The sequence below is a fragment of the Micromonospora sp. HK10 genome (genome assembly GCF_000982955.1).
Classification (GTDB): domain Bacteria; phylum Actinomycetota; class Actinomycetes; order Mycobacteriales; family Micromonosporaceae; genus Micromonospora.
Genome location: NZ_KQ058810.1, coordinates 1 through 57,671, shown reverse-complemented (window position 1 = coordinate 57,671; position 57,671 = coordinate 1). Strand labels below are relative to the sequence as shown.

Genomic DNA, 57,671 nt, shown 5'->3' with positions numbered 1-57,671 from the left:
GCACGTGCCCGGGCAGCTTCCCGCTGGCCATCTCGGCCAGGCTCACCTCGTCGACCACCTGCCGCACCGCCGCCCGGACAGCGACCCAGAGCCGGGGCAGGTTCTCCGCGGCGCCCTCGTAGCGGGTCTCCTCGGGGCGCAGCCCGCGTACCCCGGCGAGGGGGCCGTCGACGGCGCGCAGGATCTGCCCGATGGTGATCTCGCGCGGCGGCCGGGCCAGGGTGTAGCCGCCCTCCGCGCCGCGCTGCGCCCGCACCAGGCCGGCCCGGCGCAGGTCCGCCAGGACCGCCTCGAGGAACTTGCGCGGCATGTCCTGCTCGGTCGCGATGGCCTGGGTGGAGAGCAGAGCGGGGTACGCGGTGGCCAGGCTCAGGGCCGCCCGGACCGCGTAGTCACCGCGCGCGGAGATCTGCACCCTGCCATCATGCCCGCCCCGGCGCGGCGGGCGGCTCGGCGGGCGGCCGCGGCCGCACCACCCGGACCGGGATCGGCCGCTCCCGGCCCGCCCGGAACGCGCCCGGGCTCACCCCGACCTCGCGGGTGAAGAAGCGCCCGAAGTTGGTCGGCTCGGGAAAACCGAGCCGGCGGCCGATCCCGGCGATCGGCTCGTCGGTGGCGGCCAGCAGCCGGCAGGCCTGCAACGCCACCCGCTCGTCGATGACCTGCTTGGCGCTGCGCCCGGTCACCGCCAGGCAGGCCCGGGTGAGGGTACGCACCGAGCAGCCCAGCTGCGCCGCGTAGTCCTCCACCCGGCGGGTGTGCCGGTAGCCGCGCTCCACCTCCCGGCACAGCCGCTCGAAGGTCTCCCGCTCGGGACGCGGGGCCGGGCGGTCCGCCGCGCCGGGCAGCAGGGTCAGCCGCAGCAGCAGCACCGCGAGCTGGTGCCGCAGCAGCGCCGCGGCGGCCGGCACCCCGGCGTGCCGCTCGGCGTCGACCGCGAGCTGGGTCACCTCGCTGATCACCGCGTCCTCGTCCTCGCCGGCGAGCTGCCGGTACGCGGGCACCGCGTCCGGGTCGACGTCCAGCCCGCGCAGCGTGTCGGCGCCCCAGCGCACCACGGTCGCGTCGAGCTGCCCGCCGACGCAGCGCAGCGCCTGGCCGGGGTGCGCGCGCAGCAGCGTGCCGGGCCGGCAGGGCAGCGCGCGGAAATCCAGCTCGGCGGTGCCGTGACCGCCGGTGACCAGGATCAGCAGCTCCGCACCGAGCAGCACCGGCCGGGACCAGCCGGGCACGGGGGCGAGGTCACGCAGCGCCACGATGTCGAGGTGGTCGTCGCGCCCGAACGGAGGCAGGTCGGTGCGGCTGGCCGAGGAGAGATGTCCGGTAGTGACCATCGACTCGACGGTAACCGCCCCCGGTGCATCCTGCACCCCGACGGTTTTCGCCGGTCAGGGGCGGCTTGTCGGGCCGGACGCGGGACGGTTAGGTTACCGAGCGGTAGCGCCTGGGTCGCCGGAGACGCCCGCGGCCCCCGCCGACTCGCGATGGGATGGGCATGACGGATCTGTTCTCGGTCGAAGGCAAGACGGTCCTGGTCACCGGCGGCTCACGGGGGATCGGGCTGATGATCGCCCGCGGCTTCGTCGAGGCCGGCGCGAAGGTCATCATCTCCTCGCGGAAGGCCGAGGTCTGCGAGACGGTGGCCAGGGAGCTGTCGGCGGTTGGCTCCTGCGCGGCGCTGCCGGCCGACCTGAGCCACGACGAGGGCGCGTTGGGGCTGGCCGCCGCCGTGCGCGAGCGCACCGGCGACCGGCTCGACGTGCTGGTCAACAACGCCGGCGCCACCTGGGGCGCCCCGCTGGAGTCGTACCCGGAGAGCGCCTTCGACAAGCTCTGGGCGGTCAACGTCAAGGCCGTTTTCCGGCTCACCCAGGCGCTGCTGCCGGCGCTGCGCGGCGCGGCCGGCCCCGACGACCCGGCCCGCGTGATTAACATCGGCTCGATCGACGGCATCCGCGTGCCGTGGATGGAGGTGTACGCATACTCGGCGACCAAGGCGGCCGTGCACATGCTCACCCGCAGCCTCGCCCACCAGCTCGCCGGTGAGCGGATCACGGTCAACGCGATCGCGCCGGGGCCGTTCGAGAGCAAGATGATGGCGTTCGCGCTGGACGACCCCGCGTCCCGGGCCGCGATCGAGCAGCAGGTGCCGCTGGGCCGGATCGGCCGGCCGGAGGACATGGCGGGCACCGCGATCTACCTGGCCTCGCGCGCCGGGGCGTACCTGACCGGGGCGGTCATCCCGGTCGACGGCGGGATCACCACGCACGGCTGACCGACGTGGTCACCCCGGTCGACGGGGGGATCACCGCGCACGGCTGACCGGCGTGCGGCGACGGTCCGGGGCCGCGCGGACTCGGCAGATCCGCGCGGCCCCGGAAGGTTGCCGTGTCAGCGACCGGCGAGCAGCCGGTTCACCGCCGTGTCGACGTCCAGGTGCTCGGCCTCGCGGCCGCGCGGGACGACGACGTAGGTCCGGCGCAGGAAGCGCACCAGCACGCTGCGCGGGACCTCGAAGAGGGCGTTGCCGTCCGGGGACGACAGCGCGAGCGCGACGAAGTCGCCGCGCGGGGTGGCCCACGGCCAGACCCGGACATCGCCGATGCCGGCCGGTTCGTCGAGCCCGGTGACCAGCAGTTCGCGGGCGAACGACCAGCTCACCGCCTCACCGCCGGCGGATTCGGCGTGGAACAGGACATGGACCGCATACGGGTCAGCAGGGTCGTAACGCAGACTGGCACGCACCGGCAATGCGGTGGCGTCAGGCGCGACGAGCCTTAGCGACGTCTCGACCTCTACGGTCGTCGGTCGGATGACACTCATTGACGTTCTCCCCCCGGCACCGCTGCGGAACGCGCGTGTCCCGCTTTTCCCATACTCAGGTGCTACTCCTGGCTACGCTCCGCCATACGCTGACTTCACCCAGTGGTGGGAAGGGTGTCGGAACGCCGCCGAGAACATGAAAATTCTTGTAGGATTTCCGCTTCGCCCAGTCCATGATCCCGCCCGGCAACGGGTGGTTCAGTCGTCGACTTACTCCGGTAACGTCCAGTCCTCAGCAGGGGTGACGGTCCCGCGCGACACTGGGGGTGGAAATGATCCTCGGCTCCACTGAGGAACCCATCGCGACCATGGCCGACCCGCCGAAAGGAACGGCCCGAACAGTCGAAAGGCGGGGTTACGAAGTGCCTGTCAAACCCGGTCCACGCGGCCTCGTCGTGGAACGGCGCCGCAGCGGCTGGCGGGCCCGCGCGCACCTGACCCTCGACCTCATCCGGGCCAACCCCACCGGCCGGATCGCCCTCAAGATATTCATCGCCGTCCTCGGCGCGATCATCGTGACCATCGGCATCGCCCTCATCCCGCTGCCCGGGCCCGGCTGGCTGCTGGTCATCGCCGGCCTCGGCGTCTGGGCCGTCGAGTTCCACTGGGCCCGCCGGCTGCTCGCCTTCACCCGTCGAAACGTCCAGGCCTGGACCCGATGGGTGACCGGTCAATCACTATCCGTACGCTTCCTGCTCGGCGCCGTCGGGCTGGTGTTCGTCTCCGCGGTGGTCTGGGCATCCCTCAAGTACAGCCTCGGCATCGACCTGATCGCCCGCGCCATGCACTACCTCGCGACGCACTGAGGCCCGGTTTTTGGTCCGCGTCGACGATCAGGTAGAGTGATCGGCGCTGAGGGCGATTAGCTCAGCGGGAGAGCGCTTCGTTCACACCGAAGAGGTCACTGGTTCGATCCCAGTATCGCCCACCGTAGATGTACGCAGGTCAGAAGCCCGTAGCCGGAATTGCCGGTAACGGGCTTCTCTGCTGTTGCCCCTTAAATTGGGAGCAGATTGGGAGCAGCGCCAACAGGCTCGCGCTCCTGACCTCGAGAAACGCGGCGCTGCTCCGTGACCCAGCAAGAGATTCGTCGATGCCGTGAATGACGTCACGGCGGTGCATCGGCCAACCGTGGGGTCTGCCAACCGGCGGTCCACCGTGCCCCCACGGCCGGCGGCTTTCACTTATCCCGCTCCGACTTACTCCACGGCGCTGCACCCGTCCTCCATGGGGCCCTCCCGTAGCCGCTGCTGAGACAGCAGCGGCTGCGGTGCCCCAACGGCGGGGGCAGAGGAGCGCAGCCGGGCATAAGCAGTCGGGCCCAGCGGCAGATGTCCGCAGTTGTGGACCTCCCTCATCCCGGGAGGCCCACAACCCCTACTCGTCCCCCGGAATCTCTCGCGAATCGAGGTCAGCGATCTTGGTTGGCAGGAGGTATTCCTCGATCTGCTCCGCGAGGTGAAGCGGCCACGGCAGGACGGTGGTGCCCCGTACGTACGGTGCTGCATCTCGCAGCTCGTGCGCCAGCGCCGCCCAGTGCTCGGGCTGGTCGCCGTCCTGGATTCCCGCCACGAGCAGCTCGATGAATTGCGGGTTCCATACCTGGGCCTTCGGCTTTGGGGCAGTGAGCTTGCCGTTGTGCTCGCCGGGGATCAGCTTCGACACGCCCTTCAGCGCTCCGGAGTGCGTGCTGGGCTTGCCCGTGGTGCTGCCGTATACCCGATGGACCAGGAAGCGCCACAGACCCTTGGGCTGGCCTGTGCCGTCGTCGGTTACGCCGTAGCACTCCGGCGTCTCGCCGCCTTCAGCGGTGCGAACGCGTACATGGCGCAGGCCGGGCAGTTTGCTGATCGGCTGAGGTTCACCGGCGCCGAAGCCGAGGCTGTCGAGCTGAATGCGGCCGTTGGTGAGGGTGTTCCAGACGCTGCGCAGGTTCTGTGCATGGGTGAGTAGCAGGGTGTCGGGGAAAGCGGTGGTGGCTTCATCGATGACGTCCTTGGCGAACCGGACTACGTCGTCGGGGCCGCACTTGAGGTCCACGTTGACGTACTGCTTACCGATTTCCACGAGCCCGGTGTGCAGCGGCTGCCAGGGCACCTTGGGCGCACGGACTTCCACATGCTGACCGGTGGGGTCGACGAGCACGGCGACCGGGACCTGTCGCGCGAGCCCCCAGACGCGTCCCTTGTTCTGGCGGATTATCCAGATGGCCAGGAGGGCCGGCCGCCGGATGAGGGTATTTTGCGCCGGCTCAGGCAGTGGTTCGGGGCGTACGCCGAGCTGCCGGAACAGGTCATCGACGGCTGCGGCGAACCGCTCTCGGTTCGTGTCAGAGGCCTCCCTGCCCTCACGGGCACGCGGGGGACGCTTCGGCTCGGCAACCGGGGTGACGAACTGGCTGAGCCGCCCCGTCCGCAGCAGGCCGTGCCGGATGGCGAACTTGGGATCGTCGCCGCGTCTCCGGCCTTGATAGGCGTCGGGGTGGGCGATCTCGACCAAGGCGATTGTCGGGTTAGCCGCGTCGCCAAGTGCGTCGGCGATGTGCTCGATGCGAGCCTCCACCGCGGCCTGGGGCCGGCGTCCGGCCCGGTCAAGGTCGGCGCGAATCGTCGGTGTCGCCAGCCGCCGAATCCCAACGGTCACCGCGCCCAGGTCGATGTCAACCCCGGTTCCGTCAAGCTGCTCGGCGCGGGGCATCGGGACACCGAGACGGGTGGCGAGCCGGTCGAGGGCGTATTGCGTGGCGCGGTCGGTATCGGTGAGTAGCTCCACGGCCAGACGCGGCCCGACGATCTCACGGAGGTAGGTGGCCGAAACCTGACTCTCGCTGATGCCGCCAAGCCCCTTGTACACAGTGCGCTTCTCGCGCGGGAGCGCCGCTGCTGGACGGAGGTGTGGGGTGAGCTCGTTGGTGACCCAGTCCATCAGTGGCTGGCGGTCGGCAACCGCCAACCCGGCGCTGACCTTCTCAGCCGAGAGCATGCCGGTGCTGTATACCAGCGCAGCTGCGTCGCCGTGGCGCTGCAGGTAGTCCAGTGGCTTGTCGACCAGCTGCTGCGGGTCGGGCAGGCGGCCGAGACAACCGGCTTCCTTGAGTACCCTCGCGCAGGCGTCGTCCCAGCGTGGGCCGTAGCTGTTCGAGCCATCCCTCTCCGTCACCCTGACCTGCTTGATCCGCGCCGTGCCGAAATGACGAGAGTTCTCCACGCCGGCCAGGTACGGCACGGTCGGCGCCAGGTAAACCGAGTGGCCATGGTCGAAGGCGAGCTTGCCTCGCGCGGGCATCCAGCGCCGCACGCCGTACGACAGATATACCAGCAGCTCATCACTGGTGGGTAGGGTCTGCGCGCTGATTCCGATCTTGACCGAGAACGGGGTCTGATCCTCGATCCGCTCCGGCGGCCAGGACATGATCTCCGCGCCGTGGGCGCTCGGGCAGCGCAGGAACCGCATCTCGTTGTGCGGGCACGTAGCGTCCGGGCGGGCCAATGTCGCCGCAATCTCCATCGGGAGCAGACGCATGGCGCGCTGTCGTTCTTCCGGCGCGGTCAGGTCCAGGTGAACCGGCGACCAGGTGAGGTGGCTGGCGTGCAGCTGGGACAGGGTCAGGGAGATCTGCTCCGGCGTGCCCTTCTGCGCGCGTACCCACGCCGCGACCAGGTTGAAGATGGCTGCCGGGTTTACCGCGCGGTATGCGAGCAGCCAATCCTGGTCGTCGTCGCCACGTCCGGCGTACGGAAGCGTGACGACGCAGTCGGGAACGAGGGCGGTGATCGCGTCGTTGAGCGAGGCGATTGGGATGCTGGCGACGTCGCCACCGCGCTGCGCCTGGGCGAGCCGGCGCAGCGGCTCCTTCCAGCGGCCAGGGAACCGCATGAGGTAATAGGCGCGCTCGATCGGGGCTGCGGGATCGAGACGCATGACAGTGACAGCGAGGTCGTCGTAGCGGCGTGCCATTCAGCGGTCTCCCATGTTGGTGAGGGCGCGGTACAGGGGCTGGTAGAGCGCTTGGACCAGGTGCCGATCGGTGTTGACGCCGTTAGGCTCGAAGTACGGGGTGAGCACTTCGCGCATGCCGTGCAGAAGGCTGGTGCTGGCATCGTCGAGGTCGGTGTCGGTGTCGCTCCGGCGCGCAGTGACCGGTGCGAAGGCGGCGTCGCAGAAGTAGACCTTCGCGGCTTGGCCGCCGCGTAGGAGCCGGCCCACGACCTGCCAGATGGTTACGAGTTGGGTCCAGGCCACGCGTTGGCGTTCGTCCGTGCCGAGCTGGCTGTATGCGACCAGAGCGTGCAGCAACCGCCGCCACTGGCGCTGCGCGGCTCGGCGTCGCTGGCTGCCGGCACCTACGAGGCGTTCGTGTGCCGGGCAGTCGTCGTCGAGCGAGTGCGGGCGTAGTTGTTCGAGGGCGTATTGATTGATCCGCTGGGTGACGTAGCTGAGATCCTTCGGCCGCGGGTGGGGACGTACCAGGAAGAACGCGGCGCCGATGGCGGCCACGCCGTCGTTGTTGAGGATGTTGTGCCCTCGCTCGACGGCCAGGATGGGGGCGACCAGCAGCCACGCGTCATCGATGCCGAAGTCCGCGACATCTCCGCGGCGCAGCAAGTGGCCGTCATCCCAGCCGGTTTCCAACTCGTCGTCGCCGATGAGGCAGCGCACCTGCCCCTCCCAGGAGGACTTACGCCGAAGCAGCTCGTTGGTGACGGTGCGGGCCTCGGCGTAGCTGCCGACCAGCAGCATGATCTTCTGCCGGCCGGGCGGCAGGGCGGCTCGTTCCCGCTCCAGCCGGTTTCGTCGACCGGGACCCGCGCCCGGCTGAGTCAGAGCCGCGACCATCTGCCGCAGGGCGCTGGCACGCTCCTCCCCGTAGCGGCCGGACACCCAGATCGGGATACTCCGTTCGCCCTGGTGCTGGATGTCCAGGGCGAACGTGGTCTCGGAGATGACGGCGAGTTTCTGCGGTGACGGGCGCAGGATCGCCTCGACCGGCACGTTGATGTGGTATCGAGGCGAGGTGCCGGCCCAACTGGTCCCGGACAACAGCAGTACGTTCGGGCCTGGCCCGTCGGCGGGAAGCAGGTCTGGTAGGCCGACCAGCAGGGCACGCCCTACGCCGGTATAGCGGAAGAACCTGAACTCGCCCAGCTGGCCGTCGCGGCGGTCGGTCTCGTCTTCGACGTACTGGAACCCCAGCACGTTGCCCATCGGGGACTCGGGCACCGCGACGGCGAGGTCACTGGGCGGGCGGCGTACCTCCGCCGGAAGCGTGTCGAACATGTCCAGCTCGGCCGCGACTTCCGGCCAGATTGCGAGCATCAGGTTGAGCCGGTGTGCCATCACCGCTACGGCGATGGCCAGCTCCAGCCGCCACACGTTGCGATCGAGCTCCGCCGGTGCGATCTTCCTACCTTCGACCAACTCCCGATCGCTCAGCTCGGTCAGCCACTGCCGAACGGCGTCCTCCCGCGTCTCCTCTTCCGTGTCGGATAGTTGCGCCTCGGCCAAGGTGGCCAGACCCCCGGCTACCTCGCCGGATGCTCCCGTCGGGTCGTCGATGAACGCGTTGAACTGCTCGCGCAGCAACTTGTAGAGCTCATCGTTGTCCCAGCCGGGGTCCGGTTTGCGGCCCTTCGCAAAGGTGTAGCCGGCCCAGTTCTGAGCAAGGCTGTTGAAAAGGGTCCAAGCGGTGAAGTAGTCGGGGTCGAGCCAGTTCAACACCGGCCGGCCGGCCCGGACCCGGTCTCGCTGCAGCAACTGGTAGATGATGTCAGCTGCGGAACGGGCCTGGTTCAGTGCCGTGATGAACCGGCGGATCTGCCGCGAACTGACCGGCGCGCGGCCCGTTGCGCGAAGCTTCTCCGCCACCCGCGCCCCGATCTCGTCGATCCACGCTTCCTGGCTCGGCCCAAGCAGCACCTGGGCACTGGCGAACATCTCATCGAGGTTTGCTTGCACCTGGTCGGCCTCGTCGACCACGATCAGGTCACTGCGCCGCCACGCCGCCTCCAGGTACCGCATCTGCTCGTGGCTCAACGGTCCAGGTACGGAGGTGTGCACAAGACTCCACGGCGTCGCGATCCACACGTTCGCCGTGACCAGTCGACGTGCGGCCTCATGCCGCTGGCAGCGATACCACAGGGGACAGGTGCGCCGGGCTCCGTCCCGCCAGCGATCCACCGGGGCGTCCGGATCGGTCTCGATCAGGTGCTGGCAGGGCGCCTCGCGTACCTCTAGGGGGATGGGGGCACCCCGGACGGCATCGAGTGGGCAGGCCGTGCTGACCAGGTCGAACCCGTACGGATCGGAGGGCAGGAGCCGGCCAGGCGCCGGCGGTTGGAGCCGATGGAGCCGCTCCGTATGCCGGGTGCGGTTCTGCCCCATGACCGGTGCCGCCACCACGCCGCCGTACCAGGACAGCTCGTGCGCCATGCGTAGTGCTGCCGAGTTGTCGCCGACCACGATCGTCACCCGGAGGCCATGTTGCGCTGCCCAAGTCGCCAAAATCGTCACGAGGGTGCTCTTGCCGACGCTGACCATGCCGACCATGTGCAGGATCCGGTCGATGCGAAGGGTTGTGGCGTCGCCGAAGGTATCGTCGGCCAGCCGGACCTGCAGCGTGACGTCCAGCAGGCGCTCCGCCCATCGATGAGGGGAACGCCCGGCCTGCAGATCGGTGGCATCCATACCGCAGGCGGTCGCCACCAACTCCTGCCACGTGACCTCGATCGGTGCCCGCATCCGGACCGCCAGGTCATGCAGAGCCGGAGCCGGCGTGGGCGGAAGGTTGTCCGGTACCGTCACGCCCTGACCACGCGCCGTGGAGCTCATGCGGTACCGGCCGGGTGCGGCGAACCGCACGCCGGTGGTAGCGAAGGGCAGCGGCTCGGTGAGCATCTGCTCGTACCAGGCCCACCTTTCGGCCGCCACCCTGCACTGCCGGCGTACCGGTCGGCCGAGCGGGTCCAATTGGTAACCTCGCACTGCCTCAGGAACGGACAGGTAAGCCCGCAGCAACTCGTCCCACCCGTAGGGGCGCTGGCTGCGCCACAGCAGGGCTCGCGCGTTGGCGAGTCGGACCGCCGCGTCGGCCGGCGGATGCGGCACCGCGTCCCACAGCGCCCGGTAGCCATCGAGCAACGCGGGCACTCCGCTGGCGGCCTGGTCGACGGCGACTGTTTCCAGCAGATACAGGCACAGTTCGGTGTCCATCAGGCGGGACGGCGAAGGCTGCTCCGCGGTCGGGGTGTAGTGGCCGCGGAGGGCCCGGGTGAAGCGGTTGCGGATGGTGTTGATCTGCCTCATGCCCCCGCCTCCACCCGCCGCTTCACGGCACCGATGAACTCCGCCTCAGAGACCGCCACGATCCGCTGTCCCGGCCGCACCTGGGGGCACGCCTTCCGCAGCCGTGCCACGTACCGCGGATGTGCCTTGACCTGCTCCTGGCCAATGACGACGTAGGCCCTCTCCGCCTCGGGCGACACGGTGAACAGCCGCTCCCGCAGCCGCCGGGCGAGCCGTAACGGGTTGCGCCAGGCCTTGATGTCGGCGATCCAAGGCCGATCCTCGAAGACCGCGATGTCGCATGCGTCGAAGTCCGGCCACAACGTGACCGGCACGCCGAGCTTTCCAATCGCGTCGGCAATGCGCAGCTCTGCACGACCCGGTGCGGTGATGAAGGTGCGTAGCTCACGCCGCAACCACCACACGCCCTCGCTTACTGGGTGGTCCGTCCCGGCCGTTCCGGGTGCCGGGCAGGTTTCGTCCTCGCAGACCCAGGTCCGGTCGTCATCCAGTGGCAACCGAAGACCGCTGCACCCGCCGCAGGTCCGGATCACGCCATCCGCCATCGCCTCCGGTGGTGCCTCCACATACGCCTGCCGCACCTCATCCGCCAGCAGCGCCAAGTCAGGATCGGCCAGCCCTGCGTCGAGCTCCATCGCCGCGATCGCCGGCTGTCGGATCAGGAGCTCGCGGAACGCGACGTAGGACTGCGGTGCGTTGTGGGCCCGGGACTTGTCCATCACCGCCCGCAACAGCGCGTTCTCGCGGATCTCGCCTTCCACATCCCCACGGAGGCTGCCGAGTTCCTCGCAGGCTGCCGTCGGGCGGCCATAGACGAGCAGGGCCTCATCAGGGTCGACGTCGGTGCCGGTGAGGTCGATCTTCCAGTCGCCGAACGGCTGCTGCGCAAGCTGAAGCAGCTCCACCACGCTGGCAGGCGCGGGCGCGCTCTGATGCCAGGCGAGCAGGGTCAGCCGGTCCAGCGCGAGCTGCAGGTTCGCCGGGTACGGCAGCCGAAACGCGTCACCCGATGCGGTCTGCTGGGCGTACTCGAGGATCCCGCTGGCGAGCTGCGCAACAGCAACCTGCGGGCTGGGCAGCCATGACGGGTCTGAAGGTGCATCGATCATATGTGCACTCCGCGTGAGAGAGACGTAGGCAAGGCGGGGTGAGTTCCATTGGACCTCATCGGTATGACAACCGGGCAACCCGATTCAATACGCGAAGCGCCCTCGTATTCGGCGGCCGATGTGGCCCGGCGTGTTCGCGTGCGATTGGAGTCCTTGCCCCATCCGAAAGGTCAACTCCGTCTTGAGCTTCAAACTGGCATTTGTGCTGCCTGCCCAGAGGGAGCTTGAACGGCGATCGGAGTACTGACGTGAGAGGGCCGACTGCGTCTCAACGCAATGAAAATTCCTGTCGGTAACCAGACCGAATTCCCCGATTGGTCATCCGTGGCTGTCGGGATGGCCGATTTGACGAGCGGTCACGTCCGCGCTGGTGGTGTAAGAAACGGCCATCGCGTGATCCGGTCTGATGCTATGCGGCGATCGGGGCCCCCGGAATAGCCCCGGCAGGCTTCCTCGGGGGGCCACGACGTGCTGGTTGGGGCCCTGGAAGCCGCCGTGGTCGCCGGAGATGAAGCGCGGGCCGACGTAGACGGCGCCGGACGGGCCATTGATGGGCAGTCTGTCAGGCCAGGGCTGGACACCGTGTGCCCAAGTGTGGTCAAGGGCGAGGAGTTGCAGGACTGCGTGCAACTTCCTCGAAGTGCGAGTGCAAACGAAGCAGCACCTCGGCGTCGAGGGCGGCGTAGGTCACCTGGCTCTCGGTGAGAGGTCGCCGGGTCCAATCCCCGGCCTGTTCCCTCTTATCGAGCTCTATGCCGAGTTCACGCGCGCAGACTTCGCGAAGGCTGTGGCCCCTAGCGGCGGGGCGGAGCCGGCGCGACACGTCGCGTGTATCCAGCACGGCGTCTAGGGCGAAACCGTGCCGGCCGAGGACCTCGCGTTCGAATGAGGCGTAGTGGATCAGCTTCGTCGTCTCGGCGCTCGCGAGCAGCCGGCCGAGAGGCTCCAGATCGGGAAGCTCGAGCGCGTCGATGAGGTAGGTCGCCTCCCGGCCCGCCACCTGAATCAGGCAGAGCGTGCGCTTCGCGAGTGTGGTTTCGACGTCGAGGCCGACGACGGGTTCGGACACCAGCGCGGCGACGGCTGCCTCGAGTTGCGGCAGCGTGCGTACCCAGATCAGCGGTCGGTCATTCTCTCGACGCAGGAGGGGCAGCTCCGCTAGGGCCCCCTCGAGCTGGGCGACGCGCTCTGCGTCGCCATGTGTAAGAGTCCGAACGCCATCAGGCAAGCGAGGTAGACCGGTGTCCGTCCCCGAAAGCCATCGCCAAGCACCGCCGACGTCGAGCAGGTAGCTGGCGACCACCTCGCGCTCGACCCACGGCGGCATCAGCGGTTGGAACTTGCTGAGGCGATAGCTCGGGAGCGATTCGGCGACCTCTGACCAGAGGCGGTCGTTCTCCCAGAACTCGGGCTCGGCAAGACTGGTGAGCACATCGCGGAACCGGTGCCTATCAAGATCCTCACCCCGCACCTTGATCGAGAAGTTGTCAGGGATGACCTTCCAATCTCCCCCGACCGCTTCAAGCGCGTACCGAAGCGTCGCGTTGATGCGTCCTCCCGCGAAGGTCCACCAGCGAATCTCCCCATCGTCGAACTCCATGCCTCCACGTGGGGAGTCGATGACCTCGCGCACGGAATCGCGATGCTCGGCGAGCACCGCCCATGCCGCGTCGTCGAGGTAGGGAAAGCGCTCATCGCTCAGGAGCGCCGACAGAATGCGCTGGCAGACGTCGAAGCTGAGAAACTGCGGGAGGAAGCCGCCCCAGGTGGGCTGGCGTCCACGGGGAGCCGATTCGACGACCACGCGGCGATCCTCGTGCCGTACCTGAAGGACGGCCCATGCGCGTCCCCCGAGCAGGAAGCTGCTGACGCCATCGACGAGTCGGTCGACGAAGGCCTGGTTCAACGAGCCGAGTGGCTGGCCGCCGGCGGTTTGTACCGTGTAGGTTTGCGGGCTTGAGAAGACCGCGAAAAGCTCCATGAAGTTCTTGCGCCCGAAACGGCGTTCCGCTTTTGGCCCGAGGACCAGCCGGCCCCCTACGAGCCGCAATGCGCCGTCTCGTACCATCCATTTCAGTAGACGGTCGTATTCGGCCCGGTGAATTCCTTGGAAGTCCGGTACGTGCGCCAGGTGCTCCCAGGCGTCGTCGGCGGCGATCCCGTCAGTCGCCAGCGCCATAGCAAGCAGCTGGTGTATAAGCACCGGCCAGCAGCGGCGCTCTACCTCGACCGCTTCGACCCAGCCGGCCTTGGCCAGCTCGACCAAGGCGATGGCCTGCAGTACGCCCTCGGTCGTCTGACAGAAGAACGTGGTGTTGGCTGCTTGCCCCGCTCGCCGCCCCGTTCGCCCCATGCGCTGCAGGAACGAACTCACGGTGTCAGGCGCTTCCGCCTGCAGGACCCGATCGAGGTTGCCGACGTCGATGCCCAGCTCTAGGGTGGAGGTGCACACGATGCAGGCGTCGCTGCCGTGATGAAAGCGCTCCTCAGCGATCTGGCGCTCTTCCCGAGAAACTGCGCTGTGGTGGACGAACACGGCGGTGCCGTCGCGCCTCATGTACTCGGCGACCGCCTCGGTGGTGGAGCGGGACTGGCAGAAGAATAGGGTCTTCTGCCCCGTCGCGATGCGCGCCGCGTCACGGGAAAGCTCTGCGAGATTCTGGCGATGGGCGACCAGGAGCTGCCGACGCCCCGGTTGCTTCGGAGGGCTGACCACGCGTCCCGGGCGATCCGATGTGCCCTGAAGCCATGTGAGAATCGCCTCTGGGTTGCCAACCGTCGCGGACAGCCCCACGCGCTGGACATCATGCTTGGAAATGCGCGCCAGGCGTTCGAGCACACTCATCAAGTGGGCGCCCCGGTCGGAACCGGCCAACGCGTGAACCTCATCGATGACCACGGTCCGCAGATCCGCGAAGAGCTTGTACTCGTCCACGCGCGGCGACACCAGCATCACTTCGAGCGATTCCGGCGTCGTCATCAGGAGCTCGGAAGGCTCCCTGAGAAACTGACGGCGGGGATGGTCCGGCGTGTCGCCGTGCCACACGAAGCGCCGTAGGCCGACCATCTCGGTGTAGAGCCCGAGCCGGTCAGCCTGGTTGTTCAGCAGCGCCTTGATGGGCGCGACGTAGAGTGCACCCACCCCTTCCGGCTCGTTCTCGACCATTTGAGAAAGGGTCGGGAACATCGACGCTTCGGTCTTGCCGCCGGCGGTGGGTGCCAAGATGACCGCGTTGTCGCCAGCAAGCAGTGCCTCACCCGCCTCTTCCTGCACCGGACGCAGGCTCGACCAACCGAGCCGGGAGACGATCGCCTGTTGCAGGCGCGGTGCGAAGCGGGCGAAGACGCTCACCACACATCCTCGGTCGGCACCAACCCGTCCGCCTCGTCATCGAGGTCGACGAGTCGAGCGCCGGAAAGGACGTACTGCTCCTCAGTGCTGAGCTCCTTGGCCTGAAACCCGTACTCAGACATGGGCTCGTAGTCCGCATGTTCCTCGACCAGGTCGAGCTGGGTGACGAACTCGCGCAGGAACTGGCGCGGGACCACGCCGACGTCGCCCTTGAAGCCCGCGGTCACCTCCGCCACCAGCCGCTCCACGAAGGCCGTGCTGATCTTTTGGTCGAGGCGGCCACGGTCCGACGTGGGGAACAGCTCACGAAGACGAAGGGCGACCGACCGAAGCCGATCGGCGTCGAAGGGGACAAGCTCGAGCTGGGCCTGTCGCAAGCTGGCGAAGCGGCCCTGCTTCAGGAAACGGATCCGGTCGTGAAGCGGGGCGAGGCCAGCAACGCCATGCCGCGTGTCGAAGAATTCCGGGGTGCCCGTGAAGACCCACGCCATGCCCGGATAGCTGCCAGCTGCGTCGGCAATCTGCCGAATCCCGTTCAGCGACTTGTGCCGCGAGTCCGAGCGCATGCGGAGGATGGTTTCGGCCTCGTCGATGACAATGATGAGCCCCGCGTACCCGGCAGCCTTCACGATCTCGAGCACTCCCCGCAGGTAGTCGAGGGCATCGCGGCTCTCAATGTCCCCCTTGATGCCTGCAGCCTTCTTGGCCGATGCGGCGACGTTGCCGCTGCCGCACAGCCAGGAGATGAGAGCTCCTGCCTCCGCGACGTCACCCTTCTGCTTCAGCTCGAAGATGGTCTGAATGACGCGAACGAAGTCCTGGGGCGCTTGACCGCCCGTCATGGCCGCCAAGTCTTCGTCGAGGCGCTTCTGCACCTTGGCGTCGAAGGCGGGGTCCGAGTCGTCCTCTCCGGCCGCGACGAGGCTTTCCTCCACGCGGCCAATCCACCTGTCGAGGACGTCGCTCAGGGCTCCTCGTGAGCACGACGCGGTCCCGAGCTCGGTCAGCACCTTGCGATACACATCGTCGAATCGGTGGAACTTGAGATCATTGTCGGATACCACGACGAAGCTGGTCGCGAATCCCCGAGCCTGCGCATCAAGCAATGCAAGGCGCGCCATGAACGTTTTGCCGCAACCGTAGCCGCCGCGGAGGAACTTGACGGTGCCCTCGCCGCTCTTCGCGAGCTCCAGCTGTCGATGCAGTTCTCCGCGTTGCTTCTCGATGCCGACGGCGAACGCGTCGATTCCCCGCTCGGGCACGAGGCCTTTGCGTAGCGACTCGAAGACGTGCTCGACGTCCTTCTGGGTCAGTGTGCTCATCCGCTTCCCTCACGTACGTATCGCTTCACTCCGGCCACGACGGCGATGCGCACGTCGAAGGGGGCCTTCTGGGCATACGCCTCGAACTGGATGGCGAAGCGCCGCAGGCCACGCGGACCGCCCAGCATCGCGGCGGCCTCGTTCTCCGTGACCGTGCCGTGCGCCGCCAAGTGCTCGAACACCTGCCGGACCCCCGCCTCGGGGAACTGCTCGAGCCAGCTCGCACTGCCCGCCCCGACGCTCGCTGCTGGTGCGGGCGGTGGTGACGATGGCGCCCGCGTCGCCGTGACCGCGAAGCGCGCATCCGGTACGCACGGCACCACGTCCGCCACAGCGCTCGGATGGTGGATCTCGATGAGCGCCCGCGCGTCGACGGCTCCGGAGAGTCGGAAGAAGAGCTCGAAGCGTTCACCGACGGTCGCGACGACCACGCCGCCCGCGATCCGCGCCTTGCCGCGTGTCTGGCAAAGCTCGACCTGAACGCCCTCGACGTCAGGGACCCGCAGCGCAAGCTCGACATCCCTTGGGCTTCCGAAGTCCAACGACCGCTGCTCGAGAACCTCGACCTTAGCTTCGATGCAGTGCATCCCAGCCACGCCCTCGCTGGCCTCGGCTTTCATGCCGTACTGCACGCTGCTCCCGCCGGCCGCCGTGCGATGCACCACGGTCAGCACCGGGATGACGCGTTCTTGCAGGCTGTTGCCGCCGTGGACAAAACTCATGGACCGCCGGCCGGTATCGAAGACCGCCGTGGTCTCCGGGAACATCACGTGCCCGTTCACCCCCTCGTAGCGGAGGTTCGCCAGCGCGACCCTGACCTCTCCCGCGTGATCCGCCGCCACGGGCGAGAAGACATGCCTTCGTTTCGGATCGATGCGACGACCATGGGCTTGGGCGGATGCGGCACTGTCGTCCAGCAAGAGGAAGCCGTGGTCGCTGGTGAAGACGAAACGACGCACGCCCGCATCTCGAAGCAGACGCCAAGCGGCGCGAAGCTTCTGCATGACGTGGTCGAACACGGCGGGGCCGACACCTTTCTCGCCGGCGTTGTCGATCTCCTGGCTGTGTACGACGACCAGGCGTGCTTGGGCGACCGAGCGCTTGAGCGAGGTGCTGTCGCGGCTGACCACCTCGTCGAGGGTGAGCCAAGGACACGTCCCACCGCCGACTCGGTCGTGCATGGCACGCTTGCGCGTTTCAGGGTCAGACACACGAAACTCGCCTGTCTGAAAGCCCTGAACCCCTCCGGTGTCGCCCGCCATCGAAACGTGCAGACGACCGTTCTTCTCGACGGGCGCCAGCACGTTCATGCCCACCTCGGTCACGGTGGGGAGCTCGGCAAGCCGGGGTTTGAGCAGCACGGTGGTGGCTGGGGTGCCTTCCAGCTGGCGGTAGAGCTCCTCGCCCATCTCGAACCGCAGGGCGTCGACGACGAAGTATGCGGTCGTTCCGGCTTCCTGGGTCAGCGGCTTGACCACCTCGTCGAAGAGAGTCCGCTGCTGTAGCGAAGCGTCTGCGAGGAAGCCATGTGCCTTGCAGAGCGCATTGAACTCGCGCGCCCAAGCATCGGCCCACACGCGCCAGGCGCGGCGCATCCCGTCGAGGCGCGTCCGCAGGGACTCGAACTCGGGCAGTTGCGGGTAGAGCAAGGCCACCCGCCGTTGCTCGAGCTGCCGATGCGCCTGATCGACGACGGCGCCGCGCTCCACGTAGGCGCTCACGGCGGATTCGAGGCCATCACTCGCGCCGACCCCCAGTCGTTCGCCCGCATGCGCGATGGTCTGGCCGAGACGGGCCGCGTCGCGGACGAGCTGCCAGGCGGACTGCCTCGTGGGATCGTCTCGAAGCCAGAACGAGGCGCTTGTGGGCGTGGTGTCCACGCGCAGCTCGGCCCATTCAGTAGCGAGGTCGTAGTTCGCGCGCTCGAGGGCTGCCAACGCAGCCTTGAGGACTTTGTCCTCTTCGAACCGGAACGTGTCGACTTTGCCGAGGTCTTCGGCCCGGGCCGCCTCGACCTCGTCGGCGAGCAGGGCCTCTGTCTCGTCGGCCGTCCGCTGGTAGAAGCCCGCGTGGCGCTCCCGGAGATGGGCCGCCACGGCGCGGCAGGTCTCGATGACCGGCCGCGGCAGGTCTGCGGCCTGAGCGAGATGTGTGCCAACGGGCGCACGTTTCAGATCGTCCACGTACTCCACGCAGAGCGCCCAGCTCGCGGCGGCGAACGCCACATCCTCGGCGCGCGGCCGCGAGGGTGGAAGCGTGGTATCGCGCCAGTAGCCCGGGAGGCCGACCCACGCCGCGAGACGTTCCCAGAGGGCATCCTCGTCGTCGAGTTGGCCGATGCGTTCCGCGACGAATCCCCCGGTGAGCAGATCGTCGAACACGGCCGTTGGTCTCATCGCCCGGAGCTGTGCTGCGATGCCGCCTTCGGCGTCGTCCAGGAGTGCACTCAGCCAGGCGTCGGCCCCCGCGAGCGTCATGTCGGGCTGCGCCTTGAACGAAGCGATCTGATCGGGGCGCACCCGTCCCGCGGCGGCCTCGGTAATGAGGGTGTCGAGCGCCTTCCGGTACCGCACCCCGGCCGCGTAGAGCTCGTAGAGCGGCGTGCTGCGCACGGTCTCCTCGGTGAAGCCCGGCAGGTGGATGACCAGCGGCACCTTCTCGGTTCCGGCAGCGACCCCGTCAAGCGCCATCATCAGCGACAGGTGGCTGCCTCGGAAGGCGTGGACCTCGTACGGCAGCGCACCGGAGTCACGCAGTGCCCTGAGGCGGTCGACGAACCCTCCGTAGTGCCCGGCCTGGTCAAGCCACACGACCACGCCCTGCCGGCGCACCCACGAGCGCAGGTCCGCCTCGAGGCTCGCAGACACGGGGCCGCCGAGCCCCGCCGTCGATGGCAGGGTTGCTGATGCCGTCGTCACGTAACGCCCTCCTCCCTCTCCTCAGCGTCGCCGTAGGCGTGCTCGTCCTGAACGTCCTCGTCATCGAATAGCTCGGCGGGCGGGACGAGGTTGGCGAGGAAGCCCTGGCGCTCGCGCACCTTCTCGGGGTACCTCGCCGCGAACGCAGCGCGTGCCTCGGTTTCGTCGGGGGCGAGGATGCGCAGCTCGGCGCCCTGCTTCTCGGCCAGACGCAGCTCCATGTCCCACAAGGCCTCGGCGTGGGCCGACCAGAGACCCATCTCGAGGATGCGCATCTCGGGGACGAGCCTCCGGCTCTTGCCACGTCCCATTCGCCGTACAGCCTCCTTCTCGATGGCTGCGAGGGCGGACTCGGGCTGGTCCCGCAAGAAGGCGTCGCGGTGGGGAGCGTCGCCAGTGTCGCCCAGGTCGCGACCGCCAGGGCGATAGGGCGGCTCCTCGATGCGGAAGTCACGGCCAATCTCGTCCTGGAGCCGCAGCTCCCAGGCCCAGGCGCGCTCGGGATGGTAGCGCCAGAAGCAGCCGTGAGCGACGCCGAGGCTCGGGTCCTGCCTGCACTTCTGGTCGACCCGGGTGGGCCAGTAGCGCATCGCCAGGTGGGCCCAGTCGTAGTCCTTGCGGCCGCTCGCGGTGGCCAGCTCCTTCCACCACTTCTTCGGGTCTTTCCACTGCGGCTCGAGCAGCGGCCACAACGCGGCGGAGTTGATCATCACGCCGTCGTCGAGGTCGAGGACGTAGCGGGCGTCCTGCTCGCGGGGAGGACACTTATTATCGGTCAGCGGCGCGCCCCGGTCGGCGCACTGCTCGACATCGGCGATGAAGGCCTGCAGCTCGTCCACGGCCTTGAGCACCCGGTCGTACTGCTTCTCTGCGGCGCGGGCGGCCTTCTTGTCAACGCCGGCGCGGGCGGCGCGCAGGTCGTTCAGCTCGCCGTCGAGGCGTGCGAGCGTCGGGACGAGGTGGTCGGCGAGCAGCACCCGCAGCGTCTGCTCATTCATGCGGTGGATGTTCAGCCAGGCGACAAAGGTTTTGCCCGATGAGGAGAGCGGCCAGTGGATAGGCCGGTTCTCGTACATGCCCTTGTGGACGTCCTTGAAGAAGTCGAGGGCGAGCCAATCGCGCAGGCCCCGCTTGGTGCCGATGGCCGGGCTGTACTCGGTCCAAGCGGCGTGCAAGGGCGCGGCGGCGGGGTGGCCGAGGCTGTCACGGCGATCCTCGGCGTCAAGGGTCCCGTCGAGGAACAGGATGCCGAGCGGCAGGGTCTGCGAGACGTCGGCGGTGGTCGGGTCCAGCACCCCCTTTCCCTCGGGGTCAAAGCGCCCGAGGGCCACGCCGAGGGCGAAGCTCAGGTGGTCGGCGGGGGGCTCGCGGTCGAGCTGTTCGACGTAATCGGGGAGCGGCGTGCCCTCGGGGCGGTCCACGGCGGCCTGGGCCCAATCCTGGGCGTGGCGCCAGGGTGAGGGGCCAGGTCGCCGAAACTCGACCGCGGGTTCGCGGTGGTATTCGTGGGAGGAGAAGGCCTTGTCAACGACCTCGAGAACCGCTCGCGCGTTCTCGACGGGGGCAATGGGGAGTTGTGCGACATCGCCTACGGTGAAGCTTAGGGTTGATGTCAAGTCCTCAACAACGGCCGCCGCGAGGGTGCGGTTCATGGCACACACGACTTCGTCCAAAGCCTCTGGGAAGACCGACGAGCCCTTGTCGCCAAAGATGCCTCGATAGCGATGCAGCCTCGCCCGGAATCGCTCACCGAGCATTGTGAACGCGATTCCGGCGGAAAAATACTTATCCTGACTTTGAATACGTCTCGACGAGCTTCCGTACTTGACCTCCTGGTCGACCTTCATCTCCAGGCCAAGCTGCTCCCACTGAACAACGTTTCTTAGGGGCTCAAACCACCCCAGTCCCTTGGCCCCCATGATGGTAGGCACCCATCCCGTTGGAAGGTTCGCCGCCGGAGGCTCATCCCATCGAGATGTAAGCTCGGTCTTCACCTCCCAAGGGCACCGCACGTATCGTGCATTGTTGGAAGTTGACATTCCGAGCCGAACTTGCCCAACGTCTTTGAGCTTGGGTGCGACGAGGTAGGCATCCAAGAACTCGTCGCTCCACCAATAGACGAGCGGATGCCCTGCTATGCCTGCCAGGCGGTCGGAGTCGAAGTCGTGCCTATTGGCGTGCGCAATCAGTGCAGCACGCTTCGCTTCTGGGAAGGAACCTGCACCAGATCCCACGCGGAGTCCGGTCTGAAAGCCGGCACCACGAGCGGAGCAACCCTTCATGGCGGTCCACAGTGCAACCGAGACGACGCCGCCGCTGATCTCACCAAAGGCCCCACGATCGACGTCGCCAACGACTCGAAGGGCGTTTTGCTGAAGTATCTTCCGTCGAAGTTGCTCCCATTGGCTCAGGAAGAGCCAGCTGCGCATCGCTACCATGGCAGTGAGGCCACCTGCCTTGCACAGCTGCAGCGCACGATCGATGAAGACCGAGTAAAGGTCGTACCGCGACAGCGGGTAACGCGTGTCTATGTAGGATGAATCCTGCAGCTTCTGCGAACCCTGGTACGGCGGATTAGCCACCACTAGGTCGTATACGCCCTCGCGCACCAGCCGCACGAAGCGCACGCCCGCCGCGAGCTGCTCGCCGCGCAGGCGCAGACCGAGGTCGTCGCCGCCAGTGTGCTTCGCCAGAAAGCCTTCCAGCCGATCGAGCAGGGTGGCCTTGGCCTCGTCGCGACCGATGGGGACGCGCTCCGGCTGTGGCTTGAAGCCGGCGAAGAGGTCACCCTGCTCCGGCTTGGCTCGTCCCAGCACGGCCTCGTGTCGCTCCAAGGCCTCATCCACCGCCGTGTCTACTTTGAGCAGACTGCCCAGGTGGTCGGCGCCGCGCAGGGCGTGGATCAGCGTGTCGGTCAGTCCGTCCGGGATGCCTGTCTCGCGCTCCACCTCGCGGCGCAGCTCGACTAGCGCCGGGTCGTCGTCGGCCAGGCTCGCGAGGCGTAGGTTCGACGCCACCAGGTTCAGCCGCTCGGGCCGGGCGTCGGGGGCCACCTGCCGGGCCTTGAGCCACAGGGCCGCGGCCGCGATCTGCACCGCCCGCGGGTCCAGGTCGATGCCGTGCAGGTTGTGGGACAAGATGCGTTCGACAATGGCCCGATCGGACCAGCGCTCCCCACCGGCCTCGCCCCGGTGCCGGGCTTCCTCGCGATAGAGCGCCACCAGCAGGTCGAGGGCCACGACCAGGAAATGCCCCGAGCCCACCGCGGGGTCGAGCAGCTTCAGCTCGCGCACGGTCTCGAGCGCCTGCGCCACGGCGTCCTCGGGGATCGGCTGCGGCACGTAGTAGGCCCAGCGGCGTTCAACGTCGGTGTGCAGCGGCATGAGGTCGGTGAGCGCGACCTCGCGCGACGCGCGCTTGGCCCGCCACTCGGCCCTCCGCTCTTCCAGGCGGTCGAGCGTGCCGTCGGCCTGAACCTCGGGCGTCCACCCGTGCTTCTGGCATATGGCCAGCCACATCGGCCCCAGGCAGTTCTGGAGCAGCCAGTCCACCATGTAGCGCTCGGTGAACATCTGGGTCTTGCTGGCGATCTCGTGCGGTTCGACTTTGCCGCCGCCGTTGAGCTTGTCGTCGAGCGCCTCGCGCTCGGGATCGTTCCAGTACTGGTAGACCCAGCCGACCGTCATGTCGTCGGTCCAGCAGCTTTCGAGCACCTCGGCGTTGAGGGCGTCGACGACATGGCGGAGTGTCGCAGCCGGAACGGGTACGAGGTCGGCCACCCCTGCCGGCCCGTAGAGACCGGGCAGCTCGGTGGCGAGATCCTCGAAGGCAAGATGCAAGAGGAAGGCATAGCCTTCGGTCTCATCGCCACGCACGAGCCCTGGCGCGAGCTGCCGGAGGTCCTTGTAGGCGCGGCTCTCCCAGCCACCGGTAACCACGGCGGGCGCGCGAAGCGGCTGGCCCGAGGGTCCCGGCGCCTCCATGAGCCGTAGCATCACCAGGCGATTCAGCAGGGTGTAAGCCGCCTGCTTTTCGGCCTCGCGGCGGAAGTCCTCCGCGGACCGGCCTCCCCTGGGTTTGGCGGCGCCCTGTGCTCGCAGCTGCTCGGCCACCCACGCCTCCAGCCGGCCGCGTCGGGCACGCGCAGCGTCGTCCAGCCCTGCGTCGCGGGTGTGCACCGAGAGCCGGTAGGCCGTCTCGGTGGCGGCGTGGAGGTCGTCGAGGAGGCGAGCGCGCAGGGACCGGATGGTTGCCGAGAGCGCGCGCTTGGCGTCGGAGGTCATGGGCATGGTCGTCCTCCGGTCACAGCAGCCGCACGCGCGCACCGGCGCGGACCTGCTCAAGCAGACGATTCTTGATCTCGTCGACGAGCGCCTGTACGTCGGCCTCCGTCGCCACCTCTCGATTACGCAGTTGCAGGTCGACCCGGGCGATGAGCGGCTTCTCGCCCTCGCTCAAGATCTCGTCGAGGAGGTCATTCGCTTGGTCCTCGGCACGCTGCAGCGCGAGCGCGAACGGGTCCTTCAGGGAGACGAGCGGTGGTGCAATTGCCTCGGTGGTGGTGTCAGTCACCGCTAGCGCGAGGGGTCGGAGCACGCGGTGTGCTTGCTCGCCCGTGAGGGTGCTGAAGCCGTCGCGCGCCTTCACGCGGGCCCGGGCCGTCTCCGCCTGCTGCTCTTGCCACTGAAGCAGCCGTTGCCTCTCGGCGAGGTAGCAGTTGCGGATCTCGGCGAGGTCCTCGTCGAGCGCACTGATGTCGCGCCAGGGCCGCTCGGCTTGGAGCTGGGCAGTGAGGCGCGTCGCGGCTGTCTCAACCTTGGTTGCCTCGACGCCGAGGTCCTTAAGCTGGGCTGCCTGGTACGTGAGCACGCCATGGGTGGCTGCGACGGCCCGAATGGCATCGACCGTGAGCTCCGCGTCGTAGAGCTGCAGGAGCTGGACGCCGTCTTGCAGCGTGTCGAGGTGCCTCTTGACCAGCTTGACGGTTGGCTTGGTCTGTCGGCAGGTGCGGATGCACTGCTCGAGTGCCTCGCCGAGCTTGCCAAACACGGCGGGCCCCTCAGGCGAGCCCGGGAGCTGATTGAGCCGGCCCTGTACGTCGCGGAGCTTCTGGGCGAGCTGCGGGAAGTGCTGGGCGACCGCGTCGGCGATGGCGTGGTCTTCGCGATCCATGCGGTGCCTGAGGCGCTCTTCGAAGAACCTGCAGATGCGTGCCCGCGCCTGGAAGCCAATGTCGTCTTCGCCGGCCGGAAAAATTGTTGTACGTCGGAAGGCACGATCCTTGTCGAAGAGGTCCCGCACTCCTGCATCGCGAATGGCGGTGATTTCATTGCCGCCATCGGGCTGCAGACGCACCTTGCCGGCGCGGAGCAGGCCTGCGACACAGGCCTTCACGACGTTCGCCGTGTAGCCGTAGGGTGGGCCGCCGAAGTGGGCGAGGAGCGTCGTCCCGCCCAGGCCCCCCTCGGATTCGATGTGCTCCTGGATGCGGTTTGCCACGACGCCGCTGCATGAGGGGACGTAGCGTCCGGAGTCGAGCTCTAGAATGCCGAGGTCGCCTGTGAGGAACTTGGGTGACGGGCCCGAGAGCTCGGCCTCGACGAGTTGAAGCAGTTCGGCAGGCTGGACCTGCGTGGGGATGAAGTGCGGGAACAGGTCTGGCAGCACCCGGGTGGCCATCGTGTGGAGCGCTGCGGCGAACGATGCGCCTTGCTCCTGGGGCGAGATGCCCCGACCTCGGAAGTACATCTTTCCGGCCATCCACGCCGCCGCAATGCCATCCCGCGCGAGCTTCTCGAGGTCCTCGGCGCGGTTCTCCTCCTGCTGGAGCAGGAGCTTGCGGGAGGGATTCAACGACTCACGGCGCGGCTTGTACTTTTTGACCATGGCTCGCGAGCGGTAGAGCTCGCGCGCGAGGTGGTCCACGTGGTCGATGTCGCCGCACAGCCAGACGAGGCGGTCGTGAAGTGGGGTCTCGCCGCTCTTCTTCACCCAGGTGCTCTCGGTGCGCTCCTCGCGGGCCAGGAAGCGAAAGTCGACACGGGCGGCGGCGTCGTCGCGCGGGTCGACGAGGTTGACGTCGTCCGCGCGGCGGCCGTCGGAGAACTGCCCCGCCCAAGGGAATGGCCGTCCTTGAAGTCGAGGGCGGTCCGGAGCGGCGAGGAGAAAGGTGAGCGCGTCCTGCACGATCTCGCTGATGGCCTCGCGCGCGACGCCGATGTCGCGGCGCTCACGCTCCCACTCTTCGCCGGCTGAGGACTGGACCTTGTAGCCGTGCTTCTCCGAGTAGCCGAGCAGGTTCCTGCGGCGCAGCTCCTCGAGCGCCTCGGTCACGGCAGCCACATGGTTGCCGCGGTCGACTCGGTCGTAGAGGCACTGGGCCACGAGTTTCGCATCGGTGGCCCGGGTGTCCTGAATGAGCTCGAGCAGTGCCACCGCCTTGGCCGCGCGCACCATGAGCCCGTCCGCATCATCGGTGCACTGGCTCAGCACGCGGGCCATCGACGCTTGCACGTCGGAGTCGAGCGCGGTGTGCTGAACTTCGTAGATCCGGTCGAGGGTCACGAGCGCGCCCACCGGCTGTTCGGCGAGCTTCTCGTCGCGGAACAGCTCACCGAGAAGCTGGAGCAGACCGCGGATGGCCTGGTCATCGCCCTGGGCCCGGGCCGAGCGTGTGCGCAGGGCGCTGGTGATCTGCAGAATCAGGTCGATCTGCCCGGGGAGCATCGGGTAGACCTCGACGAACTCCTCAGGGGTCACCGCCTCACAACCGTAGGCGTACAGCTTGAGGTCGGGCCGGTGGCTCTCGAAGAGCGCGCGTAGCTGTCCCTCGGCGTCGGGCCGCTTCTGCAGGAGTCGCTTATGGACGACGTCGCGGATGTTCGTGGCCGCCAGATGCACGCGGAGTTTTGGAGGGAAGCGGTCTTTCGCCCACACCAGGAAGGAGTCGTCCGCCTCCTCGTCGAGCTTCTGCTGCCCGAGCGCCAGCAGCCAGGCTTTGCCGCGGAGCGTGGAGCCGATGGCGGTCGCGAAGGCGCGCAGTCGGTCCACGCGGTCTTTGTTGGATAGAACGTATTGGGAGACCTCGTCGACAACGAGGAACAGCGTCGCGCGCGGGCGGCGGAACTGGAGCATGTCGCGGATGGCCGCGACGGCCTCCTCGGGCGAATCGGAGCGCGCATGGGTGCCGCCGCGGCTGGTGAACCAGCTCATGGGGTCGGTATACCGGTTGGGATACATCACGCTCATGACGAGCGAGAAGTCCTCCTCGGCCAACGCCTTGTCCTTAACGCCGGCCCACGGCGTGCCGAGTGTCTCCTGGGCCGTCTTCTCGAAGCGAGCCCACTCGCCGTCGCGCTCGAGGCGCAGCTCGAAGTCCGCCACGAGGGGCTCGGTGCTGCAGTAGTCGAGCCGTCGCTGGACCTGCCGAACGGTTGCGGCGTGGATGTGCTCGTTGTCTCGCGCGATGCCTCCGATGTCGAACACGACGGCCAGCGGATCGATCTTCTGGCGAAGAACACGCCACGCCTCGCGGAGCTCGGCAGACTTCGGCGACGTATCCCGCTGAAGCCACGCCTCCGCGAGCGAGCCTCCGTCCGGCAACGCGGCCCCATCGAGGGAGAGCCCGAGTAGCTTGGCGAAGCTCGACTTACCGGAGCCGTAGAAACCTGAGATCCAGGCGTTGGGGAGTTCGGGCCCACCTGCCTTATCGAGCTCCGCAGCGATGTTCGTGAGCAGCCGAACGTACTGCTCGTGGATGCCGCTCGGCACACGACGATGGTTCGGGTGGTCCTCGGGCCAGCCGCCGGTGATGATGTACTCGGAAACCTCGGCATCGAGCTTGTCCGCGCCCTGCTCGTGGAAATACACGACCGGCGGGATATCCCGCGTGACGTCAGAGAGAAAGAGGTCGCGAATCAGCATGTCGTCCCTCATGGATAGATCCGAGGCCGGTAGTCGTTGTCCGGATTGAGAATGCCCATGAACGAAAGCCCTGTCGGGCCTCGCCGCTCGCCGGGATAGAGCAGGACCACCGGCACATTTCGCGTCCTGCCGTCGAGGTGACGAAGAAGGGCTGATGATCGAATGAAGGGATACAGCGCGCCCGCGCGCCCGATGAGGGCCACCGTCCGGTCAACGGTGTCCGGGTGCTTGTCGGCGTACTCGCAGATCAGGCGGCTGCAGTCCGCCGCGATCCCGTCCGGCCCTTCGATGAGCGGCGAAAGCTTCGACTTCAGGTAGTTCAACCCGCGCTCCGGTTCGATCCCGGCCATGCGCTCTTCCATCTGCACGACACGGTCGACCCACTCCAAGCCCTGCGCTCTGACACGGTCGAGAAGAAGCTTCTCAAGGCTGATCGAAATGACCATCCAGCCGTTCGCCACGAGGTCTGCGGTCAAGCGCTGCACTTCGCCACGGAGCTTGAACTCATCGGGCGGGTCGTACTGCATGATCGCGAAGCGATAGTTGCGCATCGTGCTGATACGCGGGCCGTCCTCATGGATGAGATCTCGCCGCAGCGCGGCGAACGCCTCTTGTAGAGGAGTCTGTTGGAACAGGGGAAGAGTCACAGTGCAGCTCCAGCCAGGCTCGACTCGTCACTGCGGAGGTTGACGTCGGCCCACATCCGCAAGTCGCGCTGCCTCCAGCCGAAGTCGATGAGGTCACCCTGCCGCCTGAAAGCGAGCCCAGGGAGCCCGCGCAAGCGCTCCTCAAGGATGGCGCCCTCCAAGCCGACCGAACTCGTGTACGGGTTATCGAGGAGACTTCCCTCGAACTCCGTTTCACGCAGCAAGTACATGAGGTACTCGAGCGCTTCGTCCGGCACACGCGGCAGACCGACCGGGCGAGGGTCGCGGTTCGAGGCGACCAAACCAGCCGAGTACGCCGCGGAGAGCAACTTGCTGGCGAACTGGATTCGCATCGACATCGTCCAACGGCCGGGCCCTTGCTCTCCGACCCAGGCGACGACGAGATCGCGAGTCACCTCGGGCCGAGGCCCAGAGCGACGCTCGTTCAGATACGCTCCCGTGAATCGCCGATAGAAAGGATCGGTGAGTTGCAGGTGCCAGTGGCAGATGGCTCTGCGCGTGTCCGGCGACATGTGTTGCCAGCTGTGGAGCACGGCGAGCGCCGACGGAAACGCACTGAATCGGGCACGCATGTTGGTGAGAAGCACCTCGACGCGCGCCAGACTCCTAGCGCCAAACCAGTACTCGTCGAAGGCCCGCTGGGCGTTCACGTTGGTGGTCTCGTCGGCGTGCGCCCAGAAGGCTCGCGAGTCATCGAGCTCGAGGGCACACTTGGAGAGGCGCGTGTGCAGTTCCGTCGCCTCTCGTGGGCGGCCCGTCATGATGCTCTCCTGTAGTGGGGAAGCGGGTAGGTATCGGCCGCTGGGGCGAGCCCCGCGACGAGCTTCCGCACCCGTTGATCCAAGGCGGTCGGAGGGTTCCCCTTGAGTCGCCGTCCGACCGGTGAAGCCGCCGCATCAGCATCACCGTGGCCGACGACCCAGTCCCAGAATTGATCCCGGCACCAGCCGTCACTGACAACCGCTAGGCCCGGTAGCGCCTCGTCCGGCGCGCGGCCCGAACGCTTCAGATCCTGGAAGCGCTCCTCGATACGCTCGTCCAGCTCGAAACCCAGACTGAAGAGCGAGACGATTCGGTCAGGGTCGTGGTCCTGGCGCCGCAAGTCCGCGTCCATCCGTCGGGCAGCCTCTCTCGCGCCCTGAAGCACAGCCCAGCGCCAGGTGCCCGGCAACAGCCGGCGGAACAGATCCTCGCCCCCGTACTCGGAAACGAGGTCGGAGCGCCACCAACCAAGCCCGCGTTCTTCCCCCGTCTCGCCCGCCCACGCCACCACGAGCTGGGAGGTGAGCGCCGCGTCGATGTCCGACATCGGAATCGGCGCTCGTTCACTCCCTGTCGGTAGGTTCTCGACATCGAACATGCTCATGGCTCGACCTTCTCGTTGTCCGAGTCGGCCGCTCCACCCGCCTCAATCCAAGCATCGACCTGCGAGAGCTTGAACTTCCACAACCGGCCCACCCGGCACGCAGGCAGGGACTTCGACTCGATCCAGCGGTAGACCGTGTCCTTGGCAATGCCAAGGTGCTTCGCAACCTCCTCCACCGACACCCAGGGCTCGTGCTCGTTCATCATTCGGCTCCACAGGGCGCAGATGGGCTGTCGCTCACGCCCTCGTCAGACGCGGCAAGAACGTATCACGGAGGACAGGGAGCGTTAAAGATCGGCGCGGGTCGGCGAGACTCGGCTAATCCCGGTGAAGCATCTGCGCCCTCTCAGCTACCGCCGCGTCCCCTCGCTCCCGGTCCGCAGCGCCCGGTAGTCCTTCGAGAAGCAGGCCCTCGAGGAGCCGGACAGGACGCCGGCTCCGGTGTCGGCAAATGGGACGCGGTGCACGCCAAGATGTCATGTTGCTAGTCGACGCCACCTGCTCGCGGGTCAGCCGTGGGCACAGACAGCGAGAGTGGCTTCACGGGAGGCATCCGGAATAGGCGGATGCTCGACCCCGACGGCCGCCCCTCGGTCATCCAGCTCCTGCGCGCCTGGGCCCGACGCCACGTGCTACACCTGGTCCGCTGGGTCAGTTACCCGCACTCAGGCCGCCACACCACGCCGATCACGCGCCAGACCTGCTAACCGACGCACGGGAGCGCCGACTGGCCACGTGCCAGTACAACGAATCCGGCAACCCACCCGAACTGGGCCTTCCGCGCCGACGTCAATTTCTGCCCAAGAGCGCCGAGCTCAACACCTTAGCCGCCGCGCGATACCTCACCTTGCTGTAGGCAGGGGCTGCTCGTCGATGTAGCCATAATTGTCATTCTGGGCGAGCGGATGCCAGGTCTTCGTTCGCCATCCGGCGACATCGGTTGCCGCCGGGTCGCTCGGCCGGCTCTACGGCGACGGCATTGGCGTGACGGTCCTGGCTATCCCAGCTTTGCCATCGCAGAGTGCATGACTACCGCGCCCATGCGGCAACGCGTCCGCAAGCCAGTATCGGCGGTCGCCTGGCGGATGTCAGCAACAGGATTCAGGATCCGAGTTCTACGGTGGCGTACGGTTCCCACACGTACATGCCCTCGTCCCGGTTGAGGACGATGAGCTGGCACGAGGTGATCAGGGCATCCGCGCTGATCTTCGGAGCGGAGGAGAGTGCCTCGATGAGCGGCGCCGCGGGACCGTCGGTGTTGGTGTAGGCAAGGCTGAGGTGAGGGTTGTAGGGGTCGGCGGCCTCGGGTACGCGGTCCTGGCCCCAGACGTCGGCGATGGCGGCACGGATGGCGGCGCGGAGTTGCCGCACGGGCTCGATCGGGTCGACAGCGATCTGGATGGACTCAGGATCGACGTGGGGGGTGCCGATGGTGAGCTTGAAGGGTGACAGGCGCGAGCAGCGGTCACTGGCGGCGGCCACCATGGCGTCGACGTCGTCGGTGGCGACGTCCTGGACGAAGCCGATGCCCTGCATCGTGAGGTGAAGCCATCGGTTCGGAATGACGTCGAGGCTGGGCTGCGAGGACAGCAGGGACCGGTACTGGTCAGCGAGCTTCTCGACCTCGGGCTGTCCGTCAAAGGTGATGTGCCAGGTGTAGAAGCGGGAGCCGATGCCCCAACCCGGTCGCCAGTACCAGTGATCACGGATATCGGTGGCGTGCGGGACTGCCATGGGTTCTCCAGGTTCAGGGAAGTTGCCGGGCGGCGCCGGTGGCGCAGAACTCGGTGATGGCTGCTTGGACATTGCGGGCCTCAATGCTCGCGCGCAGTGACGGATTGCCGGCGATGTTGCGCCCGACGCCACGCAGGCGGTGCACCAGCGGGTCGAGCCGCTGTTCGGGTGGCAGAGCGAGCACCGGCGACAGGACCGAGACCGCGCCGTCGAGGCTGCCGGCTTTGAGATGTGCTGCGGCGGCCCAGATGCGGATCTGGGCGAGCGTGCCGTAGGCGATCGAGGGATCCGCGGCGGCTTCCGTCAGGGCGTGCTCGGCATGTTCGATGGCGTTGGCGGCCTCGCCGATGCGGAGCAGCACTGATCCAGCGTAGTTGTGTTGGCGTACCGTGCCGCAGGCCAGAAGGCCCCCCACCGGGTCGCGGCTTGCCTGTTGGCGGGCCTCCTCGGCCCGTTGCAGTGCTGCCCGTGCCGGCTCGACGGCGCCGATCTCCGCCCACGCGTCCGCTTCCTGGCACGCCAGCATGACCGCCGCGCTGCCTTCGGCGGCATGGCCGTAGCCGCGCACGGCGGCGTTGGCCGCGTCTTCGAACCGCCGCTCCCACAGGTGGGTCTTACTGATCGTGGAGAGAACCCAGGCGCGGAGGGTGTTGTCGCGGACGGTCTCGGCGCACATCCAGGCGGTGCGTGCCTGGGACTCGGCCGCCGCCGGGTGGCCGAGATCGCCGGCCATCCAGGCGAGCAGTGTGCAGAGGTAGCCCGCCCAGGTGTAGAGCTCCCGAGACTGATCAGGGTTCTGACGCCCGGTCTGCAGAAGGCGGAATACGCGGTCGGCCAGGAGCCCGGCCCGCGCGTAGACGACGACGGGCGGCTCGGTCAGGTAGTCGACGGCGATCCTGCGGGTGGAGGCGGCGACATCGTCGAGGGTGAAGGGCCCGACGTTGGAGGCTTGCGCCCATGCGCCGAAGCTCGCCGTGCGTTCTGCCATCGCTATCACCAGTTCCGTCTCGTCCTGCAGAGCGCCCAGGTCCCACCGCAGCGGCTCAGCCGTCGCGCCAGGCGGTGCTGAGGATGCGACCGATGGTGCCGGCATCGGGGCGACGCTCCTGCCGCTCAGCACCACTCGGTCTGCTTCCGGCATAGCGGTCAGGTCGTCGAGGTCGACCAGACTGCTCGGTTCGGTACCGAAGACCTGCGCCAGTGCGTTCAAGGCGCCCAAGGTGGGCCGACGACCCCCGAAGGGCCACCGCTCGTAGTCGCTGATCCGCGCCCCGGTGAACGTCGCCGAACCGTTTCCTTTGGCGTTCAGCCGCTCGGCTACCGCGTCCTGGGTCCAACCATGGGCCTGGCGGAAGGCATCCCGGGGGCGCAGCCCGAAGCGGCGCTGCAGCTCGCCCGCGATGGCTGTGGGTGTCGCTCCGAAACCGGCCAGTGTCTGGCGTACGTGATCACGCTGCGCCTTGGTGCCCGTCGTCCTCGCCATCGCGGTCACCTCCTACGTACGGCCTCCTGTCGCACGGTATCGCCCCTCTCATCGGAATCGGTACGGGGCGCGACGAGGCCACCGGCCCAGGGGTGAGGAGGCAGCAACTAATTGATCAAGGTTTGTGCAGGTCGGGGACGCGCACGGGTGGGGGGAAATCTCACCACCACTGGGGATCCATTCACATGGATGAGCTGGCAAGCTTGCCGAGCCGGATCACCGTCGGTCCGGATGTAGCCACCGTTGGTGATGAATGAAGTGGCTGCCACAGCAACGCCAACCGCGGATGCCCCTCCCCGTCGGGTCGTTGACGACCACACGGCAGGCGTCTCTCCGCACCCTGCTCGCGCTTCTCATCCTCGTGAGGATTACCGATGACAACCTCGAACGACCTGGCCCGCTACGGCTATCAGCAGGAACTCAGCCGCCAGCTCCGGTTTCGGGACCTCCTGGCCTACGGCCTTGTGTACATGGTGCCGATCGCGCCCATGGCGATCTTCGGCAGCGTCTACGTCGGCTCCGGTGGCATGGTGGCCCTCGCCTACGCCATCGGTGTGGTGGCGCTGGTGTTCACCGCGTTCTCGTACGCGCAGATGGTCAAGGCGTTCCCCATGTCAGGCAGCGTCTACAACTACGCCGGTCGGGGTATCAGCCCGCCGGTCGGGTTCCTCGCCGGCTGGGTAATCCTCCTCGACTACGTCCTCGTGCCGGGTCTGCTGTACCTGGTGGCGTCGGTGGCGATGCACTCCACCGTGCCCGCGGTGCCGGTGTGGCTGTGGCTGCTCGGGTTCGTCGCGGTCAACACGATCGTCAACTCGGTCGGCATCCGCATGACGGCGGTGGTGACCCGGGTGATGCTCGTCGGTGAGCTGATCGTTTTGGCGGTGTTCCTAGCGGTCGCCGGCTGGGCCCTCGCCTCCGGTAAGGGCCGGCTCAGCTGGGACGCGTTCTACAACGCCGACACCTTCACCTGGTCCCTCGTCGCGGGCGCGGTGTCGATCGCGGTGCTGTCATTCCTCGGCTTCGACGGCATCTCCATGCTGGCGGAGGAGACCCGTGACGGCGCCCGGCAGATCGGCCGGGCGATGGCGGCCGTGCTCGTCCTGGCCGGGGTGTTGTTCATCACGCAGACGTGGTTGGCGGCGATGCTCGTGCCCAACCCCGGCGGGCTGCTGGCCGAGGGCGACGTGAACGGCACCGCCTTCTACGACGCCGCCGCGGTGGCCGGCGGAGGCTGGCTGGCGACGGTGTGCGCGGTGGCGACGGCGATCGCGTGGGGGCTGCCGAACTCGATGGTCGCGCAGGTCGCCACGTCTCGGCTGCTGTACGCGATGGCCCGCGACCGGCAACTCCCCGCGTTCCTGGCGAAGGTGTCGGTGCGCCGCAGCGTGCCGATCAACGCGACCTTGCTCACCGGCGTCGTGTCCCTCGCCCTGGGCTTGTACATGGCGACCCGGGCGGATGGCATCACGCTGTTGTCGTCGCTGATCAACTTCGGGGCGATGGTGGCGTTCCTGGTCCTGCACGTCTCCGTGGTCGTTCACCACCTGATCCGCCGTCGCAGCGGCAACTGGTTCGCGCACCTGCTCATGCCCGGAATTGGGTTCGTGATCCTCGCCTACGTGGTGGTGAACGCCAACATCGCCGCCCAGCGCCTCGGCCTGGCCTGGCTAGGCCTCGGCGTGCTGGTCCTGGCCGGCCTGTACCTGACCGGCCGCCGGCCGGTGTTGTCCGGCCTGGCCCCCACCCAGACCGTCGGGCGTGACATGGAGCGGGTGTGATCGCGATGAGTCACTTCACCTACCGTCCCGCCCGCGACGAGTTGGCCTACACCTTCGGTGGACGCCTGCCGGTGGCCCACGTCCGCTCCGGCGACCTGTTCGCCGTGCACACCGAGGACTGCTTCGGCGGCCTGGTGCGGGGGCGTGCGGACCTGCCGTCGCAGGTGTGTCAGATGCCTTACCTGAACCCGGTGTCGGGGCCGTTCTTCGTCGAGGACGCCGAGCCCGGCGACACCCTCGCCGTGCACCTCGTGTCGATCGAGCCGGCCCGCGACTGGGGTGTGTCGGCGACGTTCCCCTACTTCGGGGCACTCACGTCGACCTCGCACACCGCCACCCTGCAGCCGCCGCTGGACGAGCGGGTGTGGGTGTACGACATCGACGGGCACGCGGGCGTCGTCCGGTACCGGGCCACCGCCAGTGACCACATGGTCGAGCTGCCGCTGGATCCGATGATCGGCACCATCGGCGTCGCCCCAGGTGGCATGGAGTCCCGGTCCACGATCGTCCCGGACTACTACGGCGGGAACCTCGACACCCCGGAACTGCGCGCCGGGACCACCCTGTATCTCGGAGTGAACATGCACGGGGCGATGCTCGCCCTCGGCGACGGACACGCCCGCCAAGGCCACGGCGAAGTCTGCGGTGTCGGCGTGGAGATCGCCACCGTCACCACCCTCGCCGTCGAGGTCATCAAGGGTACCGACACCGCCTGGCCGCGTCTGGAAACCGACACGGCGATCATGTCGGTCGGCTGCGCCCGCCCGCTGGAGGACGCCTACCGCATGGCCCACCAGGACCTCACCGGCTGGACCGTCGACCTGTGCGGCCTGCACACGCTGGATGCCTATCAGCTCATCTCGCAGGCCGGGCGAGCGCCCATCGGCAACGTCTGCGACCCCAACTACACCGTTCTGGCGGCCATCGACAAAGCCGTGCTCCCGCAGCGGCAGGCTGCCTACCGCGACGCGCACGCCCGGCTGCGGGCCCTTGCCGCCGTGCAGGGATAGGGGCCTGGGATGACCGCGTCGATACCCCACCTGTCGCTGCGCGACGAGCTGTTCCTGCTCGGGCACCACGACGACACCGGCCAGTCGCACCTGCACCGCCAAGCCCTGGCCCTCGGCATGGCCGGCGCAGTGCTGATCGACCTGTTCCTCGCCGGACGGATCACCCTCGACTCCTACGCCGAGCATCCGGCTGCGGACTGGTGGCTACGCCTGAACTCCGACCAGCCGGTCGGTGACCTGATTGCCGACACTGCCCTCGCCGCGATCCGCTACTCCCGTGCGACTCCGACGGTGAAGGCATTTCTGCGTAGCTTCGCCGACGACCTGTATGAGCGCACCCGCGCCGGACTCGTCGCCGCTGGGATCCTGCGCCACACCGCCCGCCGCCGCCTCGGCGGCCTGGTCCGCGCCGACGCCTACCTCGCCACCGACACCAAATGGGCCGTCATCGCCCGCGCCCGCCTGCGCTACCTCGCCGCCGGCCGCGAACAACCGGACAACCACACCGCCGCCCTCGCCGGACTCGTCGCCGTCCTCGGCCTCGCCGACCACCTCTACCTCGACGACGACACCGCCACCCTCACCGCCCATCTGAAGACCATCGCCGCCCAGCACCACCGCCCCGTCCGGGAAATCACCGCCGCCGTCGACGCCGCGATCGGTGACCTCGCCACCGCCACCTACCGATAATCCGCCGAGAGGGACGACAACACCGTGGACTCCAGCATTCGTATCCGCGCAGCTCGCTGGACAGACAGACCGTCGCCGCGTTGATCACCGACACGCTGCACCCCAGCCCGCTCGCCGGCTGGCTGGTACCGGACGCGGCGCAGCGCCGCCGGGTGCTGACCGACGTCGTCGCGGTGTGGGTGGAGCACGCGATGGTCTTCGGCGACGTACACCTCACCGCCGCCATCGTCGGCTTTCACCGCTACCGACCGATCCCACCACCGGCCAACTACCCGACCCGCCTCGTGGAGGCCGCCGGAGCACACGCTGAGCGCTTCACCGCCCTTGAGGGCCTGATCGCACAGCAGCAGCCCACCGAACCGCACTACCACCTGGCGCTGCTCGCCGTATCCCCAACGCGGCAGAAGACCGGCTGCGGCAGCGCCCTGCTCAGCCATCACCGCGCCCGCATCGACCGCATCGACCTGCCCTCCTGGACCACCGTCCCCGCCGAAGCGGAACGCCTGCTCACCCGCTACGGGTACAAGCTTCGCCCGCCCCTCACCGTGCCGAACGGGCCGAGCCTGCACCCCATGCGCCGCAACCCACACCACGCCAGCAGAACCATGCCGACCAACTCCGCGCGCTCGATCGGTGACCGCTGGCATGACCAGCACGCCTAGCCCGTCCACCCCCATAGGACAGATCATGGCCTTCCCTAGCAGATACCCGCCCGACCTCGTTGACGCTGTCGTCCAGCGCGTCGCCGACGCCCGCATCGTCAAGGCCTACGGCGCCGTCACCACTGTCGCCCGCCAGATGGACCTCGATCCCCGCATCGTGCAGAAATGGGTCACCAAGGCCACGGCTCCGCAGGCGCAGCAGGCGGACCGAGGGGCGGACGGCACCGGACCGCGGCACGACTACCTGGTCCCCGGACTCCTGCGCTGCAAGTTCTGCCATCAAGCGGTGGCTCTGGCTGAGACGGCCGCCGCGGCACCGGCGTACCTCTGCGGAAACGACTGCTGGCCCAAGCCACTCGACGCCGTCGTCATCGCCGATCATGTCGGTCGAGCGATCCTGCGACACGCGCCACGGATCATCCCTCTCCCCGCAGGGACACCGGCACGCCCACACCTGGCCGCCATGCACGCTCACCGCATCCTGACCTGCGTCACCGTCGGCGCCGCCGCTCACGATATGACTCTGACCTGGCGCGCGGCACCGTTGGCCAGCCCAGACCGCCGGGAGACCGAACGCGCGAAGCGTGTCGCCGCTGCCCGCGACCTCGCCGCCCGCGATCCCCTACGTGCCCGGCAACTCCTGCACGGCAGCCTCACTGGCATCGACCCCGCGACCGCCGCACCCCATGCGGTGCATGCCGAAGCCGGCACTCTTCTTGCCGCACTGCACCTGCGGATCGGTGAGCTCGATGCCGCCATTCGCTGGGCCGGGTACGCCCACCACAGCGCCAACCACCTTTACGGCCCCACGCACCGGCGCAGTCTGCACGCCCTGCACCTGTTCGCCGCCGCTCACCGCAGTGCCGGTCACCATCAGCGCGCGTACCACCTTTATCGGCAGCTCGGCGAGCACTTCGCGAGCAGCGACGGCCCACGCGGCCACCGAACCCTCGCCGTTCACGCCACAACAGCCCTCGTCCTGCACGACCTCGGCCACTGCCAAGCCGCCCAGGACCTCCTCGCCGACACCATCGCCACGCAGCGCCGTGAGCACCCCGGAAACCCCACCACCGCCCGCATGACCTACCACCTCACCCGCATCCGACAGGACTGCGCCACCAAGGGTCACCGCCACGAGCACGGTGAGAGCCGACCACCGCCCTCGGCACCGACCGCGCCCCGTAGCAAGACCTGCGAAGGATCAAAGGAGGCCCACCCAATGCCCCTCCGTTCCGTCGGTGACCCACCACTCATCCCTAACCAGCAGTCTGGTACACCGCTGCCCAGCTCAGACCTGATCATCAGTACGTTTGGCGGCCGTCCGCGGGTTCTGCCAGAGGTTTGGACGGTGCCCCTTCACGCGGCGTCCCGGCTCGCCTCGCACCACGGCGAACAATGGGCAGCGGAGACGATTTCCCGCGATCCGGCCGCTGACGACCACGTGGTGGCTGCTGCCAAGAGATCGATCGACCGTCTCAACGCCACTCGGGTGGCTCTCATCGGGGAGATCGACTCTTGGGTTGAGCAGGTGATTCGGCCGCCGGGCGGGGCACCGTTGCACACCGAGACGATCGGCTCCGTGGTCGACCGCTTGGCCATCGCGTGGGTTCGGTGGAGGCGATTCTCGGAGACCGCCCAGTTGGGCCCGAGCGAAGTCGATCCCTCGGTGGCGCTCCAGCAGTACACCGAACTCACCGAAGCTTTCGACACCCTTGTGCTCGACATCCATGAAGGTCGCCGCCGCATTCCTCAATGGCGCACGCTCAAGAGCTATCGGGAGCCGCGATGAGGACCGCCGTCACCCTCAACGGTGCTGACAACGTCGGAAAGACCACGAACGCCCGCTGGTTGGCGTCGGCGATGCCGGATGTCGAGTTCACCGGGACAGTCGATCGGTGGGACCGGCGATGGGCCGAGGTGTCGCGACGAGACTTCAGTCAGTGGTGGTTCGTCGACAGCACCACCGACGAACACATCGACCTCGTCTTCAGTTCCCACGCCGCACGGTGTGCCGGCGGCGGCTCCTTGGCGTTGGAGGACCGCGGTTGGCCGATGCTTGTGGCGACCTGCGCGGCGACAGCGGCGGTCAAGGATGGCACATCCACCGCCGAGGCGCTCGCCCACGTTGAGGCCAGAGCACGCCGCTATGCCCCCGCGCCGCGCCGTGAGCTGCACCTGCTGCTGCGCCACAGCGACCAGCCGGTAGCCGAGGCGCACCATGCCGTGGCACGCGAGCCTGTACCGACCACCGAACGCTACGTCGAGTATCAGCGGCGACTGGCCGAGGCGATCGCCCTTCAAGTCGATGGCGGGGAGTACGAGGCCACCGTGGTGCGTGGGCACCGCCCACTCCTCGACGTGCAGCGCGAGATCCGCCAGGTCCTGACGCAACTCGACGTGCCCGTCGTTCCGCTGCCGCCAGACCGGATCCAGCACCTGTGGGTGCTCGCTGGTATGTCGGAGAGCGGCAAGAGCACGGTCGGCGAGTTGCTGCGCACGGAGCACACAGCCACCCGGCTGAAGATCGGCTACCTCATGCAGCTTGCCGCCGATCGGCTCGGGGTGGCCGATCCGTATCGCGAATGGGACGAGCTGACCCAGGCGCAGATGCTCACGGAGGAGATCCTTCGATTCGCCGCGCTGAACCCGGGCTCGCACCGGATCAGCCTGGAGAGCGCGCACCGCTTCGACGCCACAGCACATCTCCGCAGGATCTGGGGGGAGCGCTGCGAGATTATGTTCCTCCGCCTTCCGGACGGGCTCCGCGCGCAGCGCGCCACCGAGGCCATGGAGTCGCTCTCCGCCCGCGACGCGATCAAGCGAAGCCGGGGTGGAGACCGCATCGCGTCGATCGCCGACACGGTCATCGACAACGGCCGCAGCCTGGCCGCGCTGAAGAGGGCGGTTACGGAAGTTGTTCACCGCAGGTCCGGGGCCAAGGTTCCGCCGCATGCGGACACGGCCATACCTGAGGCCCTGCAAGCGGTTCTCGCGGACTGCGTCGCCAGGCTGACCGATTCTGAGACCGCGCTCGTCGCCGCCACGGGGAGCCTCGCCCATCAGGGCTGGCAACCGGGATGGAGCGACATCGACCTCCTTGTCGTACGCGACACGCTGCCGCTGCACTGGCTTCAGACCCGGCGTGTGCCCCGGAGCGGACCGGCGGGGGAGAAGATCGCACTGTCGTCGTTCACCACCCGGGAGATGCTCGCCGGGTTGGTCCCACCCCGGGTACTGCACGCGGTGCGGCAGATAGCCCGCGATGGCTGCGGCCTGCTCTACCGCCGAAGCGACCTCGTACTCAACGCCTTCGACGCACCAGCCGACGACCGCGCCTCACGCAGCGAGCTGCCGCTCGTGGCGATGGTGCTGCGGCGACTCGCCGCGAACCCCGAGCCCGATGTCCGCGCGGTCTACAAGCACGTCGTGCTGATCATGAAGATCATTCTGCGCGCCGATGGGGTGAACCTCGACGCCAGCGAGGAGGTCCGTCTCGCCTTCACCACCAGCCATCCGGACGCCGACGTCGACCTCCCGGGGGTGGCCGAGGTCAGTGGCGACCGGTGGCGACAGGACGAGATCCTCTCCCATCGGGTTCGCGGAGCCGCCGCCAAAATCCTCGCCTACCACGACGTGCTCGCCTGCTTGGTCGCGTCCAACACGCCCCAGACGGAAGGATCAGATTTTCGATGACCACCGCCTTTGACGAGGTTCTGCACGCCGATCGGGTGACCCGGCTCGGGGTGGGAGACACCACTCGTCCGATCCGGGTCGTCCACGGCCTTGATGGCATCCGCACCGACGTGGCCGCGGAACAGGTGCTTGCGACGGGGAGCAGCTTGTGGAAGCGATGGTGCGAGCACCCGGCGTACCGGCCGCACGATCTTCTCCTGGGCCTTGATGCCGGCGGCATCGTGCCGACGATCGCGGTGGCCTGGGCCAGTGGTAGCCAGTATCGGCTCGCCTGGAAAGTCAATCTCGACCTACCCGGGAAGCTCGTGTTCCACGAGCCGCATGCCCGGCGTCTTGAGGTCTTCGCCTACGGCGACTTCGAAGGACTACGCGTCCTCATCGTGGACGACGAGATCACCACCGGGCTCACTCTGGCTAATCTCGTCGAGGCGCTTCGCGCGGCCGGCGCCGACATCACCGGCGCGCTCTGCCTCGTCGAAGACACCGCTGGCGAGGGCCGGCAGCTACTCGACCGCAATGGGGTCCCGCTGTGCGTACTGACAACGCTGTGACCCTCGTCGATGGGCCGGTGTGCCACCGCGGCGGACGCTACGTCGTCCGACGTGAACAGGCGCCGCTCGGCCGGCTTCTGCCGTATCGCCGGGCCAACGGAGAAACCCTACCCCGGCTGGCACGCCTCGACGCGGTTCGTGAGACCGGGTGGCGCGTCGACTTCGGCTCTCGCGGACTCGGCGACCTGCTGCTCGGCCTCGCCATGGCACAGGCACTTCACGACGCCACATACGCTCAGTTTGAAACCCTGGAGTACGCCGGCAGCCGGGCGGACCTGATCGCCCGGTGCACCCTTCCAGTCACGGTCACGGGCGGCGACGGGCACCAACTGGGCACGCTCGGCAACGAAGACGCCTTGCAGTTCGACGCGGTACCGGAATCGCCTCCAACGCTGCTCGACCTCATCGACGCCGACATTGTCGAGGTCCATGCTGCGCTGCCGATGCGCTACTACCTCGACGTTGAGCAAGCCCTCGGCGTCAGGCTTCCCGCATCCGCTGACCCGTCCCCCAGGTTCCGGTCGTCGGTCGCAGCGCCGAAGCCACTCCACGTGATCTTCGTGGCCACGACGAGTCGCCCCGACCGTAAGGACTACGGCATCGACAACTTCGGCGCGCTCGCCGACCACCTGTCGGCCCGCCACTCGGGCGCCTGGCGCTTCAGCCTGGTGACACCACCGGGCCACCAGCCACCGGCATCCGTCGGGCAGATCGAGGTACTTCATGGACCAACGGCGGTCGAGTGCATTGATCTGTTCGCCGCCGCCGAACTGGTCATCGGCAACGACACCGGCCTGACCCATCTCGCCGCGCTGACCATCCGAGGGGACGGCACCCAGCCGCAGGTGGTCGGCCTCTACGGACGGCACGGCTACGCCAAGTGGATCACCGGATCAGCAGGCCACCACGCGGTGGCCACCCCGTTCTCGCACCTGATGTCGGTCGCCGACGCATGTCCCATGCGAGACCGCTACGACGACACTCTCTGGTCCACCGCGAGCGACCTTCGCGCCATCCCCGCCAAGGTCATAGCCGACTTCGCCGGGCAGTGCGCGGGCTGGTGGCAAGGATGATCCGAGTCGGCCGCTACCGCCGCTTCACCATGAACCGCACCTTCCACCTCGACATCGGCGCACACCGCCTCTTCGTCAAGGTGAACCCGAACCCCGTGGAGGCTGCGGCCGAAGTCGCCGGGCACCACCGAATCCGCCACCACTACCGGCTACCGAAGCTGCATTCCCAGCACCGCATCGGGCACTGGGCCCTCACCCTCTACGACCGCCACCAACCCGATCTTCCCGACACCGGCCTGCTCCTCGACGCCCTCACGTCCACCGGCCTCGGCAGCGCGGCCAACCTCGACCGTGGGCTCAGCGCGATGCTCCACCACTACCGCCGAACCATCGACGCGACCATCTGCCGAGTCCCCGCCTCACGCGCCAACAGCAAGCTCTACCGCGACCGGGCCCAGCCTGGCGGCAGGCTGGACCACTACTACGGCCACAACCCGATCGTGCTCAAACTGACCGACGCCGACGGTCTCCGGCCCTCTGAGCTGCGGGAGACCACCCTCATGGTCAACGGACAGCCCCGACGGCTCGACCTTCCTGCCCTCCTCGGTGAGCTACGCGACGCCTTCCACCCGGACGAGCAGGTCTGGGCCGCGATGACCCAGGGCGACCCCACCGACTTCAACATCGGCCTCGACGTCGACAACCAGCCCGTCTGGTTCGACTACGCCACCGCAGGCCTCAACGCCCTCCCCGGCGAGATCGCCTGCTTCCTCTGGTACCAGAGAATGCACGGCGCCTGGCTCGTCCCTCGCTACAACACCGACGCCTACGCCGACCACAGGAAGGCACTCGCCGAAGCTGTCGAACCCACCGTACGGCTCAAGAGACTCTCCCACCGGGCTGTTGGCATCGACTACCAGCACCAACCATCGCCGGCCCGGCAGCAAGCCATCACCCGATACCTCACGACGCTCGCCCGGCCGCTCGCACGCTCCGCCGCCACCGACCTACTCACCTGGATACGCCCGTACCTCGCCATGCGGATCCTCGCCGTATACCCACTACAGCTCCTGGAACCCCGCGACGCTGCTCTGTCGCTGGGCCTGCTCGCCGACCTCTACGCACCCGACGCCGACCTGGAGCAGATCCTCGGACTCACCACTCGGACGCCAGCGGAGCCGCCCTTATGAGCCGCCCCATCGCCGTCATCACCGGAGCAGGCACCGGAATCGGAGCGGCCATCGCCGCCCGGCTGTCCGCCGACTTCGATCTCGTCCTGACCCACCGCTACGACGACACCAACCTCGCCGCGGTCGTCAAAGCCGCTTGCCGCCACGGCGCCCAGACCCACACCGTCACCGGTGACCTGACCGCTGCTGACATCCAGACCGCACTCCGCGCCACCATCGAGCAACACGCCACCCAACTCGCAGTCCTGATCAGCAACGCCGGTGCGTACCCCCGCATCCCGTGGAGCCGGACGGACCTCAACGTCCTACGCGACCAGCTCGAACTCAACCTCGTCACGCACGCCGCCGCGATCCGCGCCGCCACACCAGCCCTCATCGCCAACGACTACGGCCGAATCATCGTTGTCTCCTCAGTCATGACCCAGCTTGGGCGCGTCGACCTCGCCGGCTACATCGCCGCGAAAAGCGGCCTGGAAGGACTCGTCCGCGCGCTCGCACGCGAACTCGGCCCCCACAACATCACCGTCAACACCGTGCGGCCCGGCTCGATCGAGGTCCCGGCAGAGCACAGCGTCGTACCCGATCACGAGGCCATGGTTCGGCGCCAGCTCGACCGGCAGTGCATCAAACGACGGGGTCGACCCTCGGACGTCGCCGCCGCCATCGCCTTCCTGGCCACCTCGGAAGCGGGATTCATCACCGGCCAAGCGATCAACGCCGACGGCGGCTGGCACCTGTCATGACGACCCTCTGGATCCGCCACGGAACCAGCCTCGACGGAATCACCCGCCCCCACGCCCATGCCCGCCCCGACACGCCCCTCACCGCGCGCGGCGCGGCACAGATCGCCGCCACCGCCCACACACTTCGTGAGTGCGGTGTCCGGCCTGCAATCGTGTTGACCAGCCCGCATCCGCGCGCCGCCATAAGCGCGGAGATCCTGGCCGCACTGCTCGGCGTGCCGCTCGCCGCTCCCAACCCGCTGTACGCCGAGTGGCGCGCCCCAGACTGCGTCCTCGGCAAAGGACCTGACGACTACCCGCCCGAGTACCGGACCTGGCGCACGAACCGGCTCCGCCACCCAGACTCAACCCTGGCCGGCGGAGAAAGCCTCTCAGCGCTTCACAAACGGGCGATGGCCGCCGCGACGGTCCTCGGACACCCAGTCGAAGGAAGAGCCGCCTTGATCGTCTCGCATCGAGTGCTCATCGGCGCCGTCGCAGCGATCACCGCCGGAGCGAGCCGCCCCCCGGAGGTATTCCAGGCCGCGCGCCGATTCGCGCTCGAACCGGCAGGGATCTGGCCCGCTTTAGCTGAACTCCGATAGCAACGCGTCAGTGTTTGCGATGATGAAATCCTTCAAGGCCTCAGGCCTTAGATCCACCTCAGGAAGGCGGTCGACAGCCACCCGCTCCACGGCATAGTCACCACGGCCCGGATCAGTGAACTCCGCGCCCGTGCGCGCACCCTCGTCAACCTGTGTGAGCCGGCAGGAGACGAAGTGTTGTACGGACACCCCCTCGCCCGACGGCGAGCTGAACAAGAACACCTGGCTGAGCCGCTCTGCCTCTGCGCCCAACTCTTCCCGCAGCTCACGACATAGGGCTGCCTCGAGGGATGCATCGGTCGGTTCAAGGCCGCCACCGGGCGCGGTCCAGTATGGGGCTTGGCCGGGCTTTGTCCTCTTAATCAACACCAGCTGATCGCGTTCGTCCCACAGGATCGCCCGAACCGACCGACGCAAAACCTCACGCATGTTGACTCCTATCAACAGCTACCATGGCACAGGCGAGTCGAAGTTACACCGTGAGGTCTTGCGAGGACGAACTTGGCGCTGCGCCCTACCGTGATCCAGCTCCACCAAAGGCCTCATCCGCGCCTTCGTTACCTGCTAATACGGCTGCCGCCAATGGCGGTTCGACCTGGTTCCAGGGCACTTGCCGTCGGTGTTTGTTGGCTATAGCGGGCTGACCACCGACGACGACCGATGGCTTGCCCGCGAGTGGGCGCTCACGGAGGGCGCCCGGTCAGTGCCGCCGGCCAAAGTGGGATTGACCGCACCAGAAGGTGACCGTTGCTGTGGCGTCGCTCGTGGCCATGTTGTGCATTTCTGGGCATGGCGGCGACCGGGACGTGGCTTGATGACTCATGGCGCCATGGCTGCGATCGAGTCGGGCTTCGCGACGGCCGCCGGCAATACCGGAATCGGTCCCACTACCCGGTCGTCTCCGCAAAGGTGGAGTGCAACCTCCCGCCGCGCACCACGAGAGTCTGCAGCTTGCGCCCGCAAAGATCGTCTCCGCGGGAGCCAAAGTCCCGAAATGATCTGGTAGTAGGCACTGAGGTTGGCGTCGGGGTCGCTGCCGTCGATCCAGCCGGATAACGTCCCGAACGTGCACGCGATGGTTCGGTCGTCCGACAGTCCGAATAATCCCCAGCGCCCCCGCCACTGCTCAATCCACTGGGCTTTGATCTTGTGCTGCACGGAGTCGGGATTGATCGGCCGCTTTCCCCCGTTTCGCAGCGGAAACTCTTGGTGCCGTCTCATGATCTCGTTCCCTACCCACCGTGCTGGCGCGACGTAGAAGTCAGCCCGGCTCGGCCCTTAGATCGACGAAATCCAGTACCGCTCCCTTCTGGCGGCATCGCTGGCGCTCGATTCTCGTCCGACTGTGATTGACGTCTGCCAGTCTCCTGACGTCTTGGCCGTCACCTTGGCTAGGACAGGATCTGCCAGGTCTGACCAATCAGCAGAGGTGGCCAAGGAAACCAGTCTTCCGACCAGTCTCGCGTGGCCTCCCCGTCGTGCGATATCGGCGACTGCTCTACCGATCCCGACTTGATGGACCTGGAGCGTGTTGATCTTTTTCGGCCCATACGGCGTTCAGGCGGCACGCCAGCGGAGCCGGCTGTCTGTTGCCGAGGTTTTGCACCGCATCAGCTTGCCCGTGCTGGTGCGCCCCAGAGCGCCAGCTGGGCTGCAGAAGGCACCAGCGTGCACGCCGGTGCGGATCGAATCCGTCGTCGGCTTGGTGGTGCGCGGCGCGCTGGTGGTGCGCTTCGGAGCGGGCTTGGGGCTGGTCCGGGTCGGCTTGGGGCTGGTCCGGGTCGGCTTGGGGGTGGGCTTTGATGTCGGGCTCGGCGCGCTGGTCGTCGGCACCAGACTCGGCGACGCGGAGACGGCCGGCTCGGCCAGGGCCTGCACGGCTGTCGGGGACGCCTTGGCGGCTGGCTTGTCGGAGCCGGAGTCGGTGAAAGCGGCGATGCCGCTGCCGCAGCAGCACAGCAGCGCGATTCCGAAGAAGCCTGCAGCGACCTTCTGCCCCCGGGTGACAGGGCGCTTCGGCCCCTTCGCGCCGGCCGCCTTCATCCCGACGGTAGGCGGCAGGGTCTGTCCCGGCGGTCCATACCTCTGGTTTCCTCCGGCTGGCGGGAATTGTGCCGTCGGGTACGGGGGGACGTTGGCGCCGTGGGTGGCGGCTGGCCGGTAAGGGGCTGGAGGCGGAGGCGGTGGCTGCTCGCCCCATGGGTCGTGCGGAGGCTGGTTTGTCACCTGTCCGAGTGTGGTGACCAGCGTGAAGAGTTGTCAGTAACCGATCGGCCACGATTAGTGTCGCCGTTTCGGCCGGTCACCATGTCGTCGGGTTGAGACTCTCCTTATTTCGGGCAGCGGTCACACCTTGCCGGCCCGAATACGAAGACGGGTGGCGAGGAAGTCGGAGACGGCAAGCGCCGGCCCACCCCGAGACGGTGGTCCGGACCTGAGGCGCGGGGGTCAGCAGTCGGTGTAGCTGCCGCTGCTGCCCTCGGAGCAGGAGTCGATCCCAGTGCCGACGGAGTTGGGCAGGTAGGCGGCGTCGCCGGATATTGCTCACACCTACCAGGACGGGCGCCGTAGCGGTTGCTTCTGGTGTTTCTGCCGGGCGAGCTGTAGTAGACCTTAGTGATCGTTACGGCGGGATGGCGGCCTGCGCCGAGGCGGCGGGCGACGACCCGCTGACGGCGATAGCAGGGGCCGAGACAAACCCGGTAAGTCTCTTCTTCAAGTGGTATCCCTAACACGAGAGTGGAGGGCAGCGTGAATCGAACCGCCGGCCAGATACCTCGATGGCATCGCATGCGCGCAAGAACGTAACGGCACCGGGCGGCCCATCCGGGCCGGCAACGCCGAGCTGCGCCAGTCGTGGCCGAACGAGGGTGGCCGTGTTCCCAAAGGCCCTGCCCACGATGAGTGAACGGGCTTCCTGAAGCGTCTACTCGTCCGTCCGACCTTGAACGACCGGGTGAACAGGATATTGACTGCCGGCCTTACGGTCGGCGGGTGGGGTTCTCCATCAAGTTGGCACCCGGGGTACGTGTCCGCGCCTCGTCACGCGGGATCCGCACGAGTCTGGGCCCACGGGCTGCCAGGGCCCATATCGGTGGCGGCCGCACCGGCTTCTCCACCGGCGCCGGTCCGGTCGGCTTCTACACGTCCCTCGGCGCAGGCCGCGGCCGTAGCGGTTCCGGTAGTCGCGGTACGTCAGCGGCGGCCTATCAGCGGCAGCTCGCGGCGCAGCAGCGCCAAGCCGTGCAGGCGCAGCGGGCGGAGGAGGCCCAGCAGCTGGCGCAGGCGTTTCTGCGGATTCTCGACCTGCACCGGGTGAACTTCCCCGCCGCCACCCCACCGGTGGCGCCCGAGCCCGCACCACCGGACCGAGTCAGCATCCTTAAGCACTACGAACAGCACGCCCTGGCAGGGATCGGGTTCTTCGAGCGGACCAAACGCGCGCAGGCCAAACAGCGCGCCGCGCAGTGGACCGACGCCGAGGTGCAGCGCCGGTGGACCACCCTACTCGAGCAGCAGGCCAGCTGGCAGCGATACCTCGACCGGCGGTGGCAGCAGATGTGCAGCAATGACCCCGGCGTCGTCCTGGAAACCCTCGAAGAAGCGTTCGAAGACAACGAGGCACCCAGCGCCGCGATCGGCGTCACCGGCGACGAGGTCTCCCTCGTGGTGCTCGTGCCCACCGTCGAGCAGGTCGTGCCCGAGCGTATGCCCACCACCACCCAGGCCGGCAACCTGTCCCTACGGAAGTTGTCCCAGCGCCACCGCGCCGCCTACTACAAGCAGTTCGTCTGCGGCCAGGTCCTCGTCACCCTGCGGGAAGCATTCGCGGTCGCACCCGCGATCGGCTCAGCGCGAGTGGCCGTGCTGCGCCACGACGGGCCGGACAGCTATGGCAAACCACGGGTGTCTTGCCTTCTCGCCACCAAGATCCACCGCGCATCGCTACAGGGCGTGCGATGGGCGGAATCCGACGCTGCCTCCATCGTCGAGGACACCAGCACCGAACTGCTGCGCAACCCGCGAGCACGGACCGGCGAACTGCTGCCTGTGACCCTCGCGGGGGAGCCAGCACTCAGCGAACTCATCAACGCTGTGGACCTTGCCGAACTGACTAACCGTTGACCACCGTAGCGGGGTTGCCATGCGGCACCCGGGACTCCCCAGCCCGAACGCAGCGCTGAAAACCACCGCCTTGGACGCCAGCTGAGACTGTGCGCCGGAGGCTTACCTGCCGGCCAGATGCATACAGCGGCTTGCTCCCGTGACGAAACATGATCCAGTCCAGTCGTTGGATCGCCTGGCCGCGCGGCTACTTCGCCAGAGGCGATGATCATTCCTGCTGCGGTTATCGGCGGGTGTCCAGTCGTCCCGCGTACCGGTAGACCGGCGGATCGGTTTCGTCGTCATCGCGTAGGTACTGATGCGTGATGGTCGCAGCCGGCTCCACCCGTGACCCAACATGGAACCCTGTCTGCGGGAGTAGCAGGGCCAGTGGGAGCAAGCCGGTTTCGTCGACCTCGACGGGTGCCAGACGGCCATCGACAGGCCCTCCGAGGAACCATGCTTCTCTGGCGGGCATCAGGGCCGCCCGGTCGCGCTGATCGCGGTCAGCAGCGCCGCAGCCGCCGCGACAAGTCCCGCGAGCGCGCTGATGAGTCCGGTCATCGGAGCGACGCGGTCCGGAACCACGGTCTCGTCCCTGCGTGCTGATCGTCTGCCTCGTCTCACCATGGCTGTTCTCCTCCCCGGCCCGCCTCCTTGGTCCCTTACGGCGGCACTGGAGCAACTTCACCAGCGACCAGCGTCGCCTACCAGCACCTGACGCCGTCCTGTGGACAGACACGGCTGCCTGTGAATAACGCATTCGGGGCCGGTGTCTTGTGGTATAGCCAGCGAACCGGAGCGGGAGAAGACTGAGGTGCTGGAGCGACACAGGCCGCAAGGCGGACCCATTACGATCTTCGTTTCTGGCGGGCGAGCGGACCCATCAGAGAGCACGGACTGAGCCGTCATTCCGCAGCCGTCGACTCCGGCCGCTGGCTTCGCCGCGGCGGCGTCAACGGCCTACCACCAGTCTGCTCCCGCCACTGCCCGGCGGTGTCGGCGCGCAGCAGACGCTCGACCATGCGCACGGCCTCCGGCTCCGCGTCGAACTCCCAGCGCAGGACCTTGCCCGTCTCGGTGTCCCCAGCGCGGGCGACGACCATCCAGCGGGTCTGCCGCACCAGCCACACGTCCCGGCGCGCCAAGCGCCCCCACACCCCGTTCCAGTACCGTCGGATCACCTCCTGCACCAGGTGATCGTACGCATGTTCGAACATCGGGGAAGGTGGGGTGGGATCCGACGGGCGTACAGGTCACTCGCAGCGGTCCTCGGCGCCCCGACCGTAGGGTTCGCAGCAGTCGGGACGGTGGCGGTACACGTGCAGATCACGCCCCTGCCGAAGACCCCGCTCGGACGTGATCTCGTACAGACATGTCCCCCACACCACGGTCTCACCGCCGCCGGACACCACTTGTCCATCACCCGGCCCGCCGCGCAGCAGCACGTCCATTCCCCGACCGTACGTAATCGGCGACGACCCGACCCGCTCAACGCCACGTCGCGCAGGCGGCCCCTAAGCTCACGAGTGCAGGTGAGACGTGGCGGTCATGCCGCACCGATCAGGAGGTGAACGGTGGGGGAGTAGTTGATCTTCTAGTCGCGTCGAGGCTGCGCTGCGCAGAGGATGGAGTCCTTGACGTCTACACCGCTGATCGACCGCACCTCACCGTCGGCGCGCAGAGCGAACCCACGGCGACCTGGAAGGCTTTGCCGCCGCACGGGCACGCGCATTCGTCACGGTCGGCGTCCTGCCAGTAGTCGGGGCTGCCCGCGGAGCAAGGCACGGTCACCGCACGTGGCGCGCTGTGTCTGTGCGCACCCGTTCTCGTCGTCTGCGAGGACCGCGAAGGTGTTTCCGCCGCAGCGCTTGCGGATCATCTCCTTGACCCGAGCCACGCGGCACCCACCGGGCTGGTACTCCCGCCGGTAGTCGGCGAGGTCCGCTGATGTGGTCACCTGCCAGCCCGGCTGGCGTGCGATCCCGATGCCAGTATTCGCAGACGCCTTTCACCCTCTTCACACAGGCGACCTTCAATGGACATGATCGGGCGAGACGGTCGCTGTCCAGCCCGTCGTCGAGGAGGCCTTCATGCGAGTCACCCGACAGCAAACCCGATCCCCACTCTGGCGCCGCGGTCTTGCCGCTGCGGCCACTGCCGCCCTCACCGGCGTCTGCCTGCTCGCCGTCGACGCTCAGCCGGCCATGGCCACACCTCCGGGAATCCCCTCCAAGGCCACCGCTCAGTCGCAGCTCAACGCCCTCACCGTCAAGAGCGAAGGATCGACGAGCGGATACTCCCGTGACCTGTTCCCGCACTGGATCACCATCAGCGGGACCTGCAACACCCGCGAGACTGTCCTCAAGCGCGACGGCACGTCCGTGGTCACCGACAGCAGCTGCGCGGCGGTGTCGGGACGCTGGTACAGCCCGTACGACGGCGCGACCTGGACCGCCGCCGCCGACGTCGACATCGACCATGTGGTGCCCTTGGCCGAGGCGTGGCGGTCAGGTGCCAGTAGTTGGACGACCAGCCGGCGGCAGAGTTTCGCCAACGACCTCACCCGCCCGCAGTTGATCGCCGTGACCGACAACGTCAACCAGTCCAAGGGCGACCAGGACCCGTCGACCTGGCAGCCGCCGCTGTCGTCGTACCGCTGCACCTACAGCAAGATGTGGATCACCGTGAAGTACAGCTGGGGCCTGAGCCTGCAGTCTGCCGAGAAGTCCGCCCTGCAGAGCATGCTGAACACCTGCGCCTCCTGACACCTGTTCCAGGCTGATCAGATAGCCGCGCCCGACGCGGTGAAGGGCAGCCACGGCCGGCGCGAATGTCCGGTTACCCTTCACCGCTGGCGCCGCCGTTCAGCAGCCGTAGCGGCCTTGGCTCGAAGTGCCTGCCGCCCCGGCGTCGGCTGGCGACGGCGACGGGAGCACCTTGCCGTCGCGCGCCCACACTTGGCTGCCGTCGGGCCAGACGACTGCCGGCCCGTCCTCGGCGTGCAGCTGGCCGTGTGCGTTGACCCGCAGGACGGAGGGGCGTTCGCTGATGATGGCGACGTCGGTGAGCGGCCACCAGGGCCCGGCGGCCAAAGCCACCTCCCGGCATCCTTCCCACGCGGCATCCGGCGCGGCGCCGAGGACCGTCTGGTAGGTGTCGATGGTGGCGAGCAGGAGCCAGTCGGGGTAGTAGTTCCAGGCTGGGTCGAAGAACCAGTCGCGCGGGTTGAGGCAGTACCGGACGACGGCGTGCCCTTCGTCGTCCTGGTCGACGATGATGCGTGCGCTGTCCCGAAACCAGGCGGGCTGCATGGTGTAGCTGGCGGTGAGGTTCCGGTCGATGGCCGCCCAGACCGGGCCCTGCACGAGCCTGTACACCCGTCGCACGGTGTCGAGCACCGGCTTGAGGGTGGTGCGTTCGGGCTCGGTGACGGGGTTGCAGCGGTACGGGTATTCCATGAGGTCGTATCGGGCTTCGAGGCCGTCGTAGCGCTGTTCGCCGTAGTAGCCGGTCCACTCCATGAACTGGTGGAAGTCGCCGAAGGCGGTGAATTGGTCGCGCTCGCTGGTGTGCTCCCAGATGGGTGCCCGGGCCGTGGCCAGGGACTGGTTGAGGTTGCCGCGCCGCACCGAGCTGACCAGCGAGCTGTGGCCGTCGTCGAGGAGGCGTCGTAGGTGTTCGACGGCGGCCGGGGGAGAGGGGCACCAGAGGAAGCGGGACGGGTCGGGCTTGGCTGCCGCCTGGTAGGCGAGACGAGCGGCGGCCTCGGCGCGCGCATGGTCGGCGGGCTCGCAGGACAACGCCGCCTGCGTCCACCGGTCCGCGACGGCTTGTGCGGGCGCTGTCATCGGGTAGATGGCTGACGTCATGGCCTCCTCCAATACAGACAACCGTTTGCCGGTTGGCTTCGACGGTGGGGTGGTGGGTCAAGTCGTGGTTGGCCGGGCACGCCGGCCAGGTTCCGCCGGGGCAGTGGCTCGGATCGTTGCGGCTGCCACGACGGGAGTTGCGTACCCTGGTTCGTGGCGGTGAGTAATTCACGGGTGACGTGAACATGATCCTCATGTTTGACTGGGATCTATGCGAGCGGGGCAGGCGCGGCTAGCGATCGACTGCGGAAGCGCCAGCACCAGCGCCGTTTTGGCATGGCCGGACGGCACCTGGACACCGCTGCTGTTCGACGGGGAACCCGAACTGCCCAGCGCCGTCCTGCTTTCCCCGGGCGGGGAGACGTTGACGGGCCACCAGGCGTGGCAGGCCGCCGCCGCCGCTCCCGACCGGTTCATTCCGACCCCGCGGCAGCCGCCCGACCAGCGGCTGAGCGTCGCCGACGTGGACGTCGACCCCCTCGACCTGGTCGCGGCAACCCTGCGCCGAGTCACCTACGAGGCGCAGCAGGCCGCCGGATCCGAGATTGAGGATGTGCGGCTGGTCGTGCCCGCGGGGTGGGGCCCCAGACGCCGCACGTGGATGCGTCACGCCGCGCACCGGGCAGGCCTGCCCCAACCCACGCTGGTCGAAGCGCCGGTAGCGGTCGCCGCGCACCTCCTTGCCACGGGGGTGCAGCTGCCGGTCGGATCGTTCATCGCCGTCTGTGATGTCGGCGCCGGGGCGGAGGTCAGCGTCCTGCGACGCGGCCCGGCCGGCTTCGAGGTCCTCGCCACCCTGGCCGACCCGGCCGCCGGCGGCACCGCCATCGACGACGCCCTCGCCAGCCTGCTCACCGCCACCAGCCCCGCGCAAGGCGACGGTGAACGGTGGGCGCTGCTGGCCAGCGTCCGTACCGGCAAGCACGCCCTGACCGACCACGTCGCGGTCACGATCCCTCAGCCGCAGGGATCAGCCGTGGTGCTGACCAGCGGCCTGCTCGAACAGGCCGCCCACCCGATCCTGCACCGCGCCGCTCACCTGACGAACGAGGCGATCGCGGCCGCGGAACTCCGGGCCGAAGACCTCGCAGGCGTCTATTGCGTCGGCGGTGTTGCTCGCATGCCGCTGCTGGAAAAGGCCCTCACCGAAACCACCGGGATAACCCCCGTCGTGCTCACCGATCCTGGACTCGCGGCGGTCCGCGGGGCTGCGGACGCCGGCGCCGCCGACGCCACGGCTGGGCAGCCGCTGGTGGACGAGCCGGTACCGCCGGTACGGCGGGCGGTCGCGGTCGCCGTGCCCGGCTTCGCCTCGCTCGCACTGATCTCCCAGTTCCTGCTCACCCCCCAATGGAACGGCAGCCTCTGGGACAAGTGGGCGCTGCTCAACTGGGGTGAACTCGCCGTCGCCGCCGTCTTCGCCGTGATCGCCAGCCTCGGCGCCGGCACGGTCCTCGCCTCCGCCATCGCCGCCCGCACCACCCTCACACCCGGCCCCTCCGCCAGCCCCGGTTCCCAGACGGGCACCGGAATCCTGGCGTCGGCATCCCTCGGCGTCGCCATCACCGGCATGTACGCCGTCCTCGCAAGCCTCTACATCGGCGACCCCGTCGGCGGGTTCCTCCGCTGGACACTGCTGCCCATCGCCCCGATCGTCGCCCCCGCCGCGGTCACGGCCGTCGTAGCCGCGCGACAATGGCGCACCCCACCCGGCGGCTGGTCGAAGCTGCTCGCGTTCCCCACCGGCTCGGTGATCACCGCCGCGCTCGGCATGGCGTTCATCCAGTACTCGCTGACCGCCGACCGCTGGCCGACCATGGTCCTGTGGATCGACCTCGCCGGACGCGTCGGCGGCCTGCTCCTCGGCATCGGCACCGTCATGGCCCTCGTGTCCCAGCCGATCCTGCGGCTGGTCCTCGGCGCCCCTCTTGCGGTCATCACCGCCGCGCTGGTCAGCTGGCCCGCCTCCGGCATCCTCGGGGTGATCTACGCGATCGCTGTGGCCGGGTGGTGGCTGCGCCAACTGTGGACCCGCCTCCTGCGCCCCCAAACCCCGACACCGAGCCGGCCGGCCGCATGAACCGACAGGCCGCGGCCGGCGACCAGATCACCGGGTGGGAGCGGAGCAGATGAGGTGGCCCCAGCGGGTGGTGTCGGCCGCGTTCGTCGTGACGCTGCTGGTCGCGCCGCCGTGGCTGTTGACCACCCTCGCCGGCCCGCCGCTGCCCGGCTGGCCCACCGAGGCCCAACTGCAGGGCTGGATCGCCGACCCGCTGAACCAGCACACCCTCACCGCCGGCCTCACCTGTCTGGCCTGGCTGGTGTGGCTGGGCCTGGCCAGCACCGTCGCGGTGACCGCCGCCCGCCGGGCACGCGCCCGCGCCCGATGGCTGCGCCGCCTGCCGCTGCCCACACCCTGGCAAGCCGCCGCCACCAGCATGGCCGGCGCCGCCGCCCTCCACACCGCCCACATCCCCACCGTCGACCCGCCGACCCCGCCGGTCCCGGCCTCTACCGGCACCCTCCACCCGCAGTCCGACGTTGTCGAGCCCCGGACCAGCGGCGGCATCACCGTGCCCGGCGGCTGGCTACCCGACGCCGTCGCCCAGCAGATCGCCGCCGCGGCCGCCCTGGTGTGGCTGCGCCGCCGCCGCGCCTACCAACCCGGACAATCCCCCACCGAGCCCGCGGAGTTGGCACCGCTGCCGGCCACCGTCACCACGATGCGCGCCGCCCTCATCGACGCAGACACCCCGCAGCCATCACCGGCATCCGCCACCTCCGGGCTGCCCATCCTGCCCACACCCTGCGTGGCCCTCACCGGAGACGGCGCCACGGACGCCGCCCGCGGCATCCTGCTCATCCAACTCCTCACCACGCTGCGAGACCCACACGACACGACCCGGCTGCTCATCACCCACACCACCCTCACCACCCTCCTACCCAACATCGCCACGGACGCCGCGATCCCCGGCCTGCGCGTCGTCGACACCGTCGACCAAGCCGCCGCAATGCTCCCTTCCCTCAACACCGCACCACCCGATCCCGACGAGGAACCCATCCACCCGGACCTGCTGCTGCTCACCGACCCGCCGAACGCTCCGACAGCCGCCCAAATCGCGACCATGCACGACGCGGGCGCGACCGTCGTGATCCTCGGCGCCGGACCGGCCGTGACCACCTGGAGCATCGACCGCCACGGCCACACCCGCGACGAGCACACCGGGCAGGCAGGACCGCGGCTCTGCGTCCTCAACCGCACCACCGCGACGGACCTGCTCGCCGTCATCGCCCACCCCGCCCGCCAACGGCAGTACCCCATCACCGAACCGGCTCCGCCGCTCTGGCAGCTACCCGAAACCGGCCACGCCCGGATTCCCCGCCAAGCCGGCAGCGACCGTCGGGCGGCGCCCGACATCCCGGCGGTCACGAGCGCCCGTGTCCAGGTGCGGATCCTCGGCCGGCCCGCTCTCCTCGCCGGCGGCGAGCCCGTCACGATCCGCCGCAGCGCCGCCCTGCAAGTGCTGGTGTTCCTCGCCGTGAACCCCGAGGGCGCCACCACCACAGACCTCGTTCAGGCCATCTGGCCCGGGCTGTCCGCCCATGCCGTCACCGGCCGCCTCTACACCACCCTCAGCGACCTACGCGCCGCCATCCGCACCGCCACCAGCGCCACCGTCGTCGCGCACACCGACGACCGCTACCACCTGAACCCCGACCGAGTCGACGTCGACCTGTGGCGGCTGCACGCCGCCGCCCACCACGCCGCCACCACCCTCACCGACCCCACACCCGCCTGGCAAACGGTCATCGACACCTACACCGGTGACCTCGCCGCCGGCCACACCTGGGCCTGGATCGACCCGCCACGCGAGGCCGCCCGTCGCCTCGTCCTCGACGCCTACGCCAGCGCCGCCGCGGCACAAACCGAACCCCAGCACCGGCTGCGGCTCCTCCAGGACGCCATCCGCGTCGACCCCTACAACCACACGCTGCACCAGCTAGCCGCCGACCAACTCGAGGCGCTCGGCGACGCCGACGCCGCCGCCCGACTCCTGCACGCCTACCAGAAGCGGCTCCACCTCGCCGGTATCCGCGTCAGCGAGCAACACGCGCCCACACCACGCTGACCCCAGCCGCCCACCCCGTCCGCAGCACGAATTTCGCCCCTGCAGCGCACCTGTCAGCAGCTGATCCCGGTGGTGTCGGCGTACGAGTTGCAGTGCAGGGCCGCCTACGCCACCGAGTACACAGCGGCCATCGACATCCGCAAGCTCAGCGGCGAGCTGATGGTCGAGCCGCCGCCCGCACGCACGAATCATCGACTACACACAGCGACGTTCGCCGAGCCCCGGTGGTGTCCGGATCGAGAAGAGTGCATGAAGCTGACGCTGGAAGGGACCTCATCAAATCCCGATGGACGGCCGCAGCCACAATACGTCGGACGCAAGCCTGACTCTGGCTAACCACCCCGGTGAGCAGCAGGGTCGGTGCCCGGAGCCGCGAAGTGCCGCATGCCCATGCCATGATGCCGTCCCACGGATCGGTCGAGGAAGGGAACATCAATGGGCGCTTCGGCGTGGCGCTACAGGGCGGACTACCAGCAGGACGTGGGCGCTGCGCTCCGGCAGCTGCGCCAGAAGGTGTACGACCGCGGCGAGTACTACCGGGAGTCTGTCGAGGGCGACCCCGACCTGGAGCTGACGGAGGAGGAGTTTGGGGCCCGGTTGGATCCGCGCAACGACGACGACGGCTTCAACGACGCGATCATCGAGGACTGGCGGGAACGCAAGCGCCGGCCGGTGCCCGTCGACCCGGACACCCTCTTTGCCGCGCAACCGCACTCCGGGACACATTCGATCATCGACATGGTCAATGGCGTGTCTGATCGCCCCGACTTCGCTACGGTGTCCCCGCTGACCAGTGAAGAGCTGATCGAGGCCTTCGGTAGCACGACGCCACAGTCAAGCCAGGTCCAGGAGTGGATAAAGGCCGGTGGGGGTTTGCGGGAGCGGTGGTTCGGCACGTATGTGATCAGCTACCGTGACGGTCAGCCCGACCACATCCACTTCTGTGGATTCTCCGGCGACTGAATACCTCACGACGGCCACGTTCCGCAGCGCGACCGCTCGAGACGGAGCCCTGCCACGCCGTGCACTCTCATGCCGCCGAGCGGGCGCGCCGGAAGGCAAGAACTCGCGTCACTATCCGTAGACGTCCGGCGCAAGTGTCGGTTCGATCCTCGTGCAGGCACGTGCCGATGAGCGCGCACCGGGAAGGCCGCACGCCGGTATGCTGCGCCCGCCGCGAGGGACTTCGGCAGGAGAGGCTGTGACTGGCACTGACGCTAGCGTCGTTCGCTTGGAGCCGGAGTCCGGTGTGGTCATCGACGCACCCTCGGAAGACGCGATCTTCGAAGCGATGGGCGACCTTGACAGCCGCGACAACACGTTCCTCACGATCGAGCAGGCTGGCAACGGCCAGGAGTGGTACGTCGTCATCAGCATCGTCGAGGCGGGCGGCTTCGAGATCGAACTGCGCGATGCTAAGACCCGCGAGCACGAGCTGTACGTCTCGAACGACCGCAGCAGGATCGCCACGGACGTAACGATCTGGGTTGCCGGTCGTCCGGCATTCGCCCAGCAACGTGCGGATCGTCTCGAATCCTGGTGAAAGCCGCCGTCGAAGCCAGCCGTGCGCAGCACTAAGGTAGCCTCGATCGGGTTCGCGGATCTACCGCGATCCGGGCGCTAGCCCCAACGTCGTTCAGTTAGGCCG

The 57,671-nt window shown here is 68.1% G+C and carries 41 protein-coding genes and 1 tRNA gene (1 of these 42 running past the window's edge); 20 read left to right on the top strand and 22 right to left on the bottom strand.

Annotation, left to right across the window (positions count from 1 at the left end):
• On the bottom strand, nt 1-415 hold the 5' portion of the coding sequence (locus LQ51_RS12910) for an RrF2 family transcriptional regulator (RefSeq protein ID WP_046565495.1). It extends 41 nt beyond the left edge of the window; only the first 415 of its 456 coding nucleotides appear in the window; it begins with the start codon at nt 413-415; its stop codon lies beyond the left edge, outside the window.
• Nucleotides 416-422: 7 nt separating this feature from the next.
• The gene (locus LQ51_RS12905; protein ID WP_046565493.1) at nt 423-1,334 is read right to left on the bottom strand and encodes a helix-turn-helix transcriptional regulator; all 912 of its coding nucleotides are present in this window, start codon (nt 1,332-1,334) and stop codon (nt 423-425) included.
• A gap of 161 nt (nt 1,335-1,495) precedes the next feature.
• Here LQ51_RS12905 and LQ51_RS12900 point away from each other — a divergent pair, with 161 nt between their 5' ends.
• Nucleotides 1,496-2,275, top strand: coding sequence for a glucose 1-dehydrogenase (locus LQ51_RS12900; RefSeq protein WP_046565620.1), 780 nt, complete (start codon nt 1,496-1,498; stop codon nt 2,273-2,275).
• 116 nt (nt 2,276-2,391) lie between these two features.
• Here the strand turns inward: LQ51_RS12900 and LQ51_RS12895 are convergent, their stop codons facing one another.
• Nucleotides 2,392-2,823, bottom strand: a complete 432-nt coding sequence (locus LQ51_RS12895) for an SsgA family sporulation/cell division regulator (protein WP_007457244.1) — start codon at nt 2,821-2,823, stop codon at nt 2,392-2,394.
• A gap of 308 nt (nt 2,824-3,131) precedes the next feature.
• On the opposite strand from LQ51_RS12895, the gene LQ51_RS12890 reads away from it, so the two are divergent.
• Complete coding sequence (locus LQ51_RS12890; protein WP_156313075.1) at nt 3,132-3,629, top strand: TIGR02611 family protein; 498 nt, start codon at nt 3,132-3,134, stop codon at nt 3,627-3,629.
• A gap of 50 nt (nt 3,630-3,679) precedes the next feature.
• Nucleotides 3,680-3,751: transfer RNA gene (locus LQ51_RS12885), tRNA-Val, on the top strand.
• 449 nt (nt 3,752-4,200) lie between these two features.
• Here the strand turns inward: LQ51_RS12885 and LQ51_RS12880 are convergent.
• The 14 genes from LQ51_RS12880 to LQ51_RS12810 all read right to left on the bottom strand — a co-directional run bounded on the left by LQ51_RS12880 (nt 4,201) and on the right by LQ51_RS12810 (nt 32,000).
• Nucleotides 4,201-6,780 (bottom strand): pPIWI_RE module domain-containing protein, encoded by a 2,580-nt coding sequence (locus tag LQ51_RS12880; protein ID WP_046565487.1) that lies wholly within the window; start codon nt 6,778-6,780, stop codon nt 4,201-4,203.
• The gene (locus LQ51_RS12875; protein ID WP_046565486.1) at nt 6,781-10,125 is read right to left on the bottom strand and encodes a pPIWI_RE_Z domain-containing protein; all 3,345 of its coding nucleotides are present in this window, start codon (nt 10,123-10,125) and stop codon (nt 6,781-6,783) included.
• A complete protein-coding gene (locus LQ51_RS12870; RefSeq protein ID WP_046565484.1) occupies nt 10,122-11,234 on the bottom strand; it encodes a pPIWI_RE_Y domain-containing protein in 1,113 nt (370 codons plus the stop codon). Before LQ51_RS12870 ends, LQ51_RS12875 begins: the two co-directional genes overlap by 4 nt.
• A gap of 598 nt (nt 11,235-11,832) precedes the next feature.
• Nucleotides 11,833-14,586, bottom strand: coding sequence for a DEAD/DEAH box helicase (locus LQ51_RS12865; RefSeq protein WP_046565616.1), 2,754 nt, complete (start codon nt 14,584-14,586; stop codon nt 11,833-11,835).
• Entirely contained in the window at nt 14,583-15,908 is a 1,326-nt protein-coding gene (gene brxD / locus LQ51_RS12860; RefSeq protein WP_046565482.1) for a BREX system ATP-binding protein BrxD, read from the bottom strand. The genes LQ51_RS12865 and brxD overlap by 4 nt, the downstream gene beginning before the upstream one ends.
• Nucleotides 15,905-18,826 (bottom strand): BREX-6 system phosphatase PglZ, encoded by a 2,922-nt coding sequence (gene pglZ / locus LQ51_RS12855; RefSeq protein ID WP_156313071.1) that lies wholly within the window; start codon nt 18,824-18,826, stop codon nt 15,905-15,907. Before pglZ ends, brxD begins: the two co-directional genes overlap by 4 nt.
• Nucleotides 18,823-23,109, bottom strand: coding sequence for a BREX-6 system adenine-specific DNA-methyltransferase PglX (gene pglX, locus LQ51_RS12850; RefSeq protein ID WP_082159408.1), 4,287 nt, complete (start codon nt 23,107-23,109; stop codon nt 18,823-18,825). The genes pglZ and pglX overlap by 4 nt, the downstream gene beginning before the upstream one ends.
• Before the next feature lie 19 nt (nt 23,110-23,128).
• Complete coding sequence (brxC, locus tag LQ51_RS12845) at nt 23,129-26,761, bottom strand: BREX system P-loop protein BrxC (protein ID WP_197087687.1); 3,633 nt, start codon at nt 26,759-26,761, stop codon at nt 23,129-23,131.
• The gene (locus tag LQ51_RS12840; RefSeq protein WP_046565478.1) at nt 26,758-27,396 is read right to left on the bottom strand and encodes a DUF1788 domain-containing protein; all 639 of its coding nucleotides are present in this window, start codon (nt 27,394-27,396) and stop codon (nt 26,758-26,760) included. Before LQ51_RS12840 ends, brxC begins: the two co-directional genes overlap by 4 nt.
• Nucleotides 27,393-28,178: a hypothetical protein gene (locus LQ51_RS12835; protein WP_046565476.1), complete on the bottom strand. Its 786-nt coding sequence runs from the start codon at nt 28,176-28,178 to the stop codon at nt 27,393-27,395. Before LQ51_RS12835 ends, LQ51_RS12840 begins: the two co-directional genes overlap by 4 nt.
• Nucleotides 28,175-28,783, bottom strand: coding sequence for a BREX-6 system BrxE protein (brxE, locus tag LQ51_RS12830; protein ID WP_197087685.1), 609 nt, complete (start codon nt 28,781-28,783; stop codon nt 28,175-28,177). Before brxE ends, LQ51_RS12835 begins: the two co-directional genes overlap by 4 nt.
• The gene (locus tag LQ51_RS12825; protein WP_369799851.1) at nt 28,780-29,001 is read right to left on the bottom strand and encodes a helix-turn-helix domain-containing protein; all 222 of its coding nucleotides are present in this window, start codon (nt 28,999-29,001) and stop codon (nt 28,780-28,782) included. The genes brxE and LQ51_RS12825 overlap by 4 nt, the downstream gene beginning before the upstream one ends.
• Nucleotides 29,002-29,884: 883 nt before the next feature.
• Complete coding sequence (locus tag LQ51_RS12815) at nt 29,885-30,517, bottom strand: 2'-5' RNA ligase family protein (RefSeq protein ID WP_046565467.1); 633 nt, start codon at nt 30,515-30,517, stop codon at nt 29,885-29,887.
• A 13-nt stretch (nt 30,518-30,530) separates the two neighbouring features.
• Entirely contained in the window at nt 30,531-32,000 is a 1,470-nt protein-coding gene (locus LQ51_RS12810) for a helix-turn-helix domain-containing protein (protein ID WP_156313070.1), read from the bottom strand.
• 374 nt (nt 32,001-32,374) lie between these two features.
• Here LQ51_RS12810 and LQ51_RS12805 point away from each other — a divergent pair, with 374 nt between their 5' ends.
• From LQ51_RS12805 to LQ51_RS32000, 11 genes are all read left to right on the top strand, one after another.
• Entirely contained in the window at nt 32,375-33,781 is a 1,407-nt protein-coding gene (locus LQ51_RS12805) for an APC family permease (RefSeq protein ID WP_046565465.1), read from the top strand.
• Between the two features lie 5 nt (nt 33,782-33,786).
• Nucleotides 33,787-34,791: an acetamidase/formamidase family protein gene (locus LQ51_RS12800; RefSeq protein ID WP_369799850.1), complete on the top strand. Its 1,005-nt coding sequence runs from the start codon at nt 33,787-33,789 to the stop codon at nt 34,789-34,791.
• A gap of 9 nt (nt 34,792-34,800) precedes the next feature.
• On the top strand, nt 34,801-35,481 hold the full coding sequence (locus LQ51_RS12795) for a GOLPH3/VPS74 family protein (protein ID WP_046565461.1): 681 nt from the start codon (nt 34,801-34,803) through the stop codon (nt 35,479-35,481).
• 80 nt (nt 35,482-35,561) lie between these two features.
• Nucleotides 35,562-36,143, top strand: coding sequence for a GNAT family N-acetyltransferase (locus LQ51_RS12790; protein ID WP_231605729.1), 582 nt, complete (start codon nt 35,562-35,564; stop codon nt 36,141-36,143).
• Nucleotides 36,144-36,168: 25 nt separating this feature from the next.
• Nucleotides 36,169-37,932, top strand: a complete 1,764-nt coding sequence (locus LQ51_RS31240; protein ID WP_197087683.1) for a DUF4254 domain-containing protein — start codon at nt 36,169-36,171, stop codon at nt 37,930-37,932.
• Entirely contained in the window at nt 37,929-39,836 is a 1,908-nt protein-coding gene (locus tag LQ51_RS12780) for a hypothetical protein (protein ID WP_052744857.1), read from the top strand. Before LQ51_RS31240 ends, LQ51_RS12780 begins: the two co-directional genes overlap by 4 nt.
• A complete protein-coding gene (locus tag LQ51_RS12775) occupies nt 39,833-40,387 on the top strand; it encodes a phosphoribosyltransferase (RefSeq protein ID WP_046565458.1) in 555 nt (184 codons plus the stop codon). The genes LQ51_RS12780 and LQ51_RS12775 overlap by 4 nt, the downstream gene beginning before the upstream one ends.
• Nucleotides 40,384-41,460: a glycosyltransferase family 9 protein gene (locus LQ51_RS12770; RefSeq protein WP_046565456.1), complete on the top strand. Its 1,077-nt coding sequence runs from the start codon at nt 40,384-40,386 to the stop codon at nt 41,458-41,460. Before LQ51_RS12775 ends, LQ51_RS12770 begins: the two co-directional genes overlap by 4 nt.
• On the top strand, nt 41,457-42,590 hold the full coding sequence (locus tag LQ51_RS12765) for a hypothetical protein (RefSeq protein ID WP_046565455.1): 1,134 nt from the start codon (nt 41,457-41,459) through the stop codon (nt 42,588-42,590). The genes LQ51_RS12770 and LQ51_RS12765 overlap by 4 nt, the downstream gene beginning before the upstream one ends.
• Complete coding sequence (locus LQ51_RS12760) at nt 42,587-43,333, top strand: SDR family NAD(P)-dependent oxidoreductase (protein ID WP_046565453.1); 747 nt, start codon at nt 42,587-42,589, stop codon at nt 43,331-43,333. The genes LQ51_RS12765 and LQ51_RS12760 overlap by 4 nt, the downstream gene beginning before the upstream one ends.
• Entirely contained in the window at nt 43,330-43,917 is a 588-nt protein-coding gene (locus LQ51_RS32000) for a histidine phosphatase family protein (RefSeq protein WP_082159400.1), read from the top strand. The genes LQ51_RS12760 and LQ51_RS32000 overlap by 4 nt, the downstream gene beginning before the upstream one ends.
• Here LQ51_RS32000 and LQ51_RS12755 read toward each other — a convergent pair.
• Together LQ51_RS12755 and LQ51_RS31995 are read right to left on the bottom strand one after the other, a co-directional pair.
• A complete protein-coding gene (locus LQ51_RS12755) occupies nt 43,900-44,346 on the bottom strand; it encodes an NUDIX domain-containing protein (RefSeq protein WP_046565451.1) in 447 nt (148 codons plus the stop codon). The two genes, LQ51_RS32000 and LQ51_RS12755, sit on opposite strands and share 18 nt — an antisense overlap.
• A gap of 1,128 nt (nt 44,347-45,474) precedes the next feature.
• A complete protein-coding gene (locus LQ51_RS31995; protein ID WP_082159399.1) occupies nt 45,475-45,960 on the bottom strand; it encodes a hypothetical protein in 486 nt (161 codons plus the stop codon).
• A gap of 951 nt (nt 45,961-46,911) precedes the next feature.
• Here LQ51_RS31995 and LQ51_RS12745 point away from each other — a divergent pair.
• Nucleotides 46,912-48,042, top strand: coding sequence for a DUF4236 domain-containing protein (locus LQ51_RS12745; protein ID WP_156313068.1), 1,131 nt, complete (start codon nt 46,912-46,914; stop codon nt 48,040-48,042).
• Between the two features lie 887 nt (nt 48,043-48,929).
• Here LQ51_RS12745 and LQ51_RS12740 read toward each other — a convergent pair.
• Together LQ51_RS12740 and LQ51_RS12735 are read right to left on the bottom strand one after the other, a co-directional pair.
• The gene (locus LQ51_RS12740) at nt 48,930-49,214 is read right to left on the bottom strand and encodes a hypothetical protein (RefSeq protein ID WP_231605728.1); all 285 of its coding nucleotides are present in this window, start codon (nt 49,212-49,214) and stop codon (nt 48,930-48,932) included.
• 63 nt (nt 49,215-49,277) lie between these two features.
• On the bottom strand, nt 49,278-49,475 hold the full coding sequence (locus LQ51_RS12735; protein WP_046565445.1) for a hypothetical protein: 198 nt from the start codon (nt 49,473-49,475) through the stop codon (nt 49,278-49,280).
• Nucleotides 49,476-50,114: 639 nt separating this feature from the next.
• Here LQ51_RS12735 and LQ51_RS12730 point away from each other — a divergent pair.
• Nucleotides 50,115-50,789: an HNH endonuclease family protein gene (locus LQ51_RS12730; protein WP_046565442.1), complete on the top strand. Its 675-nt coding sequence runs from the start codon at nt 50,115-50,117 to the stop codon at nt 50,787-50,789.
• A gap of 99 nt (nt 50,790-50,888) precedes the next feature.
• Here LQ51_RS12730 and LQ51_RS12725 read toward each other — a convergent pair whose 3' ends face one another.
• Nucleotides 50,889-51,905: a DUF6745 domain-containing protein gene (locus LQ51_RS12725; protein WP_156313067.1), complete on the bottom strand. Its 1,017-nt coding sequence runs from the start codon at nt 51,903-51,905 to the stop codon at nt 50,889-50,891.
• A gap of 259 nt (nt 51,906-52,164) precedes the next feature.
• On the opposite strand from LQ51_RS12725, the gene LQ51_RS12720 reads away from it, so the two are divergent.
• The 4 genes from LQ51_RS12720 to LQ51_RS12705 all read left to right on the top strand — a co-directional run bounded on the left by LQ51_RS12720 (nt 52,165) and on the right by LQ51_RS12705 (nt 57,566).
• A complete protein-coding gene (locus LQ51_RS12720; protein WP_231605727.1) occupies nt 52,165-53,973 on the top strand; it encodes an Hsp70 family protein in 1,809 nt (602 codons plus the stop codon).
• A 49-nt stretch (nt 53,974-54,022) separates the two neighbouring features.
• Nucleotides 54,023-56,023 (top strand): AfsR/SARP family transcriptional regulator, encoded by a 2,001-nt coding sequence (locus LQ51_RS12715; protein WP_046565587.1) that lies wholly within the window; start codon nt 54,023-54,025, stop codon nt 56,021-56,023.
• Nucleotides 56,024-56,458: 435 nt separating this feature from the next.
• Nucleotides 56,459-56,986 carry a hypothetical protein gene (locus tag LQ51_RS12710; protein ID WP_046565437.1) on the top strand — a complete coding sequence of 176 codons (528 nt, stop codon included), beginning with the start codon at nt 56,459-56,461 and terminating at the stop codon, nt 56,984-56,986.
• Between the two features lie 268 nt (nt 56,987-57,254).
• Entirely contained in the window at nt 57,255-57,566 is a 312-nt protein-coding gene (locus tag LQ51_RS12705) for a hypothetical protein (RefSeq protein WP_156313066.1), read from the top strand.
• Nucleotides 57,567-57,671: the final 105 nt, after the last annotated feature.

What these genes read in the sequence shown, in the direction of transcription:
- LQ51_RS12905 (WP_046565493.1), bottom strand. Translation starts at nt 1,334, where the DNA reads ATGGTCACTACCGGACATCTCTCCTCGGCCAGCCGCACCGACCTGCCT.
- LQ51_RS12900 (WP_046565620.1), top strand. Translation starts at nt 1,496, where the DNA reads ATGACGGATCTGTTCTCGGTCGAAGGCAAGACGGTCCTGGTCACCGGC.
- LQ51_RS12895 (WP_007457244.1), bottom strand. Translation starts at nt 2,823, where the DNA reads ATGAGTGTCATCCGACCGACGACCGTAGAGGTCGAGACGTCGCTAAGG.
- LQ51_RS12890 (WP_156313075.1), top strand. Translation starts at nt 3,132, where the DNA reads ATGGCCGACCCGCCGAAAGGAACGGCCCGAACAGTCGAAAGGCGGGGT.
- LQ51_RS12880 (WP_046565487.1), bottom strand. Translation starts at nt 6,780, where the DNA reads ATGGCACGCCGCTACGACGACCTCGCTGTCACTGTCATGCGTCTCGAT.
- LQ51_RS12875 (WP_046565486.1), bottom strand. Translation starts at nt 10,125, where the DNA reads ATGAGGCAGATCAACACCATCCGCAACCGCTTCACCCGGGCCCTCCGC.
- LQ51_RS12870 (WP_046565484.1), bottom strand. Translation starts at nt 11,234, where the DNA reads ATGATCGATGCACCTTCAGACCCGTCATGGCTGCCCAGCCCGCAGGTT.
- brxD (WP_046565482.1), bottom strand. Translation starts at nt 15,908, where the DNA reads ATGAGCACACTGACCCAGAAGGACGTCGAGCACGTCTTCGAGTCGCTA.
- pglX (WP_082159408.1), bottom strand. Translation starts at nt 23,109, where the DNA reads ATGACCTCCGACGCCAAGCGCGCGCTCTCGGCAACCATCCGGTCCCTG.
- brxC (WP_197087687.1), bottom strand. Translation starts at nt 26,761, where the DNA reads ATGAGGGACGACATGCTGATTCGCGACCTCTTTCTCTCTGACGTCACG.
- LQ51_RS12835 (WP_046565476.1), bottom strand. Translation starts at nt 28,178, where the DNA reads ATGACGGGCCGCCCACGAGAGGCGACGGAACTGCACACGCGCCTCTCC.
- brxE (WP_197087685.1), bottom strand. Translation starts at nt 28,783, where the DNA reads ATGAGCATGTTCGATGTCGAGAACCTACCGACAGGGAGTGAACGAGCG.
- LQ51_RS12815 (WP_046565467.1), bottom strand. Translation starts at nt 30,517, where the DNA reads ATGGCAGTCCCGCACGCCACCGATATCCGTGATCACTGGTACTGGCGA.
- LQ51_RS12810 (WP_156313070.1), bottom strand. Translation starts at nt 32,000, where the DNA reads ATGGCGAGGACGACGGGCACCAAGGCGCAGCGTGATCACGTACGCCAG.
- LQ51_RS12805 (WP_046565465.1), top strand. Translation starts at nt 32,375, where the DNA reads ATGACAACCTCGAACGACCTGGCCCGCTACGGCTATCAGCAGGAACTC.
- LQ51_RS12800 (WP_369799850.1), top strand. Translation starts at nt 33,787, where the DNA reads ATGAGTCACTTCACCTACCGTCCCGCCCGCGACGAGTTGGCCTACACC.
- LQ51_RS12795 (WP_046565461.1), top strand. Translation starts at nt 34,801, where the DNA reads ATGACCGCGTCGATACCCCACCTGTCGCTGCGCGACGAGCTGTTCCTG.
- LQ51_RS31240 (WP_197087683.1), top strand. Translation starts at nt 36,169, where the DNA reads ATGGCCTTCCCTAGCAGATACCCGCCCGACCTCGTTGACGCTGTCGTC.
- LQ51_RS12780 (WP_052744857.1), top strand. Translation starts at nt 37,929, where the DNA reads ATGAGGACCGCCGTCACCCTCAACGGTGCTGACAACGTCGGAAAGACC.
- LQ51_RS12775 (WP_046565458.1), top strand. Translation starts at nt 39,833, where the DNA reads ATGACCACCGCCTTTGACGAGGTTCTGCACGCCGATCGGGTGACCCGG.
- LQ51_RS12765 (WP_046565455.1), top strand. Translation starts at nt 41,457, where the DNA reads ATGATCCGAGTCGGCCGCTACCGCCGCTTCACCATGAACCGCACCTTC.
- LQ51_RS12760 (WP_046565453.1), top strand. Translation starts at nt 42,587, where the DNA reads ATGAGCCGCCCCATCGCCGTCATCACCGGAGCAGGCACCGGAATCGGA.
- LQ51_RS32000 (WP_082159400.1), top strand. Translation starts at nt 43,330, where the DNA reads ATGACGACCCTCTGGATCCGCCACGGAACCAGCCTCGACGGAATCACC.
- LQ51_RS12755 (WP_046565451.1), bottom strand. Translation starts at nt 44,346, where the DNA reads ATGCGTGAGGTTTTGCGTCGGTCGGTTCGGGCGATCCTGTGGGACGAA.
- LQ51_RS31995 (WP_082159399.1), bottom strand. Translation starts at nt 45,960, where the DNA reads ATGAAGGCGGCCGGCGCGAAGGGGCCGAAGCGCCCTGTCACCCGGGGG.
- LQ51_RS12735 (WP_046565445.1), bottom strand. Translation starts at nt 49,475, where the DNA reads ATGGACGTGCTGCTGCGCGGCGGGCCGGGTGATGGACAAGTGGTGTCC.
- LQ51_RS12730 (WP_046565442.1), top strand. Translation starts at nt 50,115, where the DNA reads ATGCGAGTCACCCGACAGCAAACCCGATCCCCACTCTGGCGCCGCGGT.
- LQ51_RS12715 (WP_046565587.1), top strand. Translation starts at nt 54,023, where the DNA reads ATGAGGTGGCCCCAGCGGGTGGTGTCGGCCGCGTTCGTCGTGACGCTG.
- LQ51_RS12710 (WP_046565437.1), top strand. Translation starts at nt 56,459, where the DNA reads ATGGGCGCTTCGGCGTGGCGCTACAGGGCGGACTACCAGCAGGACGTG.